Raw genomic sequence first — 57671 nt, 5'->3', positions numbered from 1 at the left:
TCGCCAGCGGCCCTGAACCGGCCGCGGCCGGGAGCGGAAAGGTGTCGGTGAAGGTCATGGCTCGATCCTGACCGGCCCGCGCGCCACGCTCCCCCGCCGACCGTCACCGGCTCGGGATGACGGATGTCACCTGCACGCTCAACCTTCCGGGCAGGTGCTGCGTCTTCTACGGTGTGACCCCCATGCCTCGCGCGCCGCAGCGTCCCGCACCGGCCGACGACGTCGGCGCCGAGTCGGCGCGTGTGCTGAGCACCGGCGGCCCGCCCGACACCGACGCCGAGTTCACCGCGTTCATGCAGGCGCACTCCGCCGACCTGCTGCGGACCGCGTGGCTGCTCGTCGGCGACGCCCACCGCGCCGAGGAGCTCGTCCAGCACGCCCTGGTCCGCACGTACGCCTCGTGGTCCCGCACCCGTGGCGACGACCCACTGGCGTACACCCGGCGGACCCTGGTGAACCTGCGGATCGACACGTGGCGCCGACGACGGCGCGAGGTCCTGTCCGCGCCGGAGCACCTGCCGGAAGGCTCGTCCGCCGGGTCGCTCGGCCCGTCGGACGACCGCGACCAGCTGGTCCGCGCCCTTGCGGCCCTGTCGCCGCGGCAGCGCCGGATCGTCGTGCTGCGGCACTTCGTGGGGCTCCCGGAGGCCGAGGTGGCCACCGAGCTCGGCGTCAGCGTCGGCACGGTGAAGTCCACCGCGTCCCGCAGCCTCGCGACCCTGCGCACAGCCCTGACCTCGAACGACCCGACCGCCCGGAGCGCCCGATGAACACCGCCCTGTCCGACGAGGAGCTGGTCCGTACCCTGCGCGCCCGCGCCGATCTCGCCCTGCCGGAGATGTCGCTCGACCCGGCGTCCGCGATCACCGCGGGTCACCGGTTCCGCCGCCGCCGGTCGGCCACCGTCGTCGTCGCGACCGTCGGCGTGGCGGTCCTGGCCGCCGGTGCCGCGCTCGGTGGGCAGGCGCTCCTCGCACCGAAGCCGCAGCCGCTGGCAAGCCTCGGAGACGCCGAGGTCGTCGAGCTGCCCGCCGGGCTGCTGGCCACCCGCGAGCTCGGCCGCCAGGTCGACGCGGACGGCCGGTCGTGGTGGGACACGGGCCTGGTCTTCGACGTCGACGTGCTCGACCGGGACCAGGTGGCGGCCAACCCGACCAACCCGAGCGCCGACACCGGGATCGGCCTCGTGCTGCGGGAGGGGGGTGTGGCGGTCGACGCCAAGACGTTCGGTCGGACCACCCTGATCTGGCGCAGCGACGACCACGCCACCGACTACGCGGGAAGGACCTATCCGTCGACGCTCGACACGACGTACCGGTTCGACGACGTGAGCAACCCGACCGTCCTGACCGGGGCGGTCCCCCGGGGGATCGTCGACCCGCGCGTCGTCATGTACTTCCCTCCCGGCGTGGTGAGGTCCGACTCGCTGCAGTACGTCGAGGTGCCGACGTTCCGCGCGCCGACCCACGACGGTCGGCTGATGTACGCGCTCCAGATCGCACCGCACAGCACCACGTCCTTCGGCGTGTACGGACCCATCGACCACGAGGGCGCCTGGACCGGGGACATGGCGTTCCCGGTCGTGGTCGGCGCCGACGGCACCCCGTTCCTGAACGCAGGCTGCAGCGGGACGCTCGCCGAGTGCCTCGCGGAGCAGGCTGACGGCGGCACGGCGCTGCGGGCGGCGATCGAGTCGGTCGGCGGTCGCACGGACGACTGACACAGCAGAGGGCCCCTCGTCCGAGGGGCCCTCTGCTGTCTGGGTCAGGCGCCGACGAGGTGCTGTGCCAGGTAGCCGACGACCTTGTCCAGGGCGACGCGCTCCTGGGTCATGTCGTCGCGGTGCCGGATGGTCACGGCCTGGTCGTCGAGCGTGTCGAAGTCGACCGTGATGCAGAACGGCGTGCCGATCTCGTCCTGGCGGCGGTACCGGCGGCCGATGGCGCCCGCGTCGTCGAACTCGACGTTCCAGCTCCTGCGCAGCTCGGCGGCCAGGTCACGGGCCTTCGGGGACAGCGACTCGTTGCGGGACAGCGGCAGCACCGCGGCCTTGACGGGCGCGAGGCGCGGGTCGAGCTTGAGCACCGTGCGGACGTCGACGCCGCCCTTGGTGTTCGGGGCCTCGTCCTCGGTGTACGACTCGACGAGGAACGCCATGAGGCTCCGCGTGAGGCCGGCGGCCGGCTCGATGACGTACGGCACGTACCGGGTGTTCGACGCCTGGTCGAAGTACGACAGGTCCTGGCCGGAGTGCTCGGTGTGCGTCTTGAGGTCGAAGTCGGTCCGGTTGGCGATGCCCTCGAGCTCGCCCCACTCGCTGCCCTGGAACTGGAAGCGGTACTCGATGTCCACGGTGCGCTTGGAGTAGTGCGACAGCTTCTCGGCCGGGTGCTCGTAGTGGCGCAGGTTCTCGCGGGAGATGCCGAGGTCGACGTACCAGTCGGTGCGCTGGTCGATCCAGTACTGGTGCCACGTCTCGTCGGTGCCGGGCTCGACGAAGAACTCCATCTCCATCTGCTCGAACTCGCGCGTGCGGAAGATGAAGTTGCCGGGCGTGATCTCGTTGCGGAACGACTTGCCGATCTGGCCGATGCCGAACGGCGGCTTCTTGCGCGACGTGGTGCTCACGTTGGCGAAGTTCACGAAGATGCCCTGCGCGGTCTCGGGCCGCAGGTAGTGCAGGCCGGACTCGTCCTCGACGGGGCCCAGGTAGGTCTTGAGCATCATGTTGAAGTCACGCGGCTCGGTCCACTGGCCACGGGTGCCGCAGTTGGGGCAGACGATGTCGGCCAGCCCGTTCTCCGGGGCACGGCCCTTCTTCTCCTCGAACGCCTCCAGCATGTGGTCCTCGCGGAACCGCTTGTGGCAGGAGAGGCACTCGGTCAGCGGGTCCGTGAAGACGCCGACGTGACCGGAGGCGACCCAGACCTGGCGCGGGAGGATCACCGAGGAGTCGAGGCCGACGATGTCGTCGCGGCTGGTCACCATCGTGCGCCACCACTGGCGCTTGATGTTCTCCTTGAGCTCCACACCGAGCGGTCCATAGTCCCATGCGGAGCGGGTACCGCCGTAGATCTCACCGCTCGGGAAGACGAACCCGCGCCGCTTGGCGAGGGAGACGACGGAGTCCAGGCGGGAGGGTGCAGCCACGATCGATCACTCCAGGGTGGTGGCGTCCGCGGCTGGGTGTCGCGGACGGGTGGACCGCAGCGACGGGCGCCACGGCAGAACAGGGTTGAGCAGCCAGGCTACCGGTCGGGAGCCGTGCGCGTTTTGACAACCGTTCTCGTCTAACTGAGAATGATCGTCATGTCCATCGCGCGTCGCCACCTCGCCGTCCTCGCTGCGCTCCCGCTGGTGCTCACCGGTTGCGCGAGCGGCCCGGGGTCCGACGACGGCACCGTCGATGTCATGGCGTCCTTCTACCCGCTGCAGTTCGTCGCCGAGCAGGTCGGAGGGGACCGGGTCAGCGTGCGGTCGCTGACGCCGCCCGGTGCCGAGCCGCACGACGTCGAGCTCTCCCCCGCGCAGGTCTCCCGCATCGACGGCGCCGACCTGGTGGTCTACCTGTCCGGCTTCCAGGCCGCGGTCGACGACGCCGTCGCCCAGACCTCGCCGGCGCACGTCGTGGATGCCGCGTCGGAGGCGACGCTGCGACCCGAGGAGCACAAGGACGAGTCGGCCGAGGAGCACGACGAGCACGACCACGGCGACGTCGACCCGCACTTCTGGCTCGATCCCAGCCGGATGCCGTCGGTCGTCGCGGACGTCGCCGCCACGCTCACCGAGCTCGACCCCGACGGCGCCGACACGTTCGCGGCCAACGCGGCGGCCCTCACGCAGCGGTTCGAGGACCTCGACGCCGCCTACGCGACCGGCCTGGAGCAGTGCGACTCCCGCACCTTCGTCACGTCCCACGAGGCGTTCGGCTACCTGGCGGACCGCTACGACCTGCACCAGGTCGGCATCTCCGGCCTCGACCCCGAGGCCGAGCCCTCACCCGCCCGGCTGGCCGCGGTCGAGAAGATCGTGCGCGACGAGGGTGTGACGACGATCTTCTTCGAGACGCTGGTCAGCCCGAAGGTCGCGGAGACCCTGGCCGCCGACCTCGGCATCGAGACCGCGGTGCTGGACCCGATCGAGGGTCTGGCCGACCCCGACACCGACTACTTCACGATCGCGCAGGCCAACCTCGCCGCCCTGCGCATGGCATTGTCCTGCTCGTGAGCACCCCCGTGATCGAGGCCACCGGCCTCGGCGTGACGCTCGGTGGCCAGCCGATCCTCGACGGCATCGACCTCGTCGTGCCCGCCGGTGAGGTGCTGGCCCTGCTCGGCGCCAACGGCTCCGGCAAGTCGACCCTCGTGCGCTCGCTGCTCGGGGTGGTCACCCGGACCGCCGGCGACGTGCGGCTGTTCGGCGCCCCGCTCGGCCCGTCCGCCCCGTGGGACCGGATCGGGTACGTGCCGCAGCGGCTGCCCGCCGCCGCGGGCGTCCCCGCGACCGCCTACGAGGTGGTGACGTCCGGGCTGCTGCACGGCCGGACGCTGCGCCCCCCGCGCGGTCACAAGCGCCGAGCGCTCGCCGCGCTCGCCGACGTGGGCCTGGCCGACCGGGCGTCCCAGCGGGTCCAGGAGATGTCCGGCGGCCAGCAGCAGCGGGTGCTGATCGCGCGCGCCCTGGTCCGCGACCCGGACCTGCTGGTCCTCGACGAGCCCACCTCCGGCATCGACATCCCGACGCAGGCGACGTTCGTCGACACCGTCAGCCGCCTGCACGACGCCGGGACGACGGTGGTCGTGATCCTGCACGAGCTCGGCCCGTTCGCGTCCCTGATCGACCGGGCGGTCGTGCTGCGCCACGGTCGCGTCGCGCACGACGGCCCGCCGCCCCGCGCGCGCGGCGAGCACGCCGGCCAGTGGCACGACCACACGCACGCGCACCCCGACCCGGAGCCGCCGCACACCGGACCGTCGCTGTCCGTGGAGGTGAACCCGTGACCGCGTGGGACCAGGTGCTCGAGCTGCTCAGCTCGCCCCTCATGCAGCGCGCACTCGTCGCGGCGGTGCTCGTCGGGGCCGCCGCCCCCGTCGTCGGCACGTTCCTCGTCCAGCGCCGGATGGCCCTGCTGGGCGACGGCATCGGGCACGTCGCCCTCACCGGTGTCGCGCTCGGCTGGCTGGTCGGCGCCTGGGCGGGACTGGTGCCGCAGGACACGCTCGCACTGCCGGGCGCGGTCATCGCCGCTGTCGTCGGCTCGATCGTCATCGAGCTGGTGCGCGAGCGCGGCCGGACCAGCGGCGACCTCGCCCTCGCGCTCATGTTCTACGGCGGCATCGCAGGCGGCGTCCTGCTCATCAAGCTCGCGGGCGGCACCAACGCCAACCTCATCAGCTACCTGTTCGGCTCGATCTCGACGGTGTCCACCGCCGACCTGTGGTGGACCGTCGCCCTGGCGGTCCTGGTGCTCGGCGTCGGCGTCGGCCTGCGCACCGCCCTGTTCGCGGTCAGCCACGACGAGGAGTTCGCCCGGGCCAGCGGCCTACCCGTACGGCTGCTGTCGATGCTCGTCGCGACCATCGCCGCCCTCACGGTGACCATCGCGATGCGCGTGGTCGGCCTCCTGCTGGTCAGTGCGCTGATGATCGTGCCGGTCGCGATCGCGCAGCTGTTCGCCCGCTCGTTCAGCCGCACCATGACCCTGGCCAGCGTGATCGGCGTCGTCGTCAGCGTCTCCGGGCTCGTGCTCACGTACTGGCAGGACATCCCGCCCGGCGCCACGATCGTCGTCCTCGCGATCCTCGTCTACGCGGTCGCCGCCACCCTGCAGCCGCTCCTGCGCAGGCCGGCGCCTCCGCAGGACCCGCACCCGGACATGGTCGACGACGTGCTGCTGGTCGACGACGTCGACGACGTCKACGGAGGCAGCGTGGTTAGGGGACCCTCACCTACGCCGTAGGATCAGGGCGTGGACCCCCTCGACGCGTATCACCTCGGCAGCGTGCCGCTCGGTGTCGCCGTCACCGGGCTCTTCGTGATCGTCATGGCCCGCTCGCACGGCACCTACTGGGCAGGCCGCGGGGTCGTCCGCGGGGCGCAGGCCGTCCACAAGCAGGAGGGCGCGCCCGGCTGGTGGCACGCCACGATCCGACGGCTCGAGAGCTGGACGGACCGGCGCAGCGCTCAGCGAGGGCTCGACCTGGTCCGCCGCTGGGGGCCGATCGCCGTCTCGCTCGCGTACCTGACCGTCGGTCTGCAGACCGCGATCTTCGCGGCGGCCGGCCTGGTGAAGATGCCGTACCTGCGCTTCGCGATCGCGTCGGTCCCCGGGGCGCTCGTGTGGGCGGTCGTCTGGGCGACCATCGGGTTCGGCGCCGTGTGGGGGGCGGTGTCGCTCTTCGCGACCTCGMCGTGGGCGCTCGCGGGTGCGGTGCTCCTGCTGGTCCTCGTCGTCGGCTGGCTGGTCCGACGCCGCCTGCTGCGGCGGGCGCAGCGCAGTGCGGCGGCGGGACTTCAGGCCGAGGTCTGACCCGGCTTGTCCACCGCTCCGCCATAGCGCCGGTCCCGCCGCGCGTACGTCTCGACCGCCCGCCACAGGTGCCGCCGGTCGACGTCGGGCCACGGCTCGTCCAGGAACACCAGCTCGGCGTACGCCGCCTGCCAGATCATGAAGTTCGACGTCCGCTGCTCACCCGACGACCGCAGGAACAGGTCCACGTCCGGCAGGTCAGGCTCGTCGAGGTACCGCGCGAACAGCTTCTCGTTGACCTTGTCCGGCTTGACGCGACCGGCGGCGACCTCGCGCGCGATCGCCTGTGCGGCGTCGGCGATCTCGGCGCGGCCCCCGTAGTTCACGCACATCGTCAGCGTGACCGTGGAGTTCTGCCTGGTCAGCTCCTCGGCCGTCTCGAGCTCCGTGATGACCGAGCGCCACAGCTTCGGCCGGCGACCGGCCCAGCGCACCCGCACGCCCCACGAGTTCATCAGGTCCCGGCGGCGTCGCAGCACGTCCCGGTTGAACCCCATGAGGAAGCGCACCTCGTCGGGCGACCGGGACCAGTTCTCCGTGGAGAACGCGTACGCCGAGACGTACTCGACGCCCACCTCGATGGCGCCGGCGACGACGTCGAGCAGCGACGCCTCTCCCGCGGCATGACCGGCCGTGCGGGGCAGACCGCGCGCGTTCGCCCACCGGCCGTTGCCGTCCATGACGACGGCCACGTGCCGGGGCACGAACTCCTTCGGGATCGCAGGAGCGCGTTCGCCGCTGGGGTGCGGCGGGGGTGGGACCGGCATTCAGACCCTCTCGACCATCGGGAGCGAGCGCAGCTGGCGCTCGAGGTGGAACTGGCAGAACGCGGCGACGAGGCCGTTGCCCTCGCCGCGGTGCCGCTCGGCGCTCGCGTCGGCGACGGACCAGTCTCCCGCAAGCAGCGCCGCCAGGAGCGCGAACGTCTCAGGTGCCGGCGCAGCGGCACCGGGAGGTCGGCACCTCCTGCAGACGGCGCCACCCGACGCCACCGCGAACGCGGCGTGGGGGCCGGGCTCCCCGCAGCGGGCGCAGTCGGTGAAGCTCGGTGCCCACCCGGCGACCGACAGCGCGCGCAGCAGGTACGAGTCGAGCACCAGGCCTGGCGCGTGGTCACGGCCCGCCAGCGCCTTCACCGCACCGACCAGCAGCCAGTACTGCTGCAGGGACGGTTCGTGCTCCGCCTCGACCAGCCGGTCCGCGGTCTCCAGCATGACCGTGCCCGCGGTGTACAGCGTGTAGTCCTCGCAGATCCGGCGCCCGAACGGGCCCAGTGTCTCGGCCTGCGTGACGATGTCGAGGTTGCGCCCCGTGCTCAGCTGCAGGTCGACGTACATGAACGGCTCCAGCCGCGACCCGAACTTCGAGGACGTGCGGCGGACCCCCTTGCCGACGGCACGGACCTTCCCGTGCGACCGGGTCAGGAGGGTGACGATGCGGTCGGCCTCCCCCAGCTTGTGGGTGCGCAGGACGATCGCCTCGTCGCGGTAGAGGCTCACCCGCACATTCTCCCCCGCGCCACCCACACCGGTGCTCCGGGACACGCGCCCGGGAGGTGCGACCATCGGGGGTGCGACGGCGATGGACGGCTCTGGCGACGATCACCCTCGCGCCGGCGGCGTGCGCACCCGCCGACGTCGTGCCCCTGCCCGTCGGGGTCGCCGACTACCAGCTCGGCGCGCCGTACCCGCCGGCGCTGGACGTCACGGTCGTCGTCCGCGACTCGACGGCGTCCCCCGAGCCCGGCGTCTACTCCGTCTGCTACGTCAACGCGTTCCAGACCCAGCCCGGCGACTCGGTGGACCCCGACCTCCTCGTGGCGCCGGACCCCGACTGGCCCGACGAGCACCTGCTCGACACCGCCCAGCGCGGCGCCCTGACCGACCGGGTCGAGGCGGTGCTGGACCGGTGCGACGCGGCCGGGTTCGACGCCGTGGAACTGGACAACCTCGACTCGTGGACCCGCTCGGACGGGGCCCTGGACCGGCGGGACACCCTCGCCATCGCCGCGTCCGTGACCGACGCCGCGCACGCGCGCGGGCTGGCCGTCGGGCAGAAGAACACCCCGGAGCTCACCGCCGACGAGGTCGCGGAGATCGGCTTCGACTTCGCGGTCGCCGAGCAGTGCCACGAGTTCGACGAGTGCGCCGCGTACACCGCCCTGTACGGCGACCAGGTGATCGACGTCGAGTACGACGGCACGATCACCGACCTCTGCGCGGACCCGGACCGGCCGGTCATGACGAGCCTGCGGGACCGGGACCTCACCGCCCCGGGATCGCCCGGGTACGTGTCCGAGCACTGCTGACCCGGGGAGGGGTGCGGGCGGGATCGCCGAGCGCACCCCTCCCCGGGCACACCGACCGACGGGGTGACCGTCACGTCGGTGGTTCTGGGGCGGGAGCGCTCAGCGCTCGTGCCGGTTGACCGCCGAGATGATCGCCTTGAGCGAGGCCGTCGTGATCGACGGGTCGATGCCGACGCCCCACAGGATCTCGTCGCCGATCGCGCACTCGACGTAGGCGGCCGCGGTGGCGTCGCCGCCGGACGACAGGGCGTGCTCGGCGTAGTCCAGCACCGCGACGTCGACCCCGAGGGTCTTCACCGCCGCGACGAACGCAGCCACCGGACCGTTGCCGGACCCCTGGAGCGTGCGCGGCACCCCGCGGTCGACGAGGTCGATCTCGAGGGTGTCGGGGCCGTCCTCGACGCTGGTCCCCCGCGTGCCGCGCAGCGAGAACCGGCCCCACGGCGCGAACGGGCTCCCCGCCTCGACCGGCAGGTACTCGTCGTTGAAGATGTGCCAGAGCTCGTCGGCCGTGACCTCGGTGCCGTGCTGGTCGGTGTGCCGCTGCACCACCTGCGAGAACTCGATCTGCAGCCGGCGCGGCAGGTCCAGGTCCTTCTCGGACTTCATCAGGTAGCTGATGCCGCCCTTCCCGGACTGCGAGTTCACGCGGATGATCGCCTCGTACGAGCGCCCCACGTCCTTCGGGTCGATCGGCAGGTATGGGACCGCCCAGACGACGTCGTCGACGGTCTTGCCCTGCCGTGCGGCCGAGGCCTCCAGGGCGTCCAGGCCCTTCTTGATGGCGTCCTGGTGCGACCCGGAGAACGCCGTGAACACCAGGTCGCCGCCGTACGGGTGCCGCTCGTTGACGGGCAGCTGGTTGCAGCGCTCGACCGTGCGGCGGATGTGGTCGATGTCGGAGAAGTCCAGCTGCGGGTCGACGCCCTGGCTGAACAGGTTCATGCCGAGGGTCACCAGGCAGACGTTCCCGGTGCGCTCGCCGTTGCCGAACAGGCAGCCCTCGATCCGGTCCGCACCGGCCAGGTAGCCCAGCTCCGCGGCCGCGACGGCCGTGCCGCGGTCGTTGTGGGGGTGCAGCGACAGGACGACGCTCTCGCGGTAGCGCAGGTTGCGGCTCATCCACTCGATCGAGTCCGCGTACACGTTCGGCGTCGCCATCTCGACAGTGGCGGGCAGGTTGATGATCACCTTGCGGTCCGGCGTCGGCTCCAGGACCTCCAGCACCGCGTTGCAGACCCGCAGGGCGAACTCCAGCTCGGTGCCGGTGTAGGACTCGGGCGAGTACTCGTAGTAGACGTCGGTGTCCGGGACGAGCTCCTCGTACTTGCGGCAGAACCGGGCACCCGACACCGCGATGTCGACGATGCCGTCCTCGTCCGAGCGGAACACGACCTCGCGCTGCAGGGTGGACGTCGAGTTGTACAGGTGCACGATCGCCTGCTTGGCGCCCGCGATCGCCTCGTAGGTCCGCTCGATCAGGTGCTCACGCGCCTGCGTCAGCACCTGGATGACGACGTCGTCCGGGATGCGGTCCTCCTCGATGAGCATCCGCACGAAGTCGAAGTCCGTCTGCGACGCCGACGGGAAGCCGACCTCGATCTCCTTGAAGCCCATCTGCACCAGCAGCTCGAACATCTCGAGCTTGCGGGCGGGGTTCATCGGCTCGATCAGCGCCTGGTTCCCGTCGCGCAGATCCACCGCGCACCAGCGCGGAGCCTCGGTGACGCGGTTGTCGGGCCACCGGCGGTCGGGCAGCTCGACACGGATCTGCTCGTGGAACGGGCGGTACTTGTGCACCGGCATCGACGACGGCTGCTGTGCGCTCGTCTTCAGGTAGGTCATGGTCTTCTCGTCCTTCGGGCGGTTCGGCGGGGAGTCAGCCGGCACACACGACACCGCGACGAGGATGCGGCCTAGAGGGCCTCGTCGCGGCAGCGAAGAAGGAGGGTGACTGCGAGCACGAACTCACCGTACCCCGAACGACCGGACGTTCCGCAACCTCACGGCCCGCCCGTCTCACCGCAGTCGTCTCACCGCAGCGCGACGAGCCGCGAGTCCCCGACCGCGTACAGGTGCGAGCCCAGCCGCAGGGGCCGGGGAGCGTCGGCGGGCAGCGTCGTGTCCCAGACCGTGGCGCCGTCGTCGAGCGAGAGCGCCGTGAGCGCCGGGAGCGCGTCGGGGCCCTCCCGCTCGACGACCAGGTGCTCGCCGTCCGTGAACGTGCGTCCGATCGTCGGTCCGAACGACCGGCGCCAGACCTGCGCGCCCGTGCGCGCATCGAGACCGACGAGCACACCACCACCGCGCACCACGACCCGGCCCGCGACGTCGGCGGCGACCTCGGGCGCGGGGGCCAGCGCCCGCCAGACCGGCTCCGCCGACCCCGGCGCGTAGGCCCGGACCCGGCCGCCCAGCGGCCCACCGGTCAGGCCGCTGGCGCTGAACACGAGGCCGGAGGTTCCGTCGCTGACACCCGGCTGGACCAGCGTGCCGCGGACGGTGACCGGCGGACCGCCCTCGCGGGACAGCTCGGAGATCGCGTCGACCCCCGCCTCGCGCACGCGGAACCGGGTGCGCACCAGCGTGCCGTCCTCCAGGAGCCGCACCTGGTCGGCCACCGAGGAACCGTCGGGACGCGGCAGCCGGTCTCCCGTCGTCGCGTCGAGGAGCAAGGTCACCTCGTTGCCCGTCGCCGTCACGAGGTCCCCCGCGGCGACCAGCCGGACCCTGCTGCTGCCCGCCGACTGGAAGGTGGACCACCGCTGGGTCGACCACCGCGTCGCACCCGTCGTCGGGTCCACGCGGCGCACCGTCAGCATGCCCCAGGCGTACGTCGCGACGACGAGGTCCCGGCCCACCTGCTCGGTCGCCACGACCCAGCCGGGTACGTCGCTGCGGGACAGGACCTCGCCGTCGGCAGGGTCGATCCGCAGCAGGACGGACACCCCCTCCCCGACCCCGGGCGGGGCCGGGCGAGCGGGGTCGTCCGGGACGAACCGGCGACTGTCCGTGGGCGGCAGCGGGCTGACGACGCACACGAGCTCCACGCCGACCGGTCGGCAGAGCACGGTCTCCGGGACGACGGCGTCCTCGAGCGCCACCGACCACCGCTCATGGCCCGCGACCACGTCCAGCCCGACGATCCGCCGGCCGGTCGCCGCGTCCTGCGCCACGACGACGACGTCACCGGCCAGGACCGGAGCGACCGACCCGTCGACCGTCGCCGACCACCTCGCACGCGGTGCCGAGTCGAGCGGGCGGACCGCCCCGGGGAACGCCGCCGCACCGAGCACCGCGCCACGCTCCTGGCTGCCCGCCCAGCGCGGCAGGGCGACGAACGCGGCGAGCAGGACGGCGAGCGCCACCACCGAGGCCACAGCCGCCCGGGCGGGCCGGTGGGCGGCCCACGTGCCGAGCCGCGGCACGGCGGAGCGCAGCCGCTGCGGTCCCGACGGGACGCGCTCGTCGCTCCGGGCGTCGCCCTCGTCGAGTGCGACGTGCTGCATCACCGGCCGCAGAGCCGAGGTCATGGCGGTCAGCCGTAGACGATCAGGTCGTTCTCGGTACGGACGACGAGGTGACCACCGACGGAGTCGACCCTGCGCACCCCTTCCGGCAGCGGGACCGACCAGTACCGGACGCCGTCCTCGAGACCACGGCCCCACAGCTCGGGCCGGCCGTCGGGCGACGTGCCCGGACCGAGGACGAGCGTGCCGTCGGAGACGGGGTCCCAGGTGAGGACCTCGCCGGTGACGACGTCCCAGAGCATCGAGCCGTCGGAGGCGTCCAGCACGCCGTAGCGGTCCGCTCCCGACACGACCAACCGGTCCGAGACCAGCAGGCGCGGGTCGAGCTGGGACGGGGTGCGCCACTTCTGCGCACCGGTCGTCGCGTCGACCGCGGCCACCTGCGGGCCCTCGTCGACGATGATCGTGCCGCGCTCGGAACCGTCGTCGGCCGACAGCTGCGCCGGCAGGCCCTGCACCCCGAACAGCGCGGTGCCGTCGACGTCGTGGACGCGCCCTCCGTCGGCCGGGGACCACGTGGCGAACCGGTCGCCGAGCGCAGCCACCTGGAGCCCGCCGAACCGCGGACCGGTCATGAGCGTGCTGCCGTCCTCGACGTCGAGGACGATCGTGGCGCCGCCGTCGAGCACGACCAGCGGAGGCAGCACGCGCATCGCCGCCGCGACGGTGATCGCGGGGGCGTTCATCACGACCGGGGTGACGATCGACCAGACCACGTCCCCGGTCCGTGCGTCGCGCCGCTGCACGATCATGCGGCCCTCGTCGTCGAGGGTGCCGATGACGAGGTCGTCCTCGACGCGGTCGAACGCGACCAGCTCCCCCCGGACCTCCCAGTCCCCGAGGCGCTCACCGTCCTGCGCCGACAGCGGGACGACCATGACYCGCGGCAGCTCCTGGATCGACGCGTCGTCGGAGTAGAGGACCCGGGGATGGCGGACGAGGCACACGACGAGGTCACCGGCGTCGCCGCGCAACGGGGGGCAGACCGCCGCGGTCGCCTCGAACCCGGAGCTCGACACCGGCGCCACGTCGACCGCCCACCGCTGCGCCCCGGACGTCGCGTCGTGCGAGGTCACCGTCCACGCCCGCTCACCCTCCGCGAGCACGACGAGTGCGCCGTCCGCCGCGAGGACCGTGCCCGGCAGCGTGGACCCGCGGGTCTCCCACAGCGGCTCGGGCGCCGCGCTGAGCGGACGGACCAGACCCGGCACCGCGGCGATGCGCGCGACGAACGCGCGGTCCCGCGCCGAGAGCACGAGGCCGGTCGCGACGACACCGAGCACGACGACGACCGCCACGGGCCACCATCGGCGCAGGACCCGAACGCCGGCCGGAGCGGGTACGACGACGCCGACGTGGTCCTGGGGCGGCGGGTTGTCCACCGGGCGCGACCGGTCGGCCGCGGTCGGGGCGTCCTCGACCTCGACGAGCTGCATCCGCGCAGCGGGGCGACGGTCCGCCATGGTTCCGACCCTAGGGCATCGGCTGGTTGCCCGGTGCCCTGACCAGCCGCAGGGAGCAGTCCCCGAACGTCACCGTCGAACCGACCCGGAGACGCACCTGCTGGTCCACCCGGCACACCACCTGCGCACCGTCGGGCAGCGTCACCACGGTCCCGTTGGTCGACCCACGGTCGGCCACCCAGACCCCGCTGGGCTCGACCCCGATCTGGAGGTGGGTCTTGGACACCGACCGGGCCGGGTCCACGACGCGCACGAGCTGCACGTCCGCGTCCGACGCGGGGTTGCGACCCACCAGCGCCGTGCGGGCGATCGTGACGTGCCGTCCGTCGCCCAGCTCGATCTCCGCCGACGCGCGGTCGACGGCCGAGGCCGCGGCCGGTTCGGCGAGCAGGTCCGCCCGGGGCCCGGCGGGACGGGTCAGCTCCAGCTCCGGGGCGAGCCCGTAGCTCAGGCCGACCTGACGCACGACGGGGTTGGCGCGCGTGTCCACGTCGGGTCCGCTCCGCTGCGGCGAGAGCGGGGCGAGCACCAGCGCCGCGGGCCTCGCCTCGTCGAGCAGGAGGTCGAGCAGCGCGGTCCCGTCGGCGGACGTGCCGGCCTCGGCGACGGCCCAGCCCGGGACGCTGACCTGCCGACGGGACGGGTTGTGCTGTCGCACAGGCGCAGCGGGACGCGCCCGCGGAGGCACGATCAGCGGCGCCCGCACCGCGCGCACGTCCAGCACCTCGTCCCGTGCCGCGAGGTCCTGCCAGCCACGCCGCCGCCCCGTCCGGTCGAACGCCGGGGAGACGAGGACGACGAGGAGCCCGACGCCGAGCACGAGGAGGCCCGCGGCGAGCACGGCGGAGCGCAGCAGGACCCGGACCATGCCGATCGGCTCGCGCGACTCGACGTCGAGCGTGCGGATCCCGACCGCGCGGCGGCCGACCGTCCAGCCCGACCACCCGTGCGCCACCCACTGGGCCACCGACACCACGACGACGGACGCGGACCCGAGGACCACCAGGACGTCGCTGCCCCTGGACAGCCCGACCGCCAGGACGACACCGCCGAGCGCCAGCAGCAGCACCAGGTCGAGCAGGCCGGCGGACAGGCGCCGGGCCAGCGTGGCGGGCGACAGGTCGTCGCCCGCGCGGTACGGATCGGGCACGTGGGTTCCGTGACGGGTCATGACATGCCCTTCGGGCGGCGGTTGCGGTGGTTCTTCAGCGAGGCGGTGGACACCCGGGCCCGCACCCGTCGGCGCCAGCCGACGCTGCGGGTCATGGCGTCGACGGTCTGCTGGACGTCGGCCCAGTAGGCGGTGGCGTGCGCGCCGCTCGGCTCCCCGGCGCTGAACACCGCGTGGTCCGCGGAGCGCGCGAGCGCGCCGACCCGGGTGGCGACGAGCGCGCCCCCGGGGGCGTCGGCGAACGACGCAGCGAGCGCGCGGGCCGACTCGTTGCGCGTCGCCAGCGCACCCGCCGGGCGGCGCAGGTCCCGGGCGGTGTCCAGCACCTCGTCCCAGCCGCCCGCCACGCGGGCCACCGGGTCGCGGCTGCGGCGGCGACGACGCCGGCGCCGGGCCTTGAGCGCGACGACCACCAGCATCGGCAGCGCGAGCACCAGCGCGGGGATCGCGACGATCCCCGCCACCCGGGCGATCCGCCAGAACAGCGCGCTGGCGTCGTCCGTCTCGTCGGGGTCGTCGGTCTGGGGCTGCTCGGTGTCCTCGTCCGGGGGCGTGACGGCACCGGGCGGCGGGGGCGGGGGCTGCACGACCTGCGGGTTCGGCTCGGAGGGCTTCTCCTGGTCCTCCTCCTGCGGGGTCTGCTCCGGCGGCGGCGTCGGGTCGAACGGGACCCAGCCGTAGCCCTGGAACGCGACCTCGACCCACGCCTGGACGTCCTTGCCGGTCACCTCGAGAGGCTCGTCCGCCGGCCCGCTGTCCGCGTCGGGGACGAAGCCCAGCACCACCCGTGCCGGCAGCCCCATGTCGCGCACCATCAGCGCCATCGCCGCGGCGTACTGCTCGCCGTCACCCACCATGAGATCGCCGCCGAGCAGTGCCGTGATCCGGTCGGCGCCGTGGCCGGAGAGCGAGTCCGTGCCGGACACGTCGATGCCGTGGCTGAAGAAGCCCTGCTCGGCGAGCCACGACTCCAGCGCCGTGCTGATCTGCACCGGGCTGCCGGCATCGCGTGCCACGTCGGCCGCCGTCGCACGGACGACGTCCGGCACGCCGGTGGGCGCGGGCTGGGCGACGTCGGACGCGGGTGCGCTGCCGATCTCCGTCGCGGGCGGCTCGCGCGGCACGACGACGTCGATGCCGTAGGTGAGGCCCTCGTGGACGCCCCCGGTGAGCACCGCACCGCCTGTCGCGTCGTTGTAGCGCAGGTCGCCGGCCGCGTCCGCGTCGGCGATGTCGAACGCCGTGGCCTGACCGACCGTCGGGAGCCAGACACCGGCGAGCTCGTCGACCGTGAACTCGACGTGCGCCGGCTCGCCCCGCACGGTCGTGTCGATCTCGGAGCCGACGCGGCGGAACTCCCCCGACGCCTGCGCGGACCCGTCCCCCGCCACGTTCCAGACGACGCCGTCGTACCGGTCCATCGTCGCGAGCCGGACCCGTGCCCCCTCGGGCAGTCCCGAGACGGTGAACAGGGGTGCGTCGTCCTTCACGAACTCCCGGAAGGCCGACAGCGGGCTCGGGTAGTCCCGCGGGTCGAACGGCGGAACCATCTCGTCGCGCACGACGAGACGCTCGGTCCCCCCGGCGACGACCGGGGCACCGAGGACGCCGGCGGCGACCGCCACCCCCACGAGCGCACCCGTGGCGACCACGCGCTGGGCCCGCAGCAGCCCCGCGCGCCACGCCGCCCACGTCAGCAGGACGACCACGAGCACCACGCCGGTCAGGACGGGATCGACGATCGGGCGGCGGGTGCCGAGCACGATCGTCGCGATCATCACCGCCACCGGCACGAGCGCCGCGGACGCCGCCGCGGCACCGGTGCGTGCCCGCAGGGCGATCGACACGGCCAGGCACGACCCGACGAGCGCCAGGAGGTAAGCGGCGACCAGCAGGGTGCCGTCGGAGCCGACCGGCGGCTGGAGCGTGAGCACCTGCTTCCACGTCGAGCCCGCGCCACGCGCGAGGTCCACGACGGTGGCCGGGGTCGGCACGACGCCCGCCACGGTGGTCGTCGGGGCGGCCAGCGCCCCGCCGGCCAGCACGAACACCACGACGACGACCGCGACCACGGTGATCGCGGACCAGCGTCGCGCGGCACCCACCAGCGCGACGGACGTGCCGAGCAGCAGACCGCCGGCCAGTGCGGGCAGCGCGGTCAGACCGCCGTACACCTTGAGGAGAGGCGCGAGGACCAGGGCGAGGGTGCCGACGAGGCACACGACGTCGACGGCAGCGCGGCCCGCCGGTCGCGACGTCACGCGGTCACCCGCCGCAGCAGCCGGGGCAGGTCGTCCAGGTTCCCGATCGTCGCGAGGCTCAGGGAGCCCTGCGTGCGCACCGACACGTCGGCGCCGCGCTCGCACCGGACGACCACGGTGCGCGTCCCGGCCGGGACGTGGCGGGCGCCGAGCCGCAGCTCGGGGTCACCGGGCACCGAGCCGGTCACGAGCATCGCCACGGAGGCCTCCGGCGCCTCCCGCACCACGCGGCGGCCCAGCAGGGCGACCCCCGCACCGGCGGTCGAGAGCGCGACCGCCGAGCAGTCGTCGAGCAGGAGCGGCGGCGTCTCCGCACGGAGCCGGCCCGGCCCGGCGAGCACGACGAGGTCCCGCTCCTCGCGGATCGTCTGGACGCCGACGGACGCCACGACCGAGACCGCGAGCTCCAGCTCGTCGTCGTCGGCGTAGTCCCGCGGGTCGGTGGCCAGGGCGAGCGCCGTCGTCGTGCGCCGGGTGTCCTCGAACTGCTTGACCATGAGGCTTCCGCGGCGCGCCGTGGTGCGCCAGTGGATGTACCGGCGGTCGTCGCCCGCGACGTAGTCGCGCAGGGCGTGGAACGAGAGGTCCGAGTCGGACAGGTCGCGCGTCGCCTGGCCCTCGAGGTCGCGCAGGAGCCCGGCGCTCGCACCCGCGAGGGACACGACGAGCGGGTGGACGAACACCTCGGCCGGCCGGGTCCACCGCACGCTGCGCCGCGCGAGCCCGAACGGGTCGCCGCGGACCGAGCGCACCGGGCCGACCACGATCACCGCGCGGCGCGTGGTCGGGATGGCGAACAGGTCGTCGTGGCCGGCACCGGGTGCGAGGGCCGGGACGGCAAGCTCCGCGACGGCCGCACCGACGGGCAGCTCGATCCGGGACGGCAACGACCGGCGGCGAGCGACGTTGCGCACCTCGAGGCGCCCGAGGGCGCGCTCCCCCACCTTGACCCGGTGGTCGGCCATGTCGAGCGTGACGGAGTAGCGGGCCCGGCCCACGGTCATCAGCAGCGACACGACGAGCACGCCCGTCAGCGCCGCACCGATCGCCGCGAGCTCCAGCCAGCCGAACCACCGGCCCAGCACGAGGCCGAGGGCCGCCACGGCGACGGCCCCCCACCCGACCGGTGAGATCCGCACTCCCACGGTCAGCCCACCCGTACGGCCGGCGGCGCCGTCGTCTCGAGGATCCGGGCCAGGATCTCGGTCGCCGTCACCCCCGCGAACTCTGCCTCCGTGTCGAGCAGCAGGCGGTGCGCGAGAACCGGCTGGGCGAGGTCCTTCACGTCGTCCGGGATGACGTACTCGCGCCCGGCCGCGGCCGCCCAGACCTTGGCGGTCCGCACGAGCGCGAGACCACCGCGCACGCTCGCCCCGATGGCCGTCTGCGAGTCGTCGCGCGTCGCCTCCGTGAGGCGGGCCACGTAGTCGAGGACGACCTCGTCGATGTGCACGGTCTGTGCGAGGTCCGCCAGCGTGCCGACCGCCTGCGTGGTGATCCGCGGGGTCAGGTTCGTCGTGCGGTCCTTCGCTCCCGCGAGGATCTCGATGGTCGACGCGCGGTCCGGGTAGCCCAGCGACGTCTTGATGAGGAACCGGTCCAGCTGCGCCTCCGGCAGGCGGTACGTGCCCGCCTGCTCGATCGGGTTCTGCGTCGCGATCACCATGAACGGCCGGCCCACCGGGTGCGTGACCCCGTCGACCGTGATCTGCCCCTCCTCCATGACCTCGAGGAGCGCCGCCTGGGTCTTCGGGGACGCGCGGTTGATCTCGTCGGCCAGGACGACGGACGCGAAGATCGGGCCCGGGTGGAACTCGAACCGGTGCGTGCTCTGGTCGTAGATCGTCACGCCCGTGACGTCCGACGGCAGCAGGTCCGGCGTGAACTGGATCCGGTGGTGGCTGCCCTGCACCGTGGCGGCGAGCGCCTTGGCCAGCGACGTCTTGCCGGTCCCGGGCGCGTCCTCGAGCAGCAGGTGCCCCTCCGCGACCATGGCCGTGAGAGCCAGGCGGACCGTGTGCTCCTTGCCGAGCAGCGCCAGGCCGACGTTGGACACCAGTGCGTCGAACGTCTCGGCGAACCAGGTGCTCTGCTCGGGGGTCATGTGCGGTGTCTCCGTCTCGGGGTGCTGCGGTGGAAGGTCGGGATGGTCATGGGGCTGCCGGAGGAGGCTCCGGGACCCGGGCCTCGAGAGACTGGGCCCAGTGCTGGCTGGTGCCGAACTGGTTCTGCGCACGCACCCGGATCACGATCACCGTGCCCGGCGCGGCGGTGGCGGGCAGCGGCGCGTTGCTCAGCTGCGACGCGGTCGTGGTGGGCAGGTCGGCCCAGTCGGCGGACCCGACCTTGACCTGGACGAGGTAGCCCGTGATCGCGGCGCCGCCGGTGTCCCGCACGTCGGCCCAGTCGGACGAGATCGAGGCCCCGTCGTCGGAGACGCTCAGGGCGTAGCCGGCGTCGACGTCCCCCGGCTCGCTCGCCCGTTGCACCACCCGGTCGCCGCTCGGAGCCGGCGTCGAGTCCCCGGCCGAGGTGACCGCGGTGACGACTGCGCGGAAGGTCGCGGTCCGCTTGCCGAAGCCCAGCGTGGGCATGCGGGTGCTGGACGTCGCCTCCTGGCCGGTCACGACCTTGGAGTCGGTGAGGTCGCCGTCGATGTAGAAGTCGACGCGGTACTCGGCGTTCGCCCCTCCGCCCCAGGCGCTCGTCGCGGCCCAGCGTGCGGTGATCGACGTGGGCTGGCGGTCGGTGTCGCGGGCCGGGTCGTCCAGCGTCACCCCGGACGCGGGCGACGGCTTGGTGACCGGCACGGGCGCGGCGGCACGCGGCGCGGACCACTCCCCGCAGCCGGCGATGTTGCAGGCCTGGACCTGGAACGTGGCATCGGCACCGCCCGTCAGACCGCCGACGTCCCTGGACGTCCCCGTCCCGACGTCGCCGATGTCCGTGCCGTTCACGAACAACCGGTACGACGTGACCGGCGAGCCGTTCGGGTCGGCACTGGCCCACACGACCCGCACGCTGCCGTTGCCGGGCTCGGCCGTCGGAGCACCGACGGCGGACGTGATCGTCGTCGGGGCGGGGACACCGTACGTGGAGGCCGTCGTGACCGCCGGTGCCGACCACCCGGGCGCCTTGTTCCTCGCTCGCACCTCGAACTGGTACGGCGCTCCGTTGGCCGCGTCCGTGAACGCGTAGCTCGTCGCTCCCGTGCCCTCGAACGGGACCGTGCGGGCGTTCGGCCCGCCGGAGATGACCAGCTCGTACCCGGCGACCCGGTCGCCGTTCCCGTCGGGCTCCCCCCAGGCCACGTTGATCTGGCCGCCGAGCGGGGATTCCGCGCGCAGCGCCGTGAGGTTCACCGGGGCCTCCGGCACGCCGGCCGGCACCATGGGCTGCGACGACGGCGACCAGCCGCTGGGGTCCGGCGCCTTGTTGTGCGCACGCACGCGGACGGAGTACGCCGTGCCGTTGCGCAGGCCGGAGAACGTGAAGCTCGTCGTCGAGGACGTGACCGAGGCAGGCCCTGCCGGCGGCGCGGGCGAGATCTCGAGCGTGTAGCCGGTGATCGGCGAGCCGGCCGAGGGCGGCGCGTCCCACGTGGCCCGGATCGAGCTGTCGCCGAAGTCCAGCGTGGGCGCCGCGGGCGCGTCGGGGACCGCGTCGGGCCGGGCGGTGGCGGACGGGGCGCTCGGCTCCGACCAGTCGACGTCGTTCTGCGCCGCGACCGTGAACGTGTACTCGACGTCGTTGGTCAGGCCGTCGACGGTGCACGTGGTGCTCGCGCACTGCCGCACGAGGTTGCCCGGGCTCGCCACCACGCGGTAGCCGGTGATCGGTGCGCCACGGTTGTCGGGCGCGTCCCAGGACAGCACGACGGTCCGGTCCCGGATCTCGCCGATCCGGGGCGCGGTCGGAGTGGCGGGCTTGCCGCGCACGATCACGGTGACCCGGCCCTCGACCTCACGGTMCGGGTCGCCGGTGACGTCCCGGACCCGGAACCGCGTGACCATCTGGCCGATGAACCCCTCGGCCGGTCGGACGCTCACCGTGCTCGACGTCGCCCCTGCGGTGCCGGCACCGGGGGTCTCGACGGTGGCGCCGACCACGGTCATCGGTTCGGGCGCGAACGGGTTGAACGCCCCCTCGAGCACGTCGATGGTGCTCTGGCGGCCTTCGACGCCGTCCGGGATCGTGCGGTCGACCAGCCGGATCGTCGGCCGGGTGCTGGCGATGACCCGCACGTCGACGGCCGTCTCGAAGGAACCCGTCCGGCCGTAGTCGATCCGGACGGCCAGCTTCTCGGTGCGGCCCTTCGGCGTGGTCGCGTCGGCGGCGATGAGCAGCACGCCGTCGGTGATGTTGCCGGAGAACCCGGCCGGGATCGACGAGACCAGCGTGTACGCGTAGCGACCGTCCGTCGGGTTCGCCCCTTCCGGCCCCGTGGTGAAGGACCGCAGGTCCACGGCGAGCGCCGGCTCACCGGGAGCCACGTCGATGACGGACGGCTCGAAGGTCGGCGGGTAGTCGTCGACGGCGTACACGGTGATCTGCAGGGTGATGACGGACGTCCGGGCAGAGGTGTCCCCCGGGGAGGACGCGTCCGTCACGGGCACCGTGATCGACGCCGGCCCCGCGTACCCGGCCGCCGACGTGAACTGCAGGGTCTCGTCGTCCACGATCGGGCTCGTGCCGTCGGACCGCGTGGCGGAGACGCCCAGGGAGTCGGCGATCCGCGCCGTGCGGCCGGGCGCCACCTGGACCTGCTCGCCGAGCGGGATCACGAGGCGCTCCCCCGACGCGACGCGCAGCTCCGGCGCCTTCGGCCGGGGCACGGGCCGGAAGAACCCGAGCGCCGGCACGGTGATGAACGCGTAGGACGCGACAGGTCTGTCCCCGCTCCGGTTGGTGAGCAGGTACGGCACCGTCTGGGCGTGGTCGACGAGGGTCACGACGACCTCACCGGTCTCGGTGACCCGCGCGACGGCCGCCTGCGAGTCCGGCACGGAGACCTCGAGGTCGCTCAGCGGCCCGCTCGGGTTCTGCGCGACCGCGAGCACGTCGACCGAGACCTCGGTGCGGTCCAGCGTGTCCGTCGCGGGCACGACGATGTCGCGGGCGATCGGCGGCAGCACGGGGGCGTCCGCCGACACGGTGACGGTGAGCACCCCGGTGTCCCGCCCGCCACGCTTGTTGGACGCGGTGTACGCGATCTGGAGCACGCCGGGCTCGTCGGGCGCCCGCACGACGATCCGCCGGTCCTGCACCACGGCGTCGACACCCGCGTCCTTCTCCAGGTCGGGTTCGAGGTTGAGGTCGCCGCCGCTCGAGTCGACGTCGTTCGCCAGCACCCGGACCTCCACCCGCTGCCCGGGCTTCACCGTGACCTCGTCGTCCCGCGCCACGACGGTCGCCGAGTCGGTGGGCCGCGGGCTGATGCCGACGCGGATCGTGGCCACGGCGCGCTGCCCGACCCAGTCCTCGACGGCGTAGGTGAACTCGTCGGTGCCGACCTCGTCGGGGAACGCCTGGTACTCCAGCCAGTCCGCGCCCGTCGCCGTCACGCGTCCGCGCAGCGCGGACGACGCGATGCCGAGCAGCGTGACGCCGTCGCCGTCGGGGTCGATGCCGACGAGCGGGACGTAGATGCGGACGGTGTCCCCCTGGAAGACGCGCGCCACCAGGTCCTGGGGCCGTGGCGGGGCCTTCGTGCTCGCGTCCGACTGGTGCACCCGGACCGTCACCGTGGCGGCGGTCAGGTTGCCGGTGGCGTCCTCCACCTCGAACGTCGCCCGTGCGGTGAGGGGCTCGTCGGGCGCCTGGTAGCGCAGCACGTCCCCCGAGACGAAGAGCAGGCCCTGCCCGTCGGCCAGGGGCTCGACGAGCTCGCTCCGCAGCGTCAGCCGGTCACCGTCGGGGTCGTACGCGTCGTCGAGCACGGGGATCGTCACGACCCCGCCGGTCCGGACGTCCACCTCGACGTTGGGCACCACGGGAGGCTGGGACGTCGCCGACGGCGGCACCGGGTGGACGATGATCTCGCCGACCGTGCTGTCCTGCCCGTTGGAGACGGTGTAGCTCAGTGCCACGGGAGCGGTCAGGGTCCGCTCCGACGAGATCTGCACCAGGTGGTGCTCGAGGATCGCGACCCGGAGCCCCTCGGGGGCGTCGACKGACTGCAGGACCAGCACCTTGCCGGCCGGGTCGGTGTCGTTGGCCAGGGGGTCGACMGTCACCTCGCCGTCGGCGGGGAGGAACGCCTGGTCCCGGACCGCGATCGGCGGCTGGTCCGTCTCGGGCCAGACGCGCACGTCGATCCGTGCCAGACCGGTCGCCTGCTGCGGCGGCGCCGACACGAGGAACGGCACGTAGTAGCTGCCGGCGCGCGCCGCGCTGAACGTGAAGGTGCCACCCTGCAGGTCCGTCGTGATCGTGGCGCCGACCACCTCGTCGACGCCCGCGAGGCGCGGCGGCTCGGCCGACGAGCTCCGCACCAGGTCCAGCGGGTGGAGCGTCACAGGCTGGTCGACGTAGGTCACCGCGTGCACGGGGTCGATCTGCGGCGGCAACGAGCCCGTCGGCCGGACGTCGACGTCGAGCCGGCCCTCGGTGGTGGACGTTCCGTCCGACACCAGGAGGGTCACGCTGGTGCGACCGAGCTGGCCACCGTCCGCCCGGAACGTCACGGACCCGTCCTGCCGGAACCGCACCGAGCCCACGGCCGGGTCCGCGGTCGCGCCGATGAGCACCAGGTCGTCGCCGTCGGGGTCCTGGAAGTCCGCGAGGGCCTGGTGGTCGGCCTGCCCGCCCTGCTCGACCTGCAGCGCGCCGGTCCGCAGCTGGACGGGGGGCTCGTCGAGCGACCCGTCCCGTGCGGTGAGCACGACGCGCGCGGTGGACGGGGTGGTGCCGCGGCCGTCCGTGATCGTGTAGGTCAGCTCCGCGGTGCCGGTGGCACCCTCGGCGACCGTCACCTGCAGCGAGCGTCCGCCGTAGATCGCCTCGACCCGACCGAACTCGGCGGGCAGCGGGTCGAACACCGAGATCACCAGGATCCCGCAGTCCGAGGACGAGTCGTTGTCGATCACCGGCAGGATCGTGGTCCGGCCGGGCCGCACGCCGAACTCGTCGTCGGCGGCGGTCGGGGGTGCCGACTCCGCGGAGCACTCCGTGACCAGGTCCTGGGTGGTGTCCGACGCCTCGGTCTCCTCCTCGGCCTCGTCCGGCTGCTCCTCCGGCTCGATCTGCGTCCACTCCGGCACCCGCAGGTCGGTGTCCTGCAGGGGCATCCAGAGGCGGCCGCGCAGCGTGTCGTTCAGCACGACGACCTGCCGGTTCACGCGGAACGCGAGCACGTCGGCGCTGGACATCTGCTCGAGGTTGCTGACCTCGGCGTCGGCGCCGTCGCACAGCTGCAGGTACGAACCGGTGGGCGACGCCCAGGCGCCGTGCGCGCACCGGCCGACCTGCACCGGCCTTGCGGGCACCCCCGACCCGTCCGTCGGGTGCTCCACCACGGTGCCGCCGTCGAGCGGGACCTCCAGGAGCGCGGTGCGGCTCGCGACGAGGGCGCGCGAGGAGTCCGGTCCCGGCTCCTGCAGCGCCAGGTTGGCGCCCTCGAGCGTCACCTCGCCGTCCAGGGTCCGCACGGTGCTGTCGGACAGCACGACGGGTGCGTCGCCCACGGCGGTCAGCCGGTCGACCGGGCCGGCGCCCAACGATCCCAGGGGCGTGCTGCGCGCCGCGCCGTCGACGATGTCGACGCGCGTCACCGCGCCGTCCTCGGCGGACACCGCCAGGACGGCGCCGCTGCGCGCGACCACGGCGGCACCACCCTTCCCGACCTCGACGTCCGGGGCGTCCGTCGAGATCCGCAGCGTGTCCAGCTCGGTGATCGGCCGGACCCACACGTTCCCGTCGGTGTCGTACACGGCCACCACGCCGGCGGCCATCGACGCCTCGGCGCCCGACACGTCGACCTGGGTGCCGAGCGTGACCGACGCCGGGTCGACCACGGCGATCGTGCCCGGCTCGACCAGCAGCACGTCACCCGCGTCCTGCAGGACGTCGAACGTGCTCCCCGACGCCGACAGCCCGCCGTTGAGCTCCTCGACCTGCGCGTTGTAGCGGCCCAGCTGCAGCTTGCTCGTGGCGGTCAGCCACACCCCGCCGTCGTTCAGGTCCAGCCGGGCGAGCGGGAAGCCCTGGTCGAGCAGCGCCAGCACCAGCACGAGCACCGGGACGGTGACGACGGCCGCCGCCGTGGTCGCCCGCGAGCGCACCGAGCGCCACCTCATGAGGTGCACCCCTGCGCCGGCTCGGTGGAGACGCGGCGGTCCACGCGCACGATCGCGACCTCGATGCAGACCTGGGGCGTGGTCGCCTGGTCGGCGGGAACGATCACCTTCGCGGTGTCGATGAGCGCCAGGTCGGGATCGCCCGTGGCCTGCAGGACGCCCCACACGTAGCGGTCGCCCTCCTGCGGCTCCGGGTTGTCCCAGGTGAACAGGACCGATCCGTCGGCCTGGCGGGTGCCCTGCAGCCCGGACGGTGACGGGACGGGGTCGGCGATCCGGGTGGGGTCGGCGTCCTGCGTGAAGTCGGACGTGGGCGTCGGGTCACCGGATGCCCCGTCGCCCCAGAGGGCCGCCGCGCCGATCGCCACGACCGCGGCGAGCACGACGACGCCGGACACGACGCCCGCCACCACGCGGGAGCGACCACGCTGGACCGTCTCGGCCGGCTCGGGGTCCACCACCTCGGGGGGCGTGACGTAGACCGGGCCAGGGCGCGCGCTGGTCGGCTCGGGCGCGACGTAGGTGACCCCGCGCAGCCGGGTCGGCTCGTCCGCACCGGGCGGCGGCGTCGGCTGCTCGACGGGGGCCGTCGGCGCCACGGTGACGATCGACCGCAACCGGGTCGCGTCCTCGCGGTCCTCGTCCGCCGACCGTGCCGTCGGCGCACCGGAGTCCGCGGCGGCGTCCGGCGTGTCCATGAGGTCGAGCGGGGTGATCGGCAGCCGCAGGTCGGCCTCGACCTGCTGGAGCGCTCGTGCGACCGCCGCGGCAGAGGCGAACCGCCGGGTCGGGTGCTTCGCCATGGCGCGCTCGAGCAGCTCCTGCAGCCCGGGGGGCACGTCGTTGCGGCCTGTGGGCGGCAGCGGAGCCCGCTCGATGCGGGCGACCAGCTGCTGGGCCGTGTTCTGCCCGCCGRGGACCTCGAACGGGGTACGCCCGGCGAGCAGCGAGTAGATGGTCGCGGCCAACGAGTAGACGTCCGACCGCTCGTCGCCCGTCGGGTGCTCGCCCAGCAGCTCCGGCGGCGACCACGGGATCGACATCCCGACCGTCGCACCCGCTCCGTGGCCGGTCGTCGCGGCGATGCCGAAGTCGGTGAGCGCGGGCCACCCGAAGTCGGTGGTCAGGACGTTCGCGGGCTTGATGTCGCGGTGCAGGATGCCGGCGCGGTGCGCGGTCTCGACCGCCGACGCGAGCCGGATGCCGATCCGCAGCGCCTCCGCGACCGAGATGCGCTCCTGCCGGTACCGCTCCGCGAGGCCTGGCCGCGAGCAGTACTCCATGACGAGGAACGGGCGACCGTCGGCCGCGATCGCGGCGTGGTAGATCGTGACGATCGACGGGTGGTGGGACAGCTGGGCCATGAGGTTGGCCTCCTGCTGGAACCGCCGCCGGACGCCGTCGTCGAGGCTCCCCGCCAGGAGCACCTTGACCGCCACCTCACGCCGCGGAAGCTCCTGCTGGTACAGGAAGACGTCCGCGAAGCCCCCGAGGCCGAGGACCCGGAGGTACTCGTAGCCCGGCAGGCGTGGCGGCGTCGACGCTTCGCGGCGTGCGGTCACGAACCCCGCTCCACCGAGAACGTCACGCCGTCGCCCAGGTCGACGACCTCGTCGGTGCCGACGACGCTGGGCTCGCCGGGGTGCAGCCGTCGTGCGCCCTCACCGGGCCGGGACACGTGGATGCCGTTCGTGGAGTCCAGGTCCGTGACGACGACGTGCTCGCCCTCGACGCGCACCTCCGCGTGCGTCCGGGAGATGTCCTGCTGCGGGCTCGGCACCGTGATCAGGCGCGGCAGCTCGCGGTTGGTCACCCGGGCGACCTGCGGGGCACGACCCAGGAGCACGGCACGGTCGAGCGGCACGACGAGCCCGGTCGACAGCACGAGGCGCGCGGGCGGGCTGGCCACGACGGGGGTCCGGAACGGCGCAGGCAGGTCGTCGGACGCCCACGACGGGAGCTGCTCACGGATCTCGGCGAGGTCCGTGGACAGGATCGTCAGACCGTCGTGGTCGTCCAGCGAGGCGCCGCCGACCGGCAGCGGCGCGGCCGCCGGCTCGGCCCCGCGCGGGCTGAACGGCGAGGTCAGGAACGACTCGGCCGCGGCGACGACGCCCGACGGGTCGGGACGGTCCGCGTCGGGACCAGCGTCGGCCTCGTCCTCGTCCTCGACCTCGTCGTCCTCGTCGTCGTCGGCGTCGGTGCCCGCGACCGGGACGAGCTCGACCTCGGTCGGCTCGTCCCACGAGATGATGTCGACGAGCCTCGCGGTGGGCACCGAGTCCGGGTCCTGCGCCGGGGTCTCCCACGGGGCGACGTCGACGATCCCGGCGGACGAGGACGCGACCTCGGTGGGCTGCTCCTCCTCGACGACCGGCGGCACCACGAGGTCCTCGGCGACGGGCGTCGTCCCGGCCTGCTCGGCGACGGTGGGCTCGACGGCGACCGGCTCGACGGCGACGGCCTCCACGGCAACCGGCGGCTCGGCGACCGGCTCGGCGGCAACCGGCTCCTCCGCGACCGGCTCGGCGGCAACCGGCTCCTCCGCGACCGGCTCGGCGGCCACCGGCTCCGCCCCGACCGGGTTCGTCGCGGGTGCGGTGGTCGGCACCACGTCGGCGGTGTCGCGCACGGTCAGCGCGAGCCGGACGCGCGACGCGGCGGCGACGCCGTCGGCGAGCGGCAGGCTCGCCGACCCGGCCGGTGCACCGTCCGCCTGCACGACGACGTCGGCCACGCCGTCGAGGACCCGCTCGGTCCACGTGCTGACCTCACCCGAACGCCACACGTCCTGCCGTCCGTCCACCTCGACGACGACCTCGACGTCGCCGCGCAGAGCGGCGTGGACGCGTCGACCGTCGACCGAGACGACGGCGAACGGGGGCAGGCCGCCGAACCCGTCGCGCGCGAGCAGGGCGAGCGCCGCGAACACGCCCTCGCCGCTGTCCTGCCAGAGCGCACGGACGGTGGACTCGGCGGTCCCCGCGCCGAGCAGCGCGACGAATCCGGGGCGCACCACGGCGGTCCAGTCGCCGACGGTGTACTCGGGCACGCTCATGACGGGGTCTCCTCGGTGGATGGGTTCGGGTCCGGCGTGCTCGATCCCGGTGCGACGCGCGGGATCGGCTTGGTGGCCGTCCGGGTGCGACGCGGGACCGTGACGCCGTTGAGCATCTCGTCCCACACGTAGGGGCCCAGCTCCGCCCCGGTGCGGGGCACGGTGATGTGGACGTCGTCGTGCGCCCCGGCGGCCGTGGCGACGTCCACGACGACCGCACTCACGTTGTCCCGGGCGCCGTGCTCGAGCGCGAGCCGCACCAGGTGCGCGGCGGCGTCCTGCGGGTCGGCCGTCTCCGCCAGCACGCGCGCCAGGTCGTCGTCGCCGACCTCGCGGGTCAGCCCGTCCGTGCAGATCAGCAGCCTGTCGTGCAGGCCGGCGGGCAGAAGCCAGTACTCGGGCTCCGGCGGGTCCCCGGTGCCGAGGGCCCGGGTCAGGACGTGCCGCTCCGGGTGCGTCGCCGCCTCGGTCCGGTCGATCTCACCCAGGTCCAGCAGCTCCTGGACCACCGAGTGGTCGACGCTCACCTGCTCGAGGACGTCGCCGGACCACAGGTACACGCGCGAGTCGCCGACGTTGAAGACGAGCCAGTAGGAGCCGCCGTCGTGCTCGGTCACCGCGACGCCGGACACGGTCGTGCCGCCCTGGCGTCCTCCGGTGAACTCGGCACGGATGCGCGCGGCGGTCCGGTCGAAGCACGCGTGCACGTCGTCGGCCGTCGCCGCAGCCTGCCCGGCGAGCTGCGCGAACTCCTCGACGGCGATGCGGCTCGCGAGGTCACCCGCGTCGTGACCACCCATMCCGTCCGCCACGAGGAAGACCGGAGGGTAGGCAAGGAGGGCGTCCTCGTTGACCTCGCGGACGAGGCCACGGTCGGTGGCCGAACCCCACGACGTGCGCACGCGACCCCCTTGTCCTGGGAACGGTCCTGACGGTCCGTTCAGATCATCGGCGCACATCGTGCCGTACGTGAGCGCTTCGTACACAACGCGACCCGCTGTGTGGTCATCCCTGGTCAGATCCCGAGCTGGAAGACACCCCAGTAGGCCAGGATCACCAGCAGCAGCACGGAGCCTATGACGCCGGACCACAGCACGGCGGTCCGCACGATCCCGGGCGCCGGGACCTCACCCGCGAGGCGGACCCGACGGCAGCGCCGCAGCAGCAGGACCCCGACGACGACCACCGCGATCCCCAGGACCCGCACGACCACCCAGCCGCCCTGGACGACGAGGTCGTTGCGCTGGTAGTCCAGCGCGAGGCGAGCGACCGAGACGAGGTACCAGACGAGCCCGAGCACCGTGGCGATCGCGCCGGCGCCGAAGATGACCAGCCGCGGCAGCACGCCGCGCGCGAACCGCGGTCCGGCGACGGTCACGGTGGCGCCGCGGCGGCGCCGCACCCGGTCGGTGGCCTCCTCCGCACCGCGCGCGACCAGCACAGCCAGCGGCCCGAGCACGATCAGGGCCACGGAGGCGATCGCGAGGGCCAGGACGACGTCGCCGTCCCCGAACCAGCGGGGCTCGGGGACGGGTTCCGCGACGTACGTCTGGACCGGCTGCGCCCCCGCGATCCGCGGCTCGGAGTCTCCGGTCGTGGGCAGGCCGAGCACCCAGCCGGACAGGTCGCGCAGGAAGGCCGCGTCCACCTCGCCGCCGACGCGGATGCCGTGGTTGGCGCCCTCGTAGTAGCGGACGGTCACGTCACCGTTCCCGGCGATGGCGGTGTCGCGCAGCACCTGCTCGGCGCCCTGGATGGTGGGCATCGACGCGTCGCCGGTCCCGTAGACGACGAAGACCGGCTGACGCATCTGGCGCTGGTACGGGGTCACGTCGAAGTCGGCGTACTCGAACCCTCCGCCGGGCAGCGACATGCCGACGGCGCGCGGGATCGCCCGGAACACCCCGTGGGGCACGCCCGTGTTGCGCAGGTAGGAGTCGACGGCGAACGCCGCCTGCTCGCGCGGCGGCACCACCGGGGAGGAGACCAGGACCACGAACGCGATCGACGGGTCCTGTGCGGCCATGACCGGTGCGATCCAGCCGCCCTCGCTCTCGGCGTAGATGCCGACGCGCTCGGGGTCGACCCCCGGGTAGGACTGCAGCACCTCCACCGATGCCTCGTAGTCCGCCGCCATCGCCACGTAGTCCCGGTGCCGGGTGGTGTACGTGTCGAGCCGCTTGTTCGGCACCATCGCGACGATCCCGGACGCCGCGAGCGCGTGCGCCTGGTCGAGGAACGCCGTGTCGTAACGTCCGGTCCCGGCGCCGTGCACGAACAGGACCGCACTCGCGGGCTCGTCGAGCCCGACCGGCTCGCTGATCTGGGCGTCGATCGTCGTGCCGTCGAGCTGCACCGTCACCACCGAGGTGCGGACGTCGTAGGTCGGGACGGGCGCGGCGGACCCGATCGCCGTCGAGGACGTCTCCACCACCAGCGGGTCCGCCAGCGGCACCGGGTCCCACTGCGGCCCCATGACCGCGCCGAGGACCGCGAGGACCAGCACCCCGAGGGCCGTGCTCGCAGCGACCCGGTAGGACCGGCCCACGTGCCGGTCCACGTCCGTGCCCGCCCGCGGCACCGCGCGTCCACCCGATCTCAGCATGCTCAGAAGCCCAGCTTCCCGAGCTGCTTCGGGTCGCGCTGCCAGTCCTTCGCCACCTTGACGTGCAGGTCCAGGTAGACCCGGGCCCCGAGCAGCGCCTCGATGCCGCGGCGCGCCTGGCTGCCGACGTCGCGCAGCCGCGCACCGCCCTTGCCGATGATGATGGCCTTCTGGCTGTCCCGCTCGACGAACAGGTGCACGCGCACGTCGAGCATCGGCACGCCGTTCGCGGCCGGCTCGTCGCGGGCCACGATCTCGTCGACGACGACGGCCAGCGAGTGCGGCAGCTCGTCGCGCACGCCCTCCAGCGCGGCCTCGCGGACCAGCTCCGCCACCATGACCGCCTCGGGCTCGTCGGTGAGCTCACCCTCGGCGTACAGGGGCGTCCCCTCCGGCAGGTGCCCGATCAGCACGTTCTCCAGCACGTCGACGTTGTACCCGGAGGTCGCCGAGACGGGCACGATGTCCGCCCACTCCCCCAGCGCCTGCACGGCCATGAGGTGCTCGGCGAGCTTGCCCTTGCCTACGAGGTCGGCCTTCGTCACGACGGCGACCACGGGCGTGCCGCGACCGTCGCGCGCGAGCTCGGACATCTGCTCGGCGATGAACCGGTCGCCGGGGCCGACCCGCTGGTCGGCGGGCAGGCAGAAGCCGACCACGTCGACCTCGGTGAGCGTGTCCTTGACCAGGGCGTTCAGCCGCTCCCCGAGCAGCGTCCGGGGGCGGTGCAGACCCGGGGTGTCGACGAGGATCAGCTGCGCGTCGGGGCGGTGCACGATCCCGCGGACGGTGTGCCGGGTGGTCTGCGGGCGCCCGGAGGTGATGGCGACCTTCTGGCCGACGAGCGCGTTGGTCAACGTCGACTTGCCGGCGTTGGGGCGCCCGACGAAGCAGGCGAATCCGGAGTGGAAGGTCATCGGGTGGCTCCGTGGGTGTCGGTCGGGGCGCGGCCCGGGGTGGGGGTGTCCGTCGGTCGGTCCGTGCTCTCGGCCACGCTGACCAGCACGGTGGCCAGCCGGCGGCGCCGGCCCTCGACCCGGTCGGCGACGAGGTGCAGCCCGTGGATGTCGCCGGCGGAGCCCGGGAGCGGGACCTTGCCGAGCGCCTTGGCCAGCAGGCCTCCGGCGGTGTCGACGTCCTCGTCGTCCACCTCGAGGTCGAACAGCTCACCCAGCTCGTCCCGGCCGAACCGCGCGGGGACCCGGAAGACGCCGTGGTCCAGCTCCTCGACGACGGGTGCCGTGGGATCGTGCTCGTCGGTCAGCTCGCCGACGATCTCCTCGAGCGCGTCCTCGATGGTCACCAGGCCGGCGATACCGCCGTACTCGTCGACCACCATGGCCATGTGCGAGGAGCCGCTCTGCAGCTCGCGCAGCAGCTCGTCGACCGGCTTCGACTCGGGCACGAACACGGCCGGTCGGGCGAGCGACGACGCGGGTGCGTCGAGCATCGCCTCCTGCTGCTGGCGGTCCGACCGGCCGGCCGGCGCGATCGGCAGCCGGGCGACGACGTCCTTGAGGTAGAGCACGCCACGGAGGTCGTCCACGGAGTCGCCGACGAGCGGGACCCGGGAGAACCCGGAGCGCAGCAGCAGCGCGAGCGCCTTGCGCAGCGGTGTGTCCTCGGGCGTGGTCACCATGTCCGTGCGCGGCACCATGACCTCACGGGTGAGCGTCTCACCCAGCTCGAGGACGGATCGGAACATCTCCCGCTCCTCGTCCTCGATGACGTCCGACTCGCTGACCCGCTGCACCATGTCCCGCAGCTCGTCCTCGTCCTCGGCGGCGGACCCCGCCCCCGGCCGCCCGGCGGCGCCCAGCGGACCGGCGACGGCGGTGACGGCCACGAGCACGCGGGACAGCCGGGTCACCACGGCGACGGGGTGCCTGCGGCCGAGCGTGCGCGGGCTCGCCCGCACCAGCAGGAACGCCACGAGACCGCACACGGCGACCGCGACGAGCAGGACGGCCCACCAGGGCAGCTCGCCCGACGCGACCACGAGCGTGATGCAGACCGTCGCCGTCATCTCGGCCAGCAGCCGCACGAACGCGGCCGCCGACGCCACCCGCGCGGGGTGGTCGGCCAGGGCACGGACCCGGCCCGCGGCGGGGTGCCCCTCGGCGAGCAGCTCGGAGACGGCCGCCCGCGAGATCCGGGCCACCGCCACCTCGCCCGCGGACAGCGCGGCGGCCGCGACGATGCCGAGCGCTGCGACCAGGACGAGCAGCGCCACGGGGACGTCSGTCATCGGGACGCCAGGAACGTCAGCAGAAGCCGGCGCTGGAGGGCGAACATCTCCTTCTCCTCCTCCGGCTCGGCGTGGTCGTAGCCGAGCAGGTGCAGGATCCCGTGAGTGGTCAGGAGCAGCAGCTCCTCGGCGGTGGAGTGCCCCGCCGTGCGCGCCTGCTGCGCGGCGACCTCGGGGCAGAGCACGACGTCACCGAGGAGTCCCGCGGGCGTCACGTCGCCCTCGCGTCCCGGACGCAGCTCGTCCATCGGGAAGGACAGCACGTCGGTGGGCCCGGGCTCGTCCATCCACTTGACGTGCAGGTCGGTCATCACGTCGGTCCCGACCAGCAGGATCGACAGGTCCGTCTGCGGGTGCACGTGCATCTCGTCCAGCACGTAGCGCGCGAGCGCGGCGAACTCCGCCTCGTCGACGTCGTACCCGGACTCGTTGTTGACCTCGACGCTCACGGCCGCCTCAGCTCCTGTCCCAGCGCGCGTACGCGTCGATGATCTCGCTGACCAGGCGGTGCCGGACCACGTCCGAGGAGGTCAGGCGGCAGAACGCGACGTCGTCGACCCCCTGGAGGATCTGCTCGACCACGCGCAGGCCCGACGTCTGCGACGACGGCAGGTCCACCTGCGTGATGTCTCCGGTGACGACGACCTTCGAGCCGAACCCGAGGCGCGTGAGGAACATCTTCATCTGCTCCACGGAGGTGTTCTGCGCCTCGTCGAGGATGATGAACGCGTCGTTGAGGGTGCGGCCGCGCATGTAGGCCAGCGGGGCCACCTCGATGGTCCCCGCCTCCATCAGCCGCGGGATCGACTCGGCGTCCACCATGTCGTGCAGCGCGTCGTACAGCGGGCGCAGGTACGGGTCGATCTTGTCCGAGAGGCTGCCGGGCAGGAACCCGAGCCGTTCGCCCGCCTCGACSGCSGGCCGCGTGAGCACGATCCGGTGCACCTTGCGGTCCTGGAGCGCCTGCACCGCCTTGGCCATCGCGAGGTACGTCTTGCCCGTGCCCGCCGGTCCGATGCCGAACGTCACGGTGTGCCGGTCGATCGCGTCGACGTAGTCCTTCTGGCCCGACGTCTTGGCGCGGATGGTCCGGCCGCGGCCCGTGAGGATGTTGAAGGACAGGACGTCGGCCGGGCGTGCGCTCGACGCGGCCGTCAGCATGGCGACCGACCTGGTCACCACCTCGGCGGTGAGCGGCGTCCCGCCGGCCGCCATCTCGACCAGCTCGTCGACCAGGCGCGAGACCAGGGCCACGTCACCGACCGGGCCGGCCAGGGTGACCTCGTTGCCGCGGACGTGGATGTCGACGCCGGTGAACCCCGACTCGATGGTGCGCAGGACCTCGTCCCGGAGGCCGAGCAGCTCGACCATCGAGACCTCGGAGGGGACGCTGATCCGGTGCTCGACGCGCGCGGGTGCGGCGGAGGTACGCGCTGCGGAAGTGGACTCGACCATGTGCTCGGCGTGCGCCGTGCGCTCCTTAGCTCGATCTGGAGTGCGAAGAACGTCCTCAGTCTACGAGGCGGCTCCCACAGCATTCCGCCGACGGGCCGATCAGGCCCACCGACCGAGTCTCTCGGCCAGCATCGCGAGAGCGACGGGCCCCGCGGTCGACGTCCGAAGCACGTGCGGGCCGAGCCGGACGGCGCGGGCACCGGCCTCCACCAGACGGCCCAGCTCGCCCTCGCCGATCCCGCCCTCGGGCCCCACGACCACCAGGCACTCCCCCGCCACCGGCAGCGCGGTCGAGGCGAGGGGCTCGCTCGCCTCCTCGTGCAGCACGAGAACGGCGCCCCCGGCGGCCAGGACCGCGCGGACCCGGTCGACCAGCCCTCGGGCGTCCAGCGCGACCTCGACCGCGGGCACGCGCGCCCGGCGCGACTGCTTGGCGGCCGCCCGGACGGTCCCCAGCCAGCGGGCCCGGCTCTTCGCCGCCCGCTCGCCGCGCCACACGACGATCGAGCGCTCCGCCTGCCACGGCACCACGACGTCGACGCCGACCTCGGTGGCCGCCTCGATCGCCATCTCGTCGCGGTCGCCCTTGGCGAGCGCCTGCACGAGCACCAGCGCGACGGCGGGGTCCGGCTCGACCACCCGCTGCTGCACGTGCACGAGCACGCCCTCGGCCGTCACCGCGCCGACGACCCCGAGCAGACGCACCCCCGCACCGTCGACGACGTCGACACGTTCCCCGGGACCGCGCCGCTGCACCACGCCCGCGTGCCGGCCCTCGGTGCCGTCGAGGAGGTACGTGGCGCCATCAGCGACACCGTCGAGCGTGCCGGGCTCGGCGAGGAAGACGGGCGCGCTCATGCTTCTGTGGACACCGTCGCCACGGTCACGCTCAGCGACCCGAGAGCTTGTCGCGCAGCTTGGAGAACACGCCCGGGCTGGACGCGGACAGCCGCGCCTCCGGACGCTCCTCGCCGCGCAGCGCGGCCAGCCGGCGCAGCAGCTCCGCCTGCTCGTCGTCCATCGCCGTCGGGACGTGGACCTCGACGTGGACGTGCAGGTCGCCGCGCCCGGTGGCGTGCAGGTGACCGACGCCGAGTCCCTTGAGCGACACGATCTGCGACGGCTGCGTGCCGGGTCGCAGGTCGACCTCGCGCGGACCGTCGAGCGTGTCGAGCATGAGCACCGTGCCGAGGGCAGCGGCCGTCATGGGCACCTCGAGCGTGGCGTGCAGGTCGTCGCCGCGGCGCACGAACGTGTCGTTCTTGCGCTCACGGACCTCGAGGTAGACGTCGCCGGACGGTCCGCCGGCGGGCCCGACCTCGCCCTGGCCGGTGAGCTTGATCCGGGTCCCCGTGTCGACGCCCGCGGGCACGTCGACGCTCAGGGTTCGGCGCGAGCGCACGCGACCCTCACCGGAGCACTCGGTGCACGGCTCGGGGATGACCGTGCCGAACCCGTGGCACGCGGCGCAGGGCTGCGTGGTCATGACCTGTCCCAGGAACGACCGGGCGACGCGCTGCACCGAGCCGCGCCCGCCACACACCTCGCAGGAGCGCGGCGAGGTGCCCGGGCGGCAGCACGAGCCGCTGCACGTCGGGCAGACGACGGCCGTGTCCACGGGGACGTCCTTGTGCACGCCGAACGTGACGTCCGCGAGGTCGAGGTCGAGCCGCACGAGGGCATCCTGCCCGCGTCGCGCCCGCGGGATCGGCCCGCGCTGCGCAGCGGCGCCGGTCGCGGCACCGAAGAACGTCTCGAAGATGTCCTGGAAGCCGAACCCGCCACCCATGCCGCCGCCCGGGGACGACGGGTCGCCGCCCAGGTCGTACGCGCGACGCTTCTCGGGGTTGCCGAGCACGTCGTAGGCGCGGGACACGTCCTTGAACGTGTCCTCCGAGCCCGCGTCCGCCCCCGCCACGTCGGGGTGGTGCTCGCGGGCGAGCTTGCGGTACGCCTTCTTGATCTGCTCGGGGCTCGCGTCGCGCGGCACGCCCAGGATCTCGTAGTAGTCGGTCACGGGAGGTTCTGCTCGCTTCCAGCGGTGGGTTCGTGTGGTGCTGTGCGGGGGCGGGTCATTGGGCGAGGATGCGCGTCAGGTACCGGGCCACCGCGCGGACCGCCGACATGGTGCCGGGGTAGTCCATGCGCAGCGGGCCGATCGAGCCGATGCGGGCCACCGACCCGCCGCCCTCGTCGCCGTAGCCGGTGGTCACGAAGCTCGTCTCGACGAGCCCGTCGTGCTGCGTCTCGCGGCCGATCCGGACCGCGACGGCGGCATGGTCCTCGGCCATCTCCGAGAAGAGGCGCAGGAGCACGACCTGCTCCTCCAGCGCCTCGAGGACGGGCCCGATGGACCGCACGTCCGAGCTGCCCACGCGCGCGAGGTTCGCGGTGCCCGCGAGCACGACCCGCTCCTCGCTCTCCTGCGCCAGGGTCTCCTCGACGACGGCCACCACGGCGTTGACCAGGTGCTGGTCGGCCGGTGCGAAACCCTCGGCCAGCTCGCCGAGCGCCACGGGCAGCTCGGAGAGGCGTCGACCGGCGGCGCTCACGTTGAGCCGGGTGCGCAGGCGGCCGACGACGGACTCGTCGAGGTCGGTGCCGAGCTCGAGGGTCCGCTGCTCGACCCGCCCGGTGTCCGTGATGAGCACCACGAGCAGGTGCCGCAGGCCGATCGGCACCAGCTCCACGTGCCGCAGCGCCGACCGGCGCAGCGACGGGTACTGCACCACAGCGACCTGCTGGGTCAGCTGGGCGATGAGGCGGACCGCGCGGTCCACGACGTCGTCGAGGTCCTGCGCGGTCTCCAGGAACGTGCCGATGGCGCGCCGTTCGGGGCTCGACAGCGGCTTGACGGTCGAGAGCTGGTCCACGAACAGCCGGTAGCCCTTGTCCGTCGGCACGCGACCCGCCGAGGTGTGCGGCTGCGCGATGTAGCCACCCTCCTCGAGCGCCGCCATGTCGTTGCGGATGGTCGCGGGCGAGACGCCCAGCGCGTGCCGCTCGACGAGGGCCCTCGACCCGACGGGCTCCTTGGTGGCGACGTAGTCCTCGACGATCGCGCGCAGCACGTCCAGCCGCCGGTCCTCGCTCATGTCGCCTCCTCCGCCGTCGTCGGGCCGTCGCGGCGGGGTAGCACTCCCCGCACAGGAGTGCCAATGCTACGCCGCAGCCGCGACACTCACGGGGCGGCAGCCGGTCCGTGCACGGTACGGCCCCTAGGCTGCCCGGGTGAACGACGACCGCTACGGCTCGGACGTGCTCGGGGGCTCCGCCTCGACGCACCACCGACCCACCCGCACCAGCCGCCCGCAGCCCGCCGAGACCGGCCTCGTCGTCGAGGAGGTGACCACCGGCTGGGTGGGTGCCGTCGTCCGGGTCGAGAAGTCGGGCGGCCAGCACGTCGTCGTCCTCGAGGACCGGCGTGGCAAGACCCGCACCTTCCCGCTCGGCCGCGGCTTCTGGGTCGACGGCGAGCCCGTGGCCCTGACCGCGCCCGTGCGCGCACCCGCACCGGCCCGCCCGACGCGCACCGCCTCCGGGTCGGTCGCGGTGCACGACGCCCGCGCGCGGGTGGCCCGCGGCAGCCGGATCTGGGTCGAGGGCAAGCACGACGCCGAGCTCGTCGAGAAGGTCTGGGGTGACGACCTGCGGCTCGAGGGCGTCGTCGTGGAGCTGCTCGACGGCGTCGACAACCTGCAGGACGCCCTGCGTGACTTCGCGCCCGGTCCTGGGCGACGCGTCGGCGTCCTGGTGGACCACCTCGTCACCGGCTCCAAGGAGAGCCGGATCGCCGCCGAGGCGGTCCGTGGGACGCCCGCCGGGTCGGTGCTCGTGCTCGGCCACCCGTACGTCGACGTGTGGCAGGCCGTCCGCCCCGAGCGCGTCGGGCTCGACGCCTGGCCGGTCATCGAGCGCGGCACCGAGTGGAAGCGCGGGATCCTGCGCGAGCTCGGCTGGCCCGCCGACGAGCAGGCGGACGTCGCCCGCGCGTGGCAGCGGATCCTGCGCTCGGTGCGCAGCTACGCCGACCTCGAGCCCAGCCTGCTGGGCCGTGTCGAGGAGCTCATCGACTTCGTCACCGCATGACGGTGCCCGGCCGCCCTCGGGACGACCGGGCACCGATCACGCGCGAGGTCAGGCGGCGATCGGGTCCCCGAGCAGCCGCTTGAAGAGGAACGCGGTCGCCAGGAGCACGACCGGCACGGCCACGAAGAGACCGATGCCGCAGAGGATCGCGCCGGCGAAGTAGATCACCAGGCTCAGCAGGTAGAACAGGACGGTCGTCGACAGGTTCCGGGTGACGAGCGCGTAGCTGGCCTTCAGTGCGTCCACCGGCTGGAGGTGCTTGTCGATGACGAACCAGAACACGAAGATCAGCAGGAAGTTCACGACCAGCGAGGCGAGCGGCCCGATGATCGGGAAGATGCCCAGCACCGCGTTGATCAGCGCGAGGATCAGGGCGGTCAGGATCACCGGTCCGGGCTCGACGAACTTGAAGAAGTCGCCGAAGCTCAGCTGTCGCCCCTCGGTCACGTCCAGGGCAGCGCGGATGAACGCCGCCTGGATGAGGTAGCCGACGATCGCGGCGACGGCGGAGAAGACGAACCAGCCGAACGAGAACCCGATCTGCAGGCCCGGCGCGACGCCGTCGCCGTTGCCCGTGCTGAGCAGCGCCCCGAAGCCGCCGAAGATGGCGCCCACGATCGAGAGCACCACCGCCGCGATGACGAACCAGACCAGCGCCGCGCCGATGAACAGCCCACCGGACTGCGTGAACTTCTTCCAGCCGTACGAGAAGGACTCCCCGACCGGCGACGCCTGGACGGGCGGACCGTAGCCGCCTGCCGGCGGCGGGTAGGCGCCCGGAGGGGCCTGGCCGTAGGCGGGCGGCGGCGGGTAGCCGCCCGGCGCCGGCTGACCGTACGGCGAGGACCCGGCGGGCGGCTGGCCGTACTGCGGGGAAGCAGGCGGCTGGCCGTACTGCGGGGACGTAGGYGGCTGGCCGTACTGCGGGCCKGCCGGCGGCTGGCCGTACGACGGCGCAGGCGGGACGGGCGGTGCCGGCGGGGTCGGTGCAGGCGGTGCGGGCGGCGGCTGCACCGGCGGTGTCGCGGGCGGCGGCACGGGGGGCGCGTCAGGTCCGGGCACCGGGGTCGGCTCGACGGGCGGCTCGATCGAGCCCGAACCCGTCGGAGCGGCCGGGTCGGGCGCGTTCGCGGGCTCGTCGTCGCGCGGCGGGGTCCCGCCGGGGTTCTCGCTCATGTGTGGCCTCCCTGGTCACAGGGCGGTCGTCGCCCACGGAGCAGCGAACCGGGGCGGTGCTCACGTGTCAAGGAACCGGGGCGTTCCCGGCATGTCGACACGCCCGGCGCGAGGTCGTCCAGATCGGTAGGCTGCGCCTGCCGTCACGCCGACGGCCCCGGACGAGGAGCAGCCACGATGTCGTACGAGCACCCGCAGAGCCCGCCGCCGAGCAGCGCGGACCAGACCCGGACCCTCGGCATGCTGGCGCACCTCGGCGGGATCCTCGCGTACTTCTACGCCGGCTGGGTGGCGGCCCTGGTGATCTGGCTGGTGAACCGCGAGAAGGCGAGCGCGGCGGCCGACGAGGCCCGGGTGGCGCTGAACTTCCAGCTCACCGTCCTGATCGCGCTCATCGTCTGCGCGATCGTCCGCTCGATCCCGGTCATCGGCTTCGTCGGCTGGCTGGGCTTCATCGCGGTGAGTCTGATCAGCCTCGTGCTGAGCGTCCTGGCCGCCGTCGCCGTGCAGCGCGGCGGCTCCTACCGGTACCCGTTCAGCCTCGAGCTGGTGCGCTGACAGCACGCTGGCCCGGACCGGGTCCGGGCTGCCTGGGGACGGACGCCGTCAGCTCGCGAGCGTCCGGACCACCGCGTCGGCCAGCAGCCGACCGCGTCGGGTCAGGACGATCCGTCGGCCCTGGACCGCTGCGTGCCCGTCGACGAGGCCGTCGGCCACCAGGCCCGCCACGGACGTCCGCGCGTCCTGCGGCAGGGCGTCGACCGCCAGGCCGTCCGCCAGCCGGACGCCGAGCATGAGGCGCTCGAGCAGCGCCCCGTCGCCCGTGACGGTCTCCCGCCCGGCGGCGGGGCTCAGCCCACGGTCCAGCCGGTCCGCGTACGCGCGCGGGTGCTTGACGTTCCACCAGCGCACCCCGCCGACGTGGCTGTGCGCACCGGGGCCGATCCCCCACCAGTCGTCCCCCCGCCAGTAGCTGAGGTTGTGCCGGCAGGCGTCGGCGGGCGTCCGCGCCCAGTTGCTGACCTCGTACCAGTGCAGCCCGGCCGCCTCGAACAGGTCGTCCGCCAGCTCGTACTTCGCGGCCTGGTCGTCACCGTCGGGCAGCTCGAGCTCGCCGCGGCGCACCTGGACCGCCATGCGGGTTCCCGCCTCGACGACGAGCGCGTACGCGGACACGTGGTCGACGCCCGTCGCGAGGGCCGTCTCGACGCTGGTCCGCCAGTCGTCCAGCGACTCCCCGGGCGTGCCGTAGATGAGGTCGAGCGAGACAGCCAGCCCCGCGTCCCGCGCCCAGCGCACGACGTCGGGGATCCGACGCGGGTCGTGGGTGCGGTCCAGCGTCGCGAGCACGTGCGGCACCGCGGACTGCATGCCGAACGAGACGCGCGTGAACCCGGCGTCGGCCAGCGCGGCGAGCGACTCCGGCGTCACCGAGTCGGGGTTGGCCTCCGTCGTGACCTCGACGTCGTCGGCGAACCCCCAGGCGTCCCGGACGCCGCCGAGCATGCGTGACAGGTCAGGAACAGACAGGACGGTCGGCGTGCCGCCGCCGACGAACACGGTGCTGACGGGCCGGCGCGGAAGGATCCCAGCCGCGAGCGCGATCTCCTTCAGCGCCGTGTCCGCATACGCGTGCTGGCTCGCGCCGCCGCCCAGCTCGGTCGCCGTGTAGGTGTTGAAGTCGCAGTACCCGCAGCGCACCGTGCAGAACGGCACGTGCAGGTAGACCGCGAAGGCGCGCTCGTCGGCACCCTCGAACGCCGACGCCGGAAGGGAGCCGTCGTCCGGTGCCACATCGCCCTCAGGGAGCGCGGGGCTCACTTCTTCTTCGCGTCCTTGCCGCCGGCCGACCCCGCGGGCTCGCTCGAGAGCGCGGCGATGAAGGCCTCCTGCGGCACGTCGACCCGACCGATCGTCTTCATGCGCTTCTTGCCCTCCTTCTGCTTCTCCAGGAGCTTGCGCTTGCGGGTGATGTCGCCGCCGTAGCACTTGGCCAGGACGTCCTTGCGGATGGCCCGGATGGTCTCGCGCGCGATGATCCGGGCGCCGATGGCGGCCTGGATGGGCACCTCGAACTGCTGGCGCGGGATCAGGTCCTTGAGCTTGGCGGTCATCATGACGCCGTACGCGTACGCCTTGTCCTTGTGCACGATGGCGCTGAACGCGTCGACCGTCTCGCCCTGCAGCAGGATGTCGACCTTCACCAGGTCCGCCACCTGGTCGCCGATGCGCTCGTAGTCGAGGCTCGCGTACCCGCGGGTCTTGGACTTCAGCTGATCGAAGAAGTCGAAGACGATCTCCGCCATGGGCAGCACGTAGCGCAGCTCGACGCGCTCCTCGGACAGGTAGTCCATGCCCTGCAGCTCGCCGCGCTTGGTCTGGCAGAGCTCCATGATCGCGCCGATGAACTCGGACGGCGACAGGATCGTCGCCTTGACCATCGGCTCGTTCACGTCGCCGATCTTGCCCGCCGGGAACTCGCTCGGGTTGGTCACCGTGACGACGGTCTTGTCCTCGAGGGTGACCTCGTACACGACGTTCGGGGCGGTCGAGATGAGGTCGAGGTCGAACTCGCGCTCGAGCCGCTCGCGCACGATCTCCAGGTGCAGAAGGCCCAGGAAGCCGACGCGGAACCCGAAGCCCAGTGCGACGGACGTCTCCGGCTCGTAGTTCAGCGCGGCGTCGTTGAGCTTCAGCTTGTCCAGGGCGTCGCGCAGGATCGGGTAGTCCGTCCCGTCGATCGGGTACAGACCCGAGAACACCATCGGCTTGGGGTCGGAGTACCCGCCGAGCGCCTCCGCGGCCGGCTTGCTCGCGTTGGTGACGGTGTCGCCGACCTTCGACTGGCGCACGTCCTTCACGCCGGTGATCAGGTAGCCCACCTCGCCGACGCCGAGACCCTTGGTGGGGACGGGCTCCGGGGAGATGACGCCGATCTCGAGCAGCTCGTGCGTCGCGCGCGTCGACATCATGACGATCTTCTCGCGCGGGTTCAGGTTGCCGTCGATGACCCGGACGTACGTGACGACGCCGCGGTACGTGTCGTAGACGGAGTCGAAGATCATCKCGCGCGCCGGTGCGTTCGCGTCGCCGGTGGGCGGCGGCACCAGCTCGACGATGCGGTCCAGCAGCTCCACGACGCCGGCACCGGTCTTGCCGGACACCCGCAGGCAGTCCTCGGGCTCGCCGCCGATGAGCTTGGCCAGCTCCTCCGCGTACTTCTCGGGCTGCGCGGCCGGCAGGTCGATCTTGTTCAGGACCGGGATGATCGTCAGGTCGTTCTCGAGCGCCAGGTACAGGTTGGCCAGCGTCTGGGCCTCGATGCCCTGCGCGGCGTCGACCAGCAGCACGGCCCCCTCGCAGGCGGCCAGCGACCGGGACACCTCGTAGGTGAAGTCGACGTGCCCCGGGGTGTCGATCATGTTCAGCGCGAACGCCTTGTCCTCGACGCCCCACGGCATCCGCACGGCCTGCGACTTGATGGTGATGCCGCGCTCGCGCTCGATGTCCATCCGGTCCAGGTACTGCGCGCGCATCGCCCGGGAGTCGACGACCCCCGTGAGCTGGAGCATGCGGTCGGCCAGCGTGGACTTGCCGTGGTCGATGTGCGCGATGATGCAGAAGTTGCGCAGCAGCTCGGGAGCCGTGGCCGCGGGGTGGATGCGCGACGAGGCAGCTGCACTCGGGATCGGGGACAAGCGGACTGCTCCTGGCGTCGGAGTCGGGCGGCGCAGGTGCTCGCGCCTTCCCGACGAACGGTGACCGGTGACCGCCTGTCGGCTGTCGGTGGTCTATCCCACCATGGTCCCATGACGACGGACCGTGCCGATTCGCCTGCCGCTGTTCGTGCCGCTGGTCGTGCCGCTGTCCCTGCCGATGAGCCGACCGACCTGCTGACCGTGCTCGGAGGTCTCCAGGACCAGTTCCTGGCCACCATCCCGCTCGTCGACCCGGCCACACGCGTGCCCTGGTGCGGCCGCTGGCGCGTCAAGGACCTCGTCGTCCACCTGGCCCGCATCCACCACTGGGCGGCCGCGCAGGCGCGCCGGAAGCAGGAGACGCCGCTCGGCCGCGGCCCGTTCGTGCTCGAGGACCTCTACGCCACGTGCGCCACCGAGCTGCGGGACACCCTCACCGAGCTCGGTCCCGACGCCGTCGCGTGGACGCTCGTCGAGAACGGCCCGGCCTCGTTCTGGCACCGTCGCCAGACCCACGAGACGCTCGTGCACCTGTGGGACCTGCGCACCGCGGGCAGGCTCGAGCTGGACGTCGACCCGCGGATCTGGGCGGACACCGTCGACGAGGTGGTCACCGTCATGCAGCCACGGCAGGAGCGGATGGGCCGCATGGAGCCGCTGCCCGCACCGGTCGCCCTCGTCGCCGACGACGCCGGGCGGTCCTGGCTGCTCGGCGGGTCGGCCACCCCCGCCGCCACCGTGACCGGACCCGCCGACGCGCTCGCCCTCCTGCTGTGGGGGCGCGCCACGCCCGCCGACGAGCGCCTCACCGTCGACGGCGACGCCGCCGCCCTCGACGACGCGCTCAGCCGGCGCCTGACGCCGTGACCGGTCAGGCCTCGCGCGTGATCTGCACCTGGACCTCCGCGGCCTGCGTGCCCGCACCCGCGTAGATCCCGCGCAGGGGCGGGACGTCGTCGTACGACCGACCGCGGGCGAGCACCACGTGGTGGTCACCCGCGATCACCCGGTTGGTCACGTCGTACGCGCACCACTCGCCCACCCACCACTCGACCCACGCGTGCGAGTCGCCGATCACCGTCGTGCCGACGGGAGCCTCGGAGTCGGGGTGCAGGTAGCCCGAGACGTACCGCGCCGGGATGCCGATGGCGCGCAGCGCGCCCGCGACCAGGTGCGCGATGTCCTGGCACACCCCCGCCCGCGCGGTCCACGCCTCCGAGGCGGGGGTGTGCACCGTCGTGACGCCGGGGATGTACTCCATCTCGTCGCGCAGCGCGGCGGCGACAGCGAGCGCGGCGTCCGCAGGCTCGAGGTCCGCCGCCACCCGCTGCGCCAGCTCGACGACGTCCTCCGGCGGCGCCGTCGTCGGGGTGTCCGAGAGGAACTCCGCCAACCGGTCGCGCAGCTCGACGCCACGCAGGGTGTCCCAGGTCGCCGGGGAGCGCAGCGGCGGCCGTTCCGCCACCTCGACCAGGTGCTCGGCGGTGATCACCATCGACTCGTGCGGGGTCAGCACCTCGAACGCCGAGACGGCCGTCCCCCAGTAGTCGCGGTACTCGTGCCAGCCCGTGTGCGGCTGGACGTCGATCCCCGTCTCCAGCACCGTCTGCCCCTGCTGGGACAGCGGCGTCATCCTCGCCTCGTTGTACGACGCCACCACGGCGCTGTCGTACCGGAACGTCGACGTGTGCACGACCCGCAACCTGCTCACAGTGCCTCCTCGTTCGCGAGCCTGCAGGCGACCCCGCCCTCCGGCTCGCTCACAGTGCCTCCCCCACCCAGTTCGTCGACGACGCGCTCGGGAAGTACCGGCCGCGGATCGCGTCCGAGGCGGCGGAGCAGGCGCGCTGCACCCGCTCCATCTCCTTGGGAAGCGCGTCGAGGACCTCGATCAACGGTCGGTACTCCAGGTTGGTGCGCACGTACCCGATGTGCCGCCGCGCGTCGTCGACCGCCGCCCGGTCCGACGTGCCCTCGAGGTTCGCCAGGCACGCCTCGGCCTGGTTGAGCGCGAACACGATGGACCGCGGGAACAGCCGGTCGGTCAGCAGGAAGCCTGCGGCCCGCTCGTCCGACGCGGCCCCCCGGTACATCCGCAGGAACGCCTCGTGGGCACCGCACGACCGCAGCAGCGTCGTCCAGCTCGGTCCTGCCGAGCCGGCGAGCGCGCGGGTGGTCAGCAGCCTCGCGGTCATGTCGGCACGCTCGATCGACCGGCCCAGCACCATGAAGTTCCAGGTGTCGTCGCGCGACGTGGCCGAGTCCATGATCCCGGCGACGATGGCCGCCCGCTCCCGCACCCACGTGAAGTAGTCGTGCGGGCGCCCGGGCCTCATGTGCGACGGCAGCTGGTTCCAGGTCGCGTTGAGGCACTCCCAGAGCTCGGTCGAGATGATCTCCCGCGCACGGCGGGCGTTCTCCCGCGCCGACACCAGGGAGCCCGCGATCGACGACGGTGCGAACCGGTCGTACGCGAGCATGTCCAGCACGAACTCGCGGCCCACCTCGACGTGCGCGGGCGGCGCGGCGCGGTCCATCACCGACAGCAGGGACCGGCAGGCCAGGTCCTCCTCGGCCCAGGGGTCCTCCAGCAGGATCTGCACGTGGACGTCGAGCAGCCGGGCGGTGTCGTCCGCGCGCTCGACGTACCGGCCGATCCAGAACAACGACTCCGCGATCCGGCTCAGCACGCGGCACCCCCGAGTGAGGTCGTGGTGGTCGTCGTGCGGCCCTGCTGCTGCTGCATCACCTGGGCGCGCACGTCGTTGGGATTGGAGTCGATGGGCACCGCCGAGTCCTGCGCGACGGCCTGCGGGAGGTCCGACTGGTGCCGCACGGCGCGCCGCGGGACCGCCCCACCGAGCACCCAGGTGTCCTTGGACCCACCGCCCTGCGACGAGTTCACGACGAGCTCGCCCTCGGGCAGCGCCACGCGCGTCAGCCCGCCCGGGAGCACGAACACGGACTCGCCGTCGTTCACCGCGAACGGGCGCAGGTCGGTGTGCCGGGGTCGCAGGCCGTCCTCGACGAGCGTCGGCACCGTCGAGAGCTGCACGACCGGCTGCGCGATCCACCCGCGCGGGTCCTCGCGGAGCCGCACCTTGAGGGTCGCCAGGTCGGCGGCGGACGCCTTCGGTCCGACGACCAGCCCCTTGCCCCCCGAGCCGTCGACGGGCTTCACGACGAGCTCGTCCAGCCGGTCCAGCACCTCCTCGAGCGCGTCCGGCTCCTCCAGCCGCCACGTGTCGACGTTGCGCAGGATCGGCTGCTCGCTCAGGTAGTACCGGATGAGGTCGGGCACGTAGGTGTAGACGAGCTTGTCGTCGGCCACGCCGTTGCCCACGGCGTTCGCGATCGTCACGGTGCCGTTGCGCGCGCACGTCATGAGCCCGGGACTGCCCAGGTAGGAGTCGTTGCGGAACACCACGGGGTCGAGGTAGTCGTCGTCGACCCGCCGGTAGATGACGTCGACCCGGCGCCGGCCCTGCGTCGTGCGCATCCAGACGCGCCCACCGGAGCAGAACAGGTCACGACCCTCCACCAGCTCGACCCCCATCGTGCGGGCCAGCAGCGAGTGCTCGTAGTAGGCGCTGTTGAACACCCCGGGCGTGAGCACCACCACGGTCGGCTCGTCGACGCCCGACGGCGCGGCCGCGGTCAGCGCGGCGAGGAGCCGGCGGGGGTAGTCGGCGACCGGGCGGATCCGCAGGGCGGCGAACAGCTCGGGGAACGTCTGGGCCATCGCCCGCCGGTTGGAGAGGACGTAGCTGACCCCGCTGGGCACCCGCACGTTGTCCTCGAGCACCCGCCAGCCACCCAGGCTGTCCCGGACCAGGTCGATGCCCGACACGTGCACGCGCACGCCGTTCGGCGGGTTGATGCCGCGCGCGGCACGCAGGAAGTTCGTCGACGAGACGACGACGCTGCGCGGGATCACCCCGTCGGCGATCGCGCGCTGCGGACCGTAGACGTCGGCCAGGAACGCCTCGAGCGCGCGGACACGCTGTGCCACGCCGGGTGCCACGTGCTCCCACTCGTCGCCCGCCAGGACGCGAGGCACGACGTCGAGCGGGAAGGGGCGTTCCTCGCCGGCGAAGTCGAAGGTGACGCCCTGCGCGAGGTAGGACCGGGCGAGCGTCTCGGCCCGCACGCGCAGCTCTCCGGCACTGAGCTGGGCGAGCGCTCGGTGCAGGCCGGAGTACGCCTTGAGGGATCCGCCACCGTCGGGATCGATCATCTCGTCCCATGCCGGTCCGGTCGGGTAGTCGTCGAACAGGTCGGCCATGATCCGGACAGTATCCGCCCGGTGATAACGCCGCGTTACGTGGAGTCGCACCGGCGGGTCTGTCCGGCCACGTCCTTCCCCGCACGCCCGGTACGGTCGGCCGGTGACGACGAGCTCGCGCTGGACCCGGGTACGACGAGCGTTCCGCGACGGTGTCGCCCGGCTGACCGGCACCTCGCCCGGACCGCCTGCGCGGACGGGCCTCCCCGACCACCACGGAACCGTCCGGCTCGAGTACGCCCCGGCGCTGGACGGCGACGCGGACCCCGGCGAGATCGTCTGGGCATGGGTCCCGTTCGAGGACGACCCGAGCCAGGGCAAGGACCGTCCCGTGCTCGTGATCGGTCGCGACGCGCAGGACCTGCTCGGCCTGATGCTCACCAGCAAGGACCACTCGCGCGACGTCGCCGTGGAGGCCCGGCGCGGCCACGTGTGGATGGACATCGGCGCAGGGGCGTGGGACTCCCGACGGCGGCCCAGCGAGGTGCGGCTCGACCGCGTGCTCCGCCTGCGACAGTCCGCGGTCCGGCGCGAGGGCGCCATCGTCGACCGGGCGCTGTTCGACCAGGTCGCCGTGGCGCTGCGCCGGACGCACGGCTGGTGACCCCGTGAGGCCCGTCACGCCGTTCGGCTCCGTGCCCCTCGCCTGCTAACATGGTGATTCGCGTGTCCGCCCGGGTCGGCGGGCACAAGCCCAGTTCCTCTCCGCGGGTATCCCCACGCCCTAGTCCCGGAGCTGTGCGCGCCCTCTAGACCTGTCAGATCGCTTCGGCGAACGCACAAGAGAGTCCACACGTGGCCAACATCAAGTCCCAGATCAAGCGCATCACCACCAACGAGAAGTCGCGCCTGCGCAACAAGGCGGTGAAGTCCGAGCTCAAGACGCACATCCGTCGCGTCCGCGAGGCCGTCGCCGGTGGCGACAAGGACGCAGCGTCGACGGCTCTCGTCGAGGCGTCGCGCAAGCTCGACAAGGCTGTCTCGAAGGGCGTCATCCACGAGAACCAGGCCGCCAACAAGAAGTCGGCGCTGGCGAAGTCGGTCGGCGCACTCTGATCTTCCGCTGAGCGGGTCACGGCAGGACCGTGACCGCCGGTCGCCGCGACGAGCGGCACGAGCACCGAGGAAGGCGTCACCCCGATCGGGGTGGCGCCTTCTCCGTTGTCGGCCTCCGGCGCGCGCAACGGTGACGGCGTAGCCTCCCCCGGTGTCCGGCGTCGCCTCCCCGGCGTCTCAGTCGTCCGTCGACACGGCTCCCCGCTCCGGTGCGATCACGCCGAGCACGCTCCCGACCGCACGAGGTGCCGGCCGCCCGGCGTCATCGGGCGCGGGAAACAGTGAAGGCGTCACCCCCCCTGCGGGGTGACGCCTTCACTGTTCTCCGACCTCGATCAGATCAGCGACCAGGTCTCCCAGGAGCTGAGCGGGATCGTGGGACGGAAGCCTGCTTCACGCAACGCACGGTCGTAGGCCTGCGCCGCTGCCGCGCTGTCGCCGTGCATGGCGTACCGGTCACCCAGGTCGCGCCATGCCGACGCCGACTGCCGGGACGCCGACATCATGCCCAGCAGGTCCGCGGCCGACTCGTACGCCCGCGCCGCACCCACGACGTCGCCACGCGCGTGCAGCGCGTCGCCACGGGAGAGCTGGGCGAACGCGGTCTCGAGGCGGGGCGGGTCGCCCAGCCGCTCGAGCGCCGCCGTCGCGAACCGCTCCGCGGCGTCGACATCACCGAGCAGGAGGTACGCACGCGAGCTCTCGACGTCGACACGCGCCAGGTCGAGCTCGGAACCGAGGACGGCGAGCCCGGGTGTCGCGCGCTCGATCTGGTCGAGGGCACCGCGCGGGTCCACCGGGTCCGACCGCAGCAGCAACCACGCGTAGTTGAGGCGCAGACGGGGCAGGTCGCGGTCCGCCTCACCCTCGGACAGGAGCCCGAGGGCCCGTTCCGTGTACCGCTGCGCGAGCTCGTAGTCGCGCCGCTGCTCGGCGACCAGCGCCGCGTTCCAGTAGACGCTGCCACGACCACGCGGGCTGCCGAGCGACTCGGCGAGCCGCACGAGCTCTGCGGCCCGGTGGGTCGCGTAGAGGAGGTCACCGCGCTCGACGTACGCCCACAGCACTGTGGACGCCAGACGCAGGTGCTCGTCCGTCCCGGCGAGGTCCGCCGCCTCGAGCTCGTCGAGCGTGCGCTCGCCCACCTCGACGCTGCGGTGCAGGTCGCCGGCCTCGAGGTACGACGCGACCAGCGCGTTGGCCAGCTTGGCCGACTCGACGTGGTGCGTGCGACCTCGGGAGTCCGCCAGGAGCGGCTCGAGGATCGCGACGGACCCTTCGAGGTCTCCCAGGACCTCGAACGCGTGCGCCAGCGTGGTGAGTGCGTCCACGCGGACCGACGGCGAGACGATCTCGAGGTCCAGCGCCTCGAGCCTGCGTCGCGCACCGACGGCGTCGCCCTGCGTCATGTCGAGCTTGGCGTAGTCGATCTCGAGGCGCGTGCGCGCCTCGTTGGGACCGTCCTCGCCGTGCTTCAGATACTCGAGGGTCGTGCCCAGGCGTGTAGCCAGCACGGCGAGCGCGGAGTCAGTCGGTTCACGATGACCCGCCTCGATCAGGGAGATGTAGCTGGGAGAGAACGCGGAGCCCGCGAGCGAGGTCTGGGACAACCCAGCGGCGAGCCGAGCGTCACGCACCCGGTCAGCAATCGTGGTCATGGTCAGTCATTGTATGTGTGACGTACCCCGGATGCACCACCCCCCGCAGAGACGGCGTGTCTGTGCCTCTGCTGTGCATCACGAGGATCGGGTCAGTTGATGATCCGGCAGCAGCCGCTGGCGCCACCGTTGATCACCGTGTCGTCGCCGTCGGCGAGGGCCGAGCTCGGCGCGAGGGTGAGGAACCCCAGCACGGAGAGGACCACGATGGCGGACTTGAGCGTTCTGGGCATGATGAGGTGCTCCATCTTCTTGTCGTACCGGTGTGCAGGTGGTGCCCATGATGGCCTGTGACTCGCATCGTGTCTCCCGTTACTCACCGGTCCGACCCTGAAAGGGTGAAAGATCCCGATTCCGTGCGCGCGTGGAGCGGGGTCCCGAACCTCCCTCAGAATTCCACCCGCCCGGGAGCGGTTCACAGCCGCGAACATGTGGTGTCATAGATCCCATGACACCCGACGACGCCGACGGGCGGCTCGCGCACCTCGCAGCCGCGGTGGAGGACGCCATCCCTCTTGCCCTCCGGCAGGAGTGGGCGCAGCGGATCTCGCACGAGCCGGTGCTCGTCGCGCGGCAGGGCATCTTCTCGGAGCACGGGCGCCCGTTCGCCTACCAGCTCTCGTTCCGCTCCCCCGACCAGCTCACCGCGAGCGCGATGTCATGGAGCTCCCACCAGCACGAGCGGGCGACCGCTCACGTGCTCGGCGCCACCTTCGGCCGGGCCGATCTCGAGCACGTCGCCAACGGCCGGCTGCTCTTCGTCCGGTGCCCGCGCGCCTACCTCGTGGGTGACCTGCCCATCCMCCGCCGGCCCGACCGCCTGGTGATCGAGGTGAACGACGCCGTCACGGTCGACTCCGCGGTGCTCTCAGGCATCCGCCGGCTGCGTGAGGAAGGCTTCCGCGTCGCGGTCCCGGCGTTCGTGAGCAACCCGAACCAGCGTCGTCTCCTGCCGCACGCGGACTTCGTGAAGATCGACGTGCGCGACCTGGACGTCGAAGGGCCCCCCGTGGTCCACCTCGCCCGGTCGTACGGCGCGCTGCTCGTGGCCGAGTACGTCGAGACTCCGGACACCCTGCGTCACGCACGGGACCTCGGGTTCACGCTCTTCCAGGGCAACCTGCTCGAGCGTGCCGGTGTGCTCGACCGCGCAGGCGCTCGCCGCGTCAGCCTCTAGCACCTCCGCCGACGTGCCCGGTCACAGCCCACTGCTCCAGCCGGGTGAACGGCGTCATGAATCGTCGCCGCGTCGCTCTCATCCAGTGTGACCGCGTCCGTCGTCTCCCCCGCGCTACCGTCGCGGCTCCCCATCGCGTCCCAGCCCATCTGGACGACCGACGGCCAGCTGTTCGGCAACGAGTTCCTCTACCGATCCCGCGACGGGCTCCCCGCGCAGGTCGACCGATGGCGCTCCGACCGTCAGGACGTCGCGACCGCCTCGGTGCTCGACGCCCTCTTCGGTGACGGCCCCCCGACCGCGACCACCTACGCGTTCGTGAACATCACCCGCTCGTTCCTCGTCGACGACCGCCCCCTGCCCGCCCACGCGGGTCGTCTGGTGCTCGAGATCGTCGAGTCCGTCGCGGCCGACGCTGACGTCATCGCGGGACTGGAGCGGCTGCGGAGCCGCGGGTACCTCATCGCGATCGACGACTTCGCGGCCGAGCCGAACCAGGTCGCGATGATGCCCTACGCCGACTTCGTGAAGATCGACTGCCGCGACGTCCGGCGGCAGGGTTCAGCGCTCGTGCAGCGTGCGCGGCAGTACGGCGCCCGATTGGTGGCCGAACGGGTCTCCGACTCCCTGCTCGTCGAGGAGTGTCGGGGGTGGGGGTTCGACCTGCTGCAGGGCGACGTGCTCGGCCCCGCGATCACGCTCACCGCGTAGGGACCGACCGACCGAACCGATCACGCTCACCGCACAGGCACACGACCGAGTCTCAGGAGCCGACGGCCGCCGCGACGCGCAGGACGGCCCGCTCGACCGCGAACTGCGGATCGCGGCCCTCCCCCTTGACCTCCGCGTCCGCCTGGGCGACCGCGGAGATGGCGCTGGCCAGCCCCTCGGGTGTCCACCTGCGCAGGTCCGCCATCGCGCGGTMCGTCTGCCACGGGGCGAGCCCCAGGTCCCGGACCGCGCCGGCCCCGCGGCCGCGCACCGCGGCCACCTTGGCCAGCACGCGCAGCTTGGCGGCGAGGGCGGCGACGACGGGCACAGGGTCCACGCCTGTCGCCAGCGCGTGCCGCAGCAGCGCCACGGCCTGTCCCGACTGCCCGGCGACGGCCGCGTCGGCGACGCGGAAGCCCGTCGCCTCGATCCGCCCCCCGTAGTAGCGCTCGACGGCCTCCGGGCCGATCAGCCCGGTGGTGTCGGCGACGAGCTGCGCGCACGACGCCGCGAGCTCGCGCAGGTCGCTGCCCACGGCGTCGACGAGGGCTCGCACGGCCTGCGCGTCGGCCCGGCGACCGGCACGTCGCAGCTCAGCCGTGACGAACGCGCTCTTGTCGCCGTCCGACTTGATCACGTCGCAGGCCACCGTCGGGACACCTGCCGACCGCAGCGCGTCGAGCAGCTTCTTGCCGCGCTGACCACCGGCGTGCCGCAGGACGAGGACGACCTCGGGAGGCGGGGCGGCGAGGTACGTCGTCACGTCGTCCAGCAGCTCCTCGCCGGCGCGCTCGAGACCGTCGACGACCACGACCTTGTCCTCGGCGAACAGGGACGGGCTGCTGACCACGCCGAGCGTGCCGGCCGCGTAGTCGGCGGCATCGAGCCGGGTGACCTCGACGTCGGCGTCCGCGGCGCGGGCGAGAGAGACGACCCGGTCGACGGCACGGTCCGCGAGCAGCCCTTCGGCGCCGCTGACCAGCAGGACGGGCGCCAGCTCGACCGCCTCCCACGAGACGCCGACCGTCCCCTTGGTGGCGCGGGCGGCGGGGCGGCGGGTGGCGGGAGGCACGAGCACAGCCTGCCAGAGGTCACCGACGCCGCTACCGAGGCGGCGCGCGACGGTGGACGAGCAGCCTGAGCACGCACACCCCTGCCACCGCGAGCAGGACCGCACCCGTCCACCCAGGGAGCCAGTCCACCTGCGCACCGGGCGCCGCGGCCGCGACACGACCGACGGCTCCGATCCACCAGCACGCCGCACCGGCGCCGAGGGCGAGCACCTGGGCGACGGCGAACGACCACGGAGCCACGCAGGCCGCCGCCAGCCCGAGCACCGTCGCCGGGGCCACGGCAGGGGCGGCCAGGACGTTCGCGGGGACCGCGTACAGGGACACGGCAGGCGTGAGCAGCAGGATCACCGGGGCGCACACCAGCTGTGCGGCGACCGGCAGGGCGAGCGCAGTGGCGACCGGCCGGCCGAGCGCCCCGGACCAGCGGTCGGCGAGCGGTCCGCCCAGGAGCACGAGGGCGCCGGTCGCGAGGACCGAGAGCACGAAGCCCAGCTCGCCGGCCAGCCACGGGTCCGCGACCAGCAGCAGGACGACCGTCGCCCCGAGTGCGGCGGGCGCGCGGTGCGGACGGCCGAGCAGGACGCCGAGGAGCGCCACCAGCCCCATCGCCGCCGCGCGCACGACGCTCGGCGACGGATGGACGACGAGCACCATCGCCGCCATCGCCGCAACGGTCAGGCCCACCCGGGCGAGCCGGGGAAGACGCACCGCCGAGGTCAGGGCGAGGACGAGGGCGGCGACCAGCGAGAAGTGCGCACCCGACACCGCCGTCACGTGGGTGAGCCCTGCGGTGCGCAGAGCATCCTTGAGGTCGCCGGGGACCGCAGCCGTGTCACCGACCGTGACGCCCGCGAGCAACGCTCCGGCATCACCCGGGAGCGTCTCCGCGAGCGACCGCACGCCCTCCCGGAAGCGCGACGCCGCCGCGTCCGGTGCGGACGGCGCCGACATCAGGTCCGGCGCTCCCCCGCTCAGCAGGACCGCGACCGTCCGCCGTCCCGTCTCGCCCGGGCGCAGCCTGCCGGACGCGGCGATCCGAGCACCGGGCTCCACAGCGCTCCACGACGACGGACCGAGCACGAGCACCTGGCCCGTGGCGCCGGACTCCCGCCCTCCGGCGGTGACGAGGTCGACGGCGACCAGGGAACGGACACGCTCCGGCGCACCGGGCCACGCGGGCGGGACAACCGTCGGCTCGCCGACGACGACGCCCTCCACCCGACCGATCGCACCGTCGGATGCGAGCACGGGCAGCAGACCCCCGTCGCGCGCTGCCGTCTGGCTCGCTCCCGCGCCGAGCACCGCCGCCGCCACGACGAGCCCGAGGGCGGCGACAGGGCCCCGCAGATCGCGCGGCGATGGCCGGCGGACGCCGAGACGCTCGTCGACCGCTCGCGTCGCGGCCTCCACCGGCGGCCCCTGTCGACGGCGCACCGCCACGACGGCCGCCCCGACCGCCAGGCACACGAGGCAGACCACGGCCCCGATCAGGGCCGCGCGCGACGACACCCGCACGACCACCAGGGCTGCCAGCCACGCGACGGCGGCGCCCGGGAGCAGTCGCACGTCGACCGTGATGGGTGGGTCGGCGTCCTCGCCAGGGTCCGCCGGGGCGAGCGGCGCGTGAGCCGCGCTCGCCCGCGCGGAGGCCTGGGTGAGCACGCCGTCCGGACCACGCGCAGGCGACCGCGTCGACGTGTCCGTCGGCCCGCGTCGCGCAGGAGGTGTCGTCGGCGTCGGCGACAGCGGTCCCGTCGGCAACAGCGGTGTGGTGGGCGGCAGCGGTGTCGTGGGCGGCAGCGGTGTCGTCGGTGGCAGCGGTCTCGTCGGTGGCAGCGGTCTCGTCGGCTGCGGCTGGGTCGGCGGTGTCATACCCGGACCAGGTCGCGCAGGCGTTCGAGGAGGGTCGGGCCGATGCCGGCGACGTCTGCGAGCTCGTCGACCGTCGTGAAGGGTCGGTCCTCGCGGTGCGCCACGATCCGGTCCGCCAGTACCGGACCGATCCCGGGCAGGCTGTCGAGGGAGGCGGCGTCGGCGGTGTTGAGGTCGACCAGCCCGTCCCCGCCGGCGGGCTCGGCGGCGGCGGCTTGCGCTGGCAGGTCCCCCGGCCGCGGCACCGCGATCTGTTCCCCGTCGACCAGCACACGTGCCAGGTTGAGCGAGCTGACCTGCGCTTCCGCGGTCGCACCACCGGCTGCGGCGATGGCGTCGACCACCCGAGATCCCTGCGCGAGCCGGACGACACCCGGTGCCGCTACGGCGCCGACCACATCGACGACGACCTCGGCCACCACGGTCGGGGCCTCGGAGGCCACCGGGCCGCTCGGGACGGGCGTCGGGAGGACCACCGCGGGGCCGGGTGCGAGCGCGGACGCCCGCAACGCGATCGCACCGGCGACCAGCAGGAGCACGGCCCCCGTCGCCAGGGAGAGCCGCCACGAGATCGCCCACCGGACGCGGCGGCGAGACACCGCCGCGCGGGTGGTCGGGTCACCGTGGGCTGCCGTGTAGCCAGCGGCGGCGACCTGCAGCGCTGTCGTGGTCCGCGTCGGCAGGACCTCGGCAGGACGTCGGTGCTCCGTGCGTGCCACGAGGGAAACAGGCAGCGCGCCCGATCGGGTGTCGTGCGCCACCGAGCCGAACCCGTGCACCAGCGCGGGTGGCGAGCCCGACGCGAGCCCGTCGACCGCGGGCGGGTCKAGGGCCGATGCCGGTGACTGCACCGGGGTCGGTCGCGAGCCGTGCGTGGACCCGTCGACAACCGTCGGGTCGAGTGGCGGTGCTGACGGCGAGCCCGAGGTGGACCCGTCCACGGCAGTCGGGTCGATCGTCGGTGCCGTTGACGGCGCGTGCGGCACCCAGCCGGACGCCGTCCACGGGATCGCGTCTTCGTCGCCGCCGGAGGTGGTCGTCGCGTCGCTGGACGGATCGGGGCTCCACGGTGCTGCGCCACCCGCCGGCCGGGCTCTCGGCACCGGGACCGACCCCAGAGCGGACGCGCCGGCGAGCGCTCGGGAGGCGGGTCGTGTGTGGCTGCTTGCGGGAGTCGACGCCTGCGCGACCGTCACGCGGGCGCTCGGCGCAGCCGGAGCAGCGGCGCGGCGTGCGGTAAGCGCGGTCAGGCGGTGCCGGGTGATCCGGTCGAGGTGGCGGTCACGGTGTTGCACCCGGCGAACCTAAGTTCGGCGGACGAGAGCAGGAGCCGGACCGTAAGCCGTGGTGCGCAGGCCCTCCTCGGTGCGGGCTGTGGGCGGCTCGCGTGGACGGCAGCGGCGGTCAGGAGTCCGCGACCACGATCGCGAGCAGGCCGGGACCGGCGTGCGCGGCGAGCACCGCGCTGGACTCGCAGATGGCGGTGTCCACGAGGTGGTGTCCCGCCGCGTCCGCCAGCTCGCTCGCGAGCGTCTCGGCGAGCTCGTGCTGGCCCAGGTGGTGCACGGCGGCGCGCGCACTAGGGCGCTGAGCGATCTCGGCGACGGCGAGGGCGACCAGCCGGTCGCGGGCCGCGCGCCGCGTGCGGACCTTCTCGATGACCTCGATGCGGCCGTCGTCGAGCGTGAGGATCGGGCGCAGGCCGAGCACGATGCCGATCGCGGCCGCCGGGATGCTGAGGCGCCCACCGCGGCGGAGGTGGTCGAGCGAGTCGACCAGGAACCAGACGCGCGTCGACCCGGCGACCGCGCGGCCGCGTTCGGCGACCTGGGCGCCGGACGCCAGCTGGGGTTCGACGCGTCCTCGGCCACGCCACCACGCACGCGCCGCGGCGACCGGYCCGGCGGCCGGCGGGGTCGCGGCCTCGGCCGGCGGCGGGCCCACCGAGAAG

At 73.3% G+C, this 57671-nt stretch carries 49 protein-coding genes (1 of these 49 running past the window's edge); 14 read left to right on the top strand and 35 right to left on the bottom strand.

All coding sequences use genetic code 11. The features are described 5' to 3' along the window. On the bottom strand, positions 1–58 hold the 5' end (the start) of the coding sequence (locus ACXJKF_RS12740) for an ABC transporter ATP-binding protein (protein WP_456788081.1). It extends 893 nt beyond the left edge of the window; only the first 58 of its 951 coding nucleotides appear in the window; its start codon is at positions 56–58; the stop codon falls past the left edge of the window. Positions 59–182: 124 nt separating this feature from the next. On the opposite strand from ACXJKF_RS12740, the gene ACXJKF_RS12735 reads away from it, so the two are divergent. Then, a complete protein-coding gene (locus tag ACXJKF_RS12735; protein WP_456788080.1) occupies positions 183–770 on the top strand; it encodes a SigE family RNA polymerase sigma factor in 588 nt (195 codons plus the stop codon). After that, entirely contained in the window at positions 767–1720 is a 954-nt protein-coding gene (locus tag ACXJKF_RS12730) for a hypothetical protein (RefSeq protein ID WP_456788079.1), read from the top strand. Before ACXJKF_RS12735 ends, ACXJKF_RS12730 begins: the two co-directional genes overlap by 4 nt. A gap of 44 nt (positions 1721–1764) precedes the next feature. Here the strand turns inward: ACXJKF_RS12730 and ACXJKF_RS12725 are convergent, their stop codons facing one another. Next, positions 1765–3150 carry a glycine--tRNA ligase gene (locus tag ACXJKF_RS12725; RefSeq protein WP_456788078.1) on the bottom strand — a complete coding sequence of 462 codons (1386 nt, stop codon included), beginning with the start codon at positions 3148–3150 and terminating at the stop codon, positions 1765–1767. A 159-nt stretch (positions 3151–3309) separates the two neighbouring features. Between ACXJKF_RS12725 and ACXJKF_RS12720 the strand changes: the two genes are divergently transcribed. Genes ACXJKF_RS12720 through ACXJKF_RS12705 form a run of 4 tightly spaced genes read left to right on the top strand, consistent with a single transcriptional unit; the run spans position 3310 to position 6529 of the window. Continuing rightward, on the top strand, positions 3310–4227 hold the full coding sequence (locus tag ACXJKF_RS12720) for a metal ABC transporter substrate-binding protein (protein WP_456788077.1): 918 nt from the start codon (positions 3310–3312) through the stop codon (positions 4225–4227). After that, the gene (locus ACXJKF_RS12715) at positions 4224–5000 is read left to right on the top strand and encodes a metal ABC transporter ATP-binding protein (protein ID WP_456788076.1); all 777 of its coding nucleotides are present in this window, start codon (positions 4224–4226) and stop codon (positions 4998–5000) included. Before ACXJKF_RS12720 ends, ACXJKF_RS12715 begins: the two co-directional genes overlap by 4 nt. 41 nt (positions 5001–5041) lie before the next feature. Beyond that, the gene (locus ACXJKF_RS12710; RefSeq protein WP_456788126.1) at positions 5042–5959 is read left to right on the top strand and encodes a metal ABC transporter permease; all 918 of its coding nucleotides are present in this window, start codon (positions 5042–5044) and stop codon (positions 5957–5959) included. A 9-nt stretch (positions 5960–5968) separates the two neighbouring features. Next, positions 5969–6529 carry a DedA family protein gene (locus ACXJKF_RS12705; protein WP_456788075.1) on the top strand — a complete coding sequence of 187 codons (561 nt, stop codon included), beginning with the start codon at positions 5969–5971 and terminating at the stop codon, positions 6527–6529. Here the strand turns inward: ACXJKF_RS12705 and ACXJKF_RS12700 are convergent. Further along, positions 6514–7296, bottom strand: coding sequence for an isoprenyl transferase (locus ACXJKF_RS12700; RefSeq protein WP_456788074.1), 783 nt, complete (start codon positions 7294–7296; stop codon positions 6514–6516). The genes ACXJKF_RS12705 and ACXJKF_RS12700 overlap by 16 nt on opposite strands. Further along, positions 7297–8028 carry a DNA repair protein RecO gene (recO, locus tag ACXJKF_RS12695; RefSeq protein ID WP_456788073.1) on the bottom strand — a complete coding sequence of 244 codons (732 nt, stop codon included), beginning with the start codon at positions 8026–8028 and terminating at the stop codon, positions 7297–7299. Positions 8029–8099: 71 nt separating this feature from the next. On the opposite strand from recO, the gene ACXJKF_RS12690 reads away from it, so the two are divergent. After that, positions 8100–8837, top strand: coding sequence for an endo alpha-1,4 polygalactosaminidase (locus ACXJKF_RS12690; RefSeq protein ID WP_456788072.1), 738 nt, complete (start codon positions 8100–8102; stop codon positions 8835–8837). Positions 8838–8936: 99 nt separating this feature from the next. Here the strand turns inward: ACXJKF_RS12690 and leuA are convergent, their stop codons facing one another. From leuA to hrcA, 19 genes are all read right to left on the bottom strand, one after another. Then, positions 8937–10682: a 2-isopropylmalate synthase gene (leuA, locus tag ACXJKF_RS12685; protein WP_456788071.1), complete on the bottom strand. Its 1746-nt coding sequence runs from the start codon at positions 10680–10682 to the stop codon at positions 8937–8939. 188 nt (positions 10683–10870) lie between these two features. After that, positions 10871–12370, bottom strand: a complete 1500-nt coding sequence (locus ACXJKF_RS12680; RefSeq protein WP_456788070.1) for an outer membrane protein assembly factor BamB family protein — start codon at positions 12368–12370, stop codon at positions 10871–10873. Between the two features lie 5 nt (positions 12371–12375). Further along, entirely contained in the window at positions 12376–13830 is a 1455-nt protein-coding gene (locus ACXJKF_RS12675; RefSeq protein WP_456788069.1) for an outer membrane protein assembly factor BamB family protein, read from the bottom strand. A gap of 10 nt (positions 13831–13840) precedes the next feature. After that, positions 13841–15001, bottom strand: a complete 1161-nt coding sequence (locus ACXJKF_RS12670) for an RDD family protein (RefSeq protein ID WP_456788068.1) — start codon at positions 14999–15001, stop codon at positions 13841–13843. Next, a complete protein-coding gene (locus ACXJKF_RS12665; protein WP_456788067.1) occupies positions 14998–17262 on the bottom strand; it encodes a transglutaminase-like domain-containing protein in 2265 nt (754 codons plus the stop codon). Before ACXJKF_RS12665 ends, ACXJKF_RS12670 begins: the two co-directional genes overlap by 4 nt. Continuing rightward, entirely contained in the window at positions 17259–18407 is a 1149-nt protein-coding gene (locus tag ACXJKF_RS12660; RefSeq protein ID WP_456788066.1) for a DUF58 domain-containing protein, read from the bottom strand. The genes ACXJKF_RS12665 and ACXJKF_RS12660 overlap by 4 nt, the downstream gene beginning before the upstream one ends. A 2-nt stretch (positions 18408–18409) precedes the next feature. Continuing rightward, complete coding sequence (locus ACXJKF_RS12655) at positions 18410–19366, bottom strand: AAA family ATPase (RefSeq protein ID WP_456788065.1); 957 nt, start codon at positions 19364–19366, stop codon at positions 18410–18412. A 46-nt stretch (positions 19367–19412) separates the two neighbouring features. After that, on the bottom strand, positions 19413–25559 hold the full coding sequence (locus ACXJKF_RS12650) for an Ig-like domain-containing protein (RefSeq protein ID WP_456788064.1): 6147 nt from the start codon (positions 25557–25559) through the stop codon (positions 19413–19415). Then, positions 25556–27121, bottom strand: coding sequence for a serine/threonine-protein kinase (locus ACXJKF_RS12645; RefSeq protein ID WP_456788063.1), 1566 nt, complete (start codon positions 27119–27121; stop codon positions 25556–25558). The genes ACXJKF_RS12650 and ACXJKF_RS12645 overlap by 4 nt, the downstream gene beginning before the upstream one ends. Continuing rightward, positions 27118–28617, bottom strand: a complete 1500-nt coding sequence (locus ACXJKF_RS12640) for an FHA domain-containing protein (RefSeq protein WP_456788062.1) — start codon at positions 28615–28617, stop codon at positions 27118–27120. Before ACXJKF_RS12640 ends, ACXJKF_RS12645 begins: the two co-directional genes overlap by 4 nt. Beyond that, the gene (locus ACXJKF_RS12635) at positions 28614–29519 is read right to left on the bottom strand and encodes a PP2C family protein-serine/threonine phosphatase (protein WP_456788061.1); all 906 of its coding nucleotides are present in this window, start codon (positions 29517–29519) and stop codon (positions 28614–28616) included. Before ACXJKF_RS12635 ends, ACXJKF_RS12640 begins: the two co-directional genes overlap by 4 nt. Before the next feature lie 113 nt (positions 29520–29632). Continuing rightward, on the bottom strand, positions 29633–31222 hold the full coding sequence (locus ACXJKF_RS12630) for an alpha/beta hydrolase family protein (protein ID WP_456788060.1): 1590 nt from the start codon (positions 31220–31222) through the stop codon (positions 29633–29635). Positions 31223–31224: 2 nt separating this feature from the next. Next, on the bottom strand, positions 31225–32139 hold the full coding sequence (gene era / locus ACXJKF_RS12625; RefSeq protein WP_055913356.1) for a GTPase Era: 915 nt from the start codon (positions 32137–32139) through the stop codon (positions 31225–31227). Continuing rightward, complete coding sequence (locus tag ACXJKF_RS12620; RefSeq protein ID WP_456788059.1) at positions 32136–33470, bottom strand: hemolysin family protein; 1335 nt, start codon at positions 33468–33470, stop codon at positions 32136–32138. Before ACXJKF_RS12620 ends, era begins: the two co-directional genes overlap by 4 nt. Further along, the gene (gene ybeY, locus ACXJKF_RS12615; RefSeq protein ID WP_055913350.1) at positions 33467–33919 is read right to left on the bottom strand and encodes an rRNA maturation RNase YbeY; all 453 of its coding nucleotides are present in this window, start codon (positions 33917–33919) and stop codon (positions 33467–33469) included. The genes ACXJKF_RS12620 and ybeY overlap by 4 nt, the downstream gene beginning before the upstream one ends. A 7-nt stretch (positions 33920–33926) precedes the next feature. Further along, complete coding sequence (locus tag ACXJKF_RS12610) at positions 33927–34925, bottom strand: PhoH family protein (protein WP_456788058.1); 999 nt, start codon at positions 34923–34925, stop codon at positions 33927–33929. A gap of 99 nt (positions 34926–35024) precedes the next feature. Then, positions 35025–35783 carry a 16S rRNA (uracil(1498)-N(3))-methyltransferase gene (locus tag ACXJKF_RS12605; RefSeq protein ID WP_456788057.1) on the bottom strand — a complete coding sequence of 253 codons (759 nt, stop codon included), beginning with the start codon at positions 35781–35783 and terminating at the stop codon, positions 35025–35027. 31 nt (positions 35784–35814) lie between these two features. Then, a complete protein-coding gene (gene dnaJ, locus ACXJKF_RS12600) occupies positions 35815–36942 on the bottom strand; it encodes a molecular chaperone DnaJ (protein ID WP_456788056.1) in 1128 nt (375 codons plus the stop codon). A gap of 55 nt (positions 36943–36997) precedes the next feature. Further along, on the bottom strand, positions 36998–38020 hold the full coding sequence (gene hrcA, locus ACXJKF_RS12595; protein WP_456788055.1) for a heat-inducible transcriptional repressor HrcA: 1023 nt from the start codon (positions 38018–38020) through the stop codon (positions 36998–37000). 136 nt (positions 38021–38156) lie between these two features. Between hrcA and ACXJKF_RS12590 the strand changes: the two genes are divergently transcribed. Continuing rightward, complete coding sequence (locus tag ACXJKF_RS12590; protein WP_456788054.1) at positions 38157–39014, top strand: DUF3097 domain-containing protein; 858 nt, start codon at positions 38157–38159, stop codon at positions 39012–39014. Positions 39015–39062: 48 nt separating this feature from the next. Here the strand turns inward: ACXJKF_RS12590 and ACXJKF_RS12585 are convergent, their stop codons facing one another. Further along, positions 39063–40190 carry a hypothetical protein gene (locus ACXJKF_RS12585; RefSeq protein ID WP_456788053.1) on the bottom strand — a complete coding sequence of 376 codons (1128 nt, stop codon included), beginning with the start codon at positions 40188–40190 and terminating at the stop codon, positions 39063–39065. Positions 40191–40367: 177 nt separating this feature from the next. Between ACXJKF_RS12585 and ACXJKF_RS12580 the strand changes: the two genes are divergently transcribed. Beyond that, positions 40368–40748, top strand: coding sequence for a DUF4870 domain-containing protein (locus ACXJKF_RS12580; RefSeq protein ID WP_456788052.1), 381 nt, complete (start codon positions 40368–40370; stop codon positions 40746–40748). A 48-nt stretch (positions 40749–40796) separates the two neighbouring features. Here ACXJKF_RS12580 and hemW read toward each other — a convergent pair whose 3' ends face one another. Both hemW and lepA read right to left on the bottom strand, forming a co-directional pair. Then, entirely contained in the window at positions 40797–42011 is a 1215-nt protein-coding gene (gene hemW, locus ACXJKF_RS12575) for a radical SAM family heme chaperone HemW (RefSeq protein ID WP_456788051.1), read from the bottom strand. Beyond that, complete coding sequence (gene lepA / locus ACXJKF_RS12570; protein ID WP_456788050.1) at positions 42008–43888, bottom strand: translation elongation factor 4; 1881 nt, start codon at positions 43886–43888, stop codon at positions 42008–42010. Before lepA ends, hemW begins: the two co-directional genes overlap by 4 nt. A gap of 111 nt (positions 43889–43999) precedes the next feature. Between lepA and ACXJKF_RS12565 the strand changes: the two genes are divergently transcribed. Next, positions 44000–44755: a maleylpyruvate isomerase family mycothiol-dependent enzyme gene (locus tag ACXJKF_RS12565; RefSeq protein ID WP_456788049.1), complete on the top strand. Its 756-nt coding sequence runs from the start codon at positions 44000–44002 to the stop codon at positions 44753–44755. 4 nt (positions 44756–44759) lie between these two features. On the opposite strand, the gene ACXJKF_RS12560 is transcribed toward ACXJKF_RS12565, so the two are convergent. The 3 genes from ACXJKF_RS12560 to ACXJKF_RS12550 are packed head-to-tail and all read right to left on the bottom strand — an operon-like array spanning position 44760 to position 48173. Further along, positions 44760–45599 carry a transglutaminase family protein gene (locus ACXJKF_RS12560; RefSeq protein WP_456788048.1) on the bottom strand — a complete coding sequence of 280 codons (840 nt, stop codon included), beginning with the start codon at positions 45597–45599 and terminating at the stop codon, positions 44760–44762. 49 nt (positions 45600–45648) lie between these two features. Next, entirely contained in the window at positions 45649–46578 is a 930-nt protein-coding gene (locus ACXJKF_RS12555; RefSeq protein ID WP_456788047.1) for an alpha-E domain-containing protein, read from the bottom strand. Beyond that, on the bottom strand, positions 46572–48173 hold the full coding sequence (locus ACXJKF_RS12550) for a circularly permuted type 2 ATP-grasp protein (protein WP_456788046.1): 1602 nt from the start codon (positions 48171–48173) through the stop codon (positions 46572–46574). The genes ACXJKF_RS12555 and ACXJKF_RS12550 overlap by 7 nt, the downstream gene beginning before the upstream one ends. A gap of 103 nt (positions 48174–48276) precedes the next feature. Here ACXJKF_RS12550 and ACXJKF_RS12545 point away from each other — a divergent pair, with 103 nt between their 5' ends. After that, positions 48277–48777: a type II toxin-antitoxin system PemK/MazF family toxin gene (locus ACXJKF_RS12545; RefSeq protein ID WP_456788045.1), complete on the top strand. Its 501-nt coding sequence runs from the start codon at positions 48277–48279 to the stop codon at positions 48775–48777. Between the two features lie 191 nt (positions 48778–48968). Next, the gene (gene rpsT / locus ACXJKF_RS12540) at positions 48969–49229 is read left to right on the top strand and encodes a 30S ribosomal protein S20 (RefSeq protein WP_456788044.1); all 261 of its coding nucleotides are present in this window, start codon (positions 48969–48971) and stop codon (positions 49227–49229) included. Positions 49230–49564: 335 nt separating this feature from the next. Here the strand turns inward: rpsT and ACXJKF_RS12535 are convergent, their stop codons facing one another. Further along, complete coding sequence (locus tag ACXJKF_RS12535; RefSeq protein ID WP_456788043.1) at positions 49565–50887, bottom strand: helix-turn-helix domain-containing protein; 1323 nt, start codon at positions 50885–50887, stop codon at positions 49565–49567. 92 nt (positions 50888–50979) lie between these two features. Continuing rightward, positions 50980–51135: a hypothetical protein gene (locus tag ACXJKF_RS12530; RefSeq protein ID WP_456788042.1), complete on the bottom strand. Its 156-nt coding sequence runs from the start codon at positions 51133–51135 to the stop codon at positions 50980–50982. Between the two features lie 200 nt (positions 51136–51335). Between ACXJKF_RS12530 and ACXJKF_RS12525 the strand changes: the two genes are divergently transcribed. Together ACXJKF_RS12525 and ACXJKF_RS12520 are read left to right on the top strand one after the other, a co-directional pair. Then, positions 51336–52064 carry an EAL and HDOD domain-containing protein gene (locus tag ACXJKF_RS12525; protein ID WP_456788041.1) on the top strand — a complete coding sequence of 243 codons (729 nt, stop codon included), beginning with the start codon at positions 51336–51338 and terminating at the stop codon, positions 52062–52064. Positions 52065–52151: 87 nt separating this feature from the next. After that, positions 52152–52775, top strand: coding sequence for an EAL domain-containing protein (locus ACXJKF_RS12520; RefSeq protein WP_456788040.1), 624 nt, complete (start codon positions 52152–52154; stop codon positions 52773–52775). Positions 52776–52827: 52 nt separating this feature from the next. On the opposite strand, the gene holA is transcribed toward ACXJKF_RS12520, so the two are convergent. The 4 genes from holA to ACXJKF_RS12500 form a co-directional block, all read right to left on the bottom strand. Next, the gene (gene holA, locus ACXJKF_RS12515; RefSeq protein WP_456788039.1) at positions 52828–53847 is read right to left on the bottom strand and encodes a DNA polymerase III subunit delta; all 1020 of its coding nucleotides are present in this window, start codon (positions 53845–53847) and stop codon (positions 52828–52830) included. Between the two features lie 31 nt (positions 53848–53878). Beyond that, positions 53879–55510 (bottom strand): ComEC/Rec2 family competence protein, encoded by a 1632-nt coding sequence (locus ACXJKF_RS12510; protein WP_456788038.1) that lies wholly within the window; start codon positions 55508–55510, stop codon positions 53879–53881. Positions 55511–55716: 206 nt separating this feature from the next. Beyond that, positions 55717–56571 carry a ComEA family DNA-binding protein gene (locus tag ACXJKF_RS12505; RefSeq protein WP_456788037.1) on the bottom strand — a complete coding sequence of 285 codons (855 nt, stop codon included), beginning with the start codon at positions 56569–56571 and terminating at the stop codon, positions 55717–55719. 553 nt (positions 56572–57124) lie between these two features. Beyond that, positions 57125–57671: DegV family protein (locus ACXJKF_RS12500; protein ID WP_456788036.1), on the bottom strand; the 547-nt coding region annotated here is incomplete at its 5' end.

Source organism: Cellulomonas sp. P5_C5 (assembly GCF_054049655.1).
The sequence above is the reverse complement of the archived record's forward strand: the minus strand, read 5'-3'. Positions and strand labels throughout refer to the sequence as shown.

Bases quoted from the DNA above. Each gene is read 5' to 3' on its own strand.
- ACXJKF_RS12735 (WP_456788080.1), top strand. From the start codon at position 183: ATGCCTCGCGCGCCGCAGCGTCCCGCACCGGCCGACGACGTCGGCGCC.
- ACXJKF_RS12730 (WP_456788079.1), top strand. From the start codon at position 767: ATGAACACCGCCCTGTCCGACGAGGAGCTGGTCCGTACCCTGCGCGCC.
- ACXJKF_RS12720 (WP_456788077.1), top strand. From the start codon at position 3,310: ATGTCCATCGCGCGTCGCCACCTCGCCGTCCTCGCTGCGCTCCCGCTG.
- ACXJKF_RS12700 (WP_456788074.1), bottom strand. From the start codon at position 7,296: ATGCCGGTCCCACCCCCGCCGCACCCCAGCGGCGAACGCGCTCCTGCG.
- leuA (WP_456788071.1), bottom strand. From the start codon at position 10,682: ATGACCTACCTGAAGACGAGCGCACAGCAGCCGTCGTCGATGCCGGTG.
- ACXJKF_RS12680 (WP_456788070.1), bottom strand. From the start codon at position 12,370: ATGACCTCGGCTCTGCGGCCGGTGATGCAGCACGTCGCACTCGACGAG.
- ACXJKF_RS12670 (WP_456788068.1), bottom strand. From the start codon at position 15,001: ATGACCCGTCACGGAACCCACGTGCCCGATCCGTACCGCGCGGGCGAC.
- ACXJKF_RS12655 (WP_456788065.1), bottom strand. From the start codon at position 19,366: ATGACCCCCGAGCAGAGCACCTGGTTCGCCGAGACGTTCGACGCACTG.
- ACXJKF_RS12640 (WP_456788062.1), bottom strand. From the start codon at position 28,617: ATGAGCGTGCCCGAGTACACCGTCGGCGACTGGACCGCCGTGGTGCGC.
- ACXJKF_RS12630 (WP_456788060.1), bottom strand. From the start codon at position 31,222: ATGCTGAGATCGGGTGGACGCGCGGTGCCGCGGGCGGGCACGGACGTG.
- era (WP_055913356.1), bottom strand. From the start codon at position 32,139: ATGACCTTCCACTCCGGATTCGCCTGCTTCGTCGGGCGCCCCAACGCC.
- ACXJKF_RS12605 (WP_456788057.1), bottom strand. From the start codon at position 35,783: ATGAGCGCGCCCGTCTTCCTCGCCGAGCCCGGCACGCTCGACGGTGTC.
- hrcA (WP_456788055.1), bottom strand. From the start codon at position 38,020: ATGAGCGAGGACCGGCGGCTGGACGTGCTGCGCGCGATCGTCGAGGAC.
- ACXJKF_RS12580 (WP_456788052.1), top strand. From the start codon at position 40,368: ATGTCGTACGAGCACCCGCAGAGCCCGCCGCCGAGCAGCGCGGACCAG.
- ACXJKF_RS12565 (WP_456788049.1), top strand. From the start codon at position 44,000: ATGACGACGGACCGTGCCGATTCGCCTGCCGCTGTTCGTGCCGCTGGT.
- ACXJKF_RS12550 (WP_456788046.1), bottom strand. From the start codon at position 48,173: ATGGCCGACCTGTTCGACGACTACCCGACCGGACCGGCATGGGACGAG.
- ACXJKF_RS12535 (WP_456788043.1), bottom strand. From the start codon at position 50,887: ATGACCACGATTGCTGACCGGGTGCGTGACGCTCGGCTCGCCGCTGGG.
- ACXJKF_RS12530 (WP_456788042.1), bottom strand. From the start codon at position 51,135: ATGGAGCACCTCATCATGCCCAGAACGCTCAAGTCCGCCATCGTGGTC.